We start from the raw sequence: 56,697 nt of genomic DNA on the forward strand, positions 1-56,697 counted from the left end.
GGCAGGGGGCGGGCGGGCGCGGGCGCGGGGGCGGGGGGGGGGGGGGGGGGGGCGGGGGCGCCCCCGCCCGGCGGGGGGCGCCCCGGCGGGGCCGCTCCGGTGTCAGTGGCATCGGCTAGGGTCACGAGCATGATCGATGCGACGACACGGGTCCGGATCGCCCGCCCCTCGCGGGACCTCCGGGCGGCCGAGCACTTCTACGTGGGCGGTCTCGGCCTCGACGTGCTGTGGCGCACCACCGAGCGGGTGTCCGGCGAGCACGACCTGCTCATGGTCGGACCGCCCGGGGGCGCCTGGCACTTCGAGCTCACCCACGATCCGGAGCACCCGCTGGAGCCCACCCCGACGGTCGACGACCTGTTCGTGGTCTACCTCGGCGCGCCGGTGGACGACGCCCTGGTCGCCCGGCTGGAGGCGGCCGGCGGCACCCGGGTGCCCGCCCACAACCCGTACTGGGAGGAGTTCGGCGTCACGGTGGCCGACCCGGACGGCTACCGCCTGGTGCTCTGCTCGCGCGGCTGGGGAGCCTGAGCCGGGAAATTGCCGTGCTCGGCCGGGCCCGAACGGCTACCCTTCCGCGCGGACCGAAGGAGGCCCCTCACCATGAGCACGCGCGGAACCACCGTGGACGTCCCGACGGCGGACGGCACCGCCGACGCCTACCTCGCCCACCCCGACGACGGCGGGGCCCACCCCGGCGTCATCCTCTACATGGACGCCTTCGGACTGCGGCCCCACCTGCGCCGGACGGCCGACCGCCTCGCCGCCGCCGGCTACACCGTGCTGGTCCCCAACTGCTACTACCGGCAGGGCCGGGCGCCCGTCGTCGACCTGCCGGAGCTCATCGACCCGGACGGCGACCCGTCGGTCTTCGACCGGCTCATCCCGCTGCTCGCCACGCTCACCCCCGAGGCGACCACCCGCGACGCCGACGCGTACCTGCGGTGGCTGGCCGACTCCCCGCTCGTCCAGGACGGCCCGGTCGGCCTCACCGGCTACTGCCGCGGCGCCGTGCTCGCCCTGAGGACGGCCGCCAGCCACCCGGAGCGGGTCGCGGCCGCGGCCGGGTTCCACGGCGGCAACCTCGCCACCCCGGCACCGGACAGCCCGCACCTCGGGGCCCACCGGATCACCGCGGAGCTGTACTTCGGCCACGCCGACCAGGACGGGTCGATGCCCGCCGAGCAGATGACCAGGCTCGCCGAGGCCCTCACCGCGGCCGGCGTCCGGCACCGGGCGGAGGTCTACCCGGGCGCCCTGCACGGCTACACCCAGGCCGACACCACCCGCTACGACGCGGCCGGGGACGCACGGCACTGGGACGCGCTGCTCGACCTGCTGAAGCGGACGCTGCAGGCCTGAGCCGCCCTGAGCCGGCCCGCGCGTACGGGGGCGGGTGGGCGGTGACACGGGCCCGAGGCCTGCCGGGGGCTGATGACGGGGCTGATGACGGGGTGGATCACGGGCCGGACGGCCAGGGGGCGGGATGGGTCACGACAGGGCGGGACGGGGGCAGGGCGTGACGGGGCGGGACGGGGCGGCGAGGGGCCGGGTGCAGGACCGGGAGCGCCGGACGCCGGCGCCGGAGGGCGCCCGCTCTTCGCCGGGAGGTCGACTGACGGACACGAAGGATTCGGGCTGCCGTGTCGCCGGGAGGCCAGGGTCTGAGGCCTGTCGGCCTCCGCGGCACGGCGCCTGACGGACGGTCGGGGCCCGATGAACGACCGGGCCCGATGAACGACCGGGCCCGATGGACGACCGGCGGCCCGGGACCGGGGCGCCGGTGGAGGCGTCCGCGGCCACGGCCGCCGCGGTTTGCAGGAGAACCCGCGACACCCGGCACCCGAGCCGGGGCGCGGACAGTACCCAGGGGGAAACGCACATGCGCAACACGCTGAACAGAATCGACGCACGGACCACCCGGAACGGCGGACGGACGGCGCCGCGCCCGCGGGCGGGGGGAGCCGCGGGCCGGGAGGCGCTCGGCGAACGCGTCCCCGGAGGGGTTAGCCGGGGCGAACTCGACCGCTCCGGAAGGGCGTTGCGATGGTCCGAGGCGGGGCTCGGCGGCCCGCCGGTGGTCCTGCTCGCGGACTGCGGCAGCCCGTCGCAGACCTGGGCGCCGGTGCTGCCCGAACTCGCCGCGCACAGCCGGGTGGTGGCCTACGACCGGGCCGGGCTCGGCGCGAGCGACCCGGAGCGGTCCGCCGGCCCGACCCTGGAGACCCCGGTCGGTGACCTGGGCGCCCTGGTGGAGCACCTGGACGCCGGACCGGCCGTCCTGGTCGGGCACGGTTGGGGTGGCCTGCTGGCCCAACTCCTGGCCTGGCAGCAGCCCGAGCTGGTCGCCGGACTGGTCCTGGTGGACCCGGCCCACGAGGAGTTCCAGCCGCCGGCCGTCCGCACCGCCGACGCCGTCCTGCTGAGCCTCGGGCTGATCCGGGAGGCGCTGGCGCCCGCCGCCCCCGGCGTCACGGGTGCGGCGCCCGGGGCCGGCGGCGTGGGGACCGGGACGGCGGCCGGGACGGTGGCGGTCAAGGTCGCCCGCCGCCACCAGTGGCGCGCCGCGCTCGACGAGAACCGGCTGGCCGCCCTCGCCGTCCCCGAGCTCCGCAGCAGGCGCTCCGCCGGACGGCTGCCCGACGTGCCGGTGACGGTGCTGAGCGCGAGCGACGGGCTGCCCAGGGCGCTGCGCGAGCGCTGGACCATCCTGCAGTCGAGGATCGCGGAGGGGGCCGTCCGGGGCTCGCACATCGTGGTCAGGGGAGCCGGCCACGCCGTCCACACCGACCAGCCGGAGGCCGTCGTCGCCGCCGTCCTGGAGGTCGTCGAGCACGCCCGACAGGCCCGGAACGCCTGATCCGGACCCCAACCGCCCTTCGGACGGCCCCTGCTGGGCCTTCGGCCCCCTCTGGCACACTGGGGGCCGAACGGCCCGCTGGGGAGGGTCATGACACATGGGGGAAGCGGTATGAGGGGTCCGGGTGCCGTGCTCGGCGGGCGCTACACGCTGGTCGAGCGGATCGGCGGCGGGGGCATGGGCACCGTCTGGCGGGCCGAGGACACGGTGCTGGCGCGCTCCGTCGCCGTCAAGATCCTGCACTCGGCGCTGTTCGAGGACGACACCTTCATCCAGCGCTTCCGGCGGGAGGCCCAGCTCGTCGCCGCGATCGACCATCCGGCGGTCGTGGACGTGCACGACTACGGCGAGACCGGCGGGCGCCCGGCGGGCGCCGCGGGCGGCTCCGGTGACGACGGCGGGGCCGACGGGGCTGACGGCGGCGGGGACGGAGACGGCGGCGGGGAGGGCGGCGGCGGGGAGGAGCGCTGCGCCTACATCGTCATGGAGCTGATCGACGGGCGGCCGGTGGACCGGGTGCTCGCCGAGGAGGGCCCGATGGCGCCCGACCGCGCGCTCGGCCTGGTCGCGGCCGCCCTGGACGGACTGCACGCCGCACACCTCCGCGAGATCGTGCACCGTGACCTCAAGCCGTCCAACCTGATGCTGCGCGCGGACGGCCGGGTGACCATCACGGACTTCGGGATCGCCCGGGCGATCGCCAGCACCAAGATCACCGCCTCGCACGCGATCGTCGGGACGGCGCTCTACATGGCCCCCGAGCAGGCCGAGGGCCTGGGGACCGGCCCGGCCGCCGACCTCTACTCGATCGGCGTGGTCTGCTACGAACTGCTCACCGGGCGGCCGCCGTTCACGGGCGAGGGGGTGCTGGAGGTCGCCCTCAAGCACGTCCGGCAGCCGGCCCCGGACCTGCCGGAGACCTTCCCGGCGGCGGTCCGGGAGCTGGTCGCGAGGGCGCTGGCGAAGAAGCCCGAGGACCGTTACGCCGACGCCGCCGAGATGGCGGCAGCGGCGCGGGCCGCGGTCGGCGGGGCGGGTGCCGGCGGGGTAGGTGCCGGCGGGGCGGGTGCCGAGGGCGCGAACGGCGCCGGCGCCCGGGCGGACAGCGGGACGATCGACCTCAGGGGAGCTGCTCCCGGAGGTGCCGCCGGTGCTCCTGGTGCCGCCGCAGGCGCACCGGAGGAGAAGGCCGCGGACGGCGCGGCGCCCGCCGGCGGAGCCGCCGACCGCCCCGCACCGGACGAGGTCGCGAAGGTGGAGCCGCAGGCGGTCACCGAGCCGGTCCGGCGCCGCTCGCGGCGGGCACTGCTGGTGCCGGTCGTCATTCCCGTGGTGATCTCGCTGGGCACCGCCACCGTCCTGCTGGTCGACCGCGGGCCCGGCCGCTCGGACGCGGCCGTGCCGCCCGCCGCCCAGGCCACCGTGGTCGTGACGGCGCCGGCGGCGCCCGCGGCGGGTACCGAGACCCCCACGGCCGCCGCCACCACGACGCCCGCCACCCCGACCCCGTCCGACACCCCGGCGGCGACCCCCGCGGCCGACCCGTCGGCGGGCGCCCCGAACCAGCAGGGCGCGCCGGTGCCCGCCCCCGCGCCCGGGCAGGCCGGCAGCGGCACCTCGGCGGGCCGTGGCAGCGGAGCCGGTGCGGGCGGCGGCGCGGCAGCCGGCGGGTCCGCCTCCGGAGGAGCCGCCTCGGGCGGTACGCAGTCCGGGGGCGGAGCCTCGGGCGGCCAGAACGGTGGCGCGGGTGGTGGCACGCCCAACCAGCCGGCCAACCCCAACCCGCAGCCGCCCGCCCAGAACGCGGCCGGTGGCGCCGCCGCCGGTGGCGGGTCCCTGGCCGGGGGCGGTTCACCGGCCGGCGGGGGCTCCCCGTCGGGTGGCGGCAACCCGCCCGCGCCGCAGACCCCGGCCCGCCCCGCGTCCTGCGGCGGCACCAGCTGGACGACCATCGTCAGCGTGCAGGACGGCCGCCCCATCGGGTTGTCCCGCGACTCGCTCAGCGGCGGCGACAACCCGGTCGTGGTCGGCGGCGCCTCCCAGTACGGCTGGGTGCGGGCGACCAACCCCGGGGCCTGGATCCTGTTCAACGCCTGCAACAGCGGCGGCCCGCAGCTCGTCCAGACCACGGACGGCAAGGTGGTGCTGAACGGCGGCTTCAGCTTCCTGACCAACTGGACGGTGCGCAACGGCACGGCCCAGGGCTCCTACACCCTGGCCGACTTCCAGAACCAGGTCTGCATGACCAACAACGGCCCGGGCAGCCCGGTCACCATGGTCGCCTGCACGCCGGGCAACGCCGCCCAGGAGTGGCGCTTCCAGTAACGGCGCCGCCGTTTCCGCCAACCACCTTTTCGTCTGGGGCACTTCACGCAGCGCCACGCGGAGCTGACGGTGCGTCGACAGCCGGCCGTCGGGCCGCCCGCCCGGCGGCCTTCGCGTTCAACTCGCCGACTGCGCACCGGAGTCGGGCGAACACGCGAGCAGTCGGGGCTAGCAGTCGCGGCGGCCGAGGGCAAGGGTGGCCGGTGGCGGGACCTCGCCAACCGGATGTCAAGATTCCGTATGGGAAGTTCTACAGCGGTGTAAAAGTCGATTTGCGGCCACTCGGGGCGGTCGACCCGGAGGGCGTTCGGCGGCCGGTCGCGCATCGGAGCAGGTCGGCGGTGATGGTTCGGACGGGAACTGTCGCCGTGGTAGTTCGAATTGCCCTGTTTTGCCCACCCCGTAGAAGGCGGTCCGGGCTGGCGGGACCTGGCCAATTCCTGAAGCAGACCTGTCAATTCATCTGGTGCATCGTCATGCTTCTTCTCAACCCCGGCGCCGGCCCCCACCCCCACCCCTCGGTGGCCCGCCGCTCGAACACCCGGGGTTTCAGCACGTCAGCGCCCGTTCCGCCCCCACAGGTGCCGACCCCGGCCCCCGGGACGCGGCGTGACCGCGGCCAGCCGCGGTTTCCCGGAAGGACTCGTACGTGAAGCGTAAGCTCGCGGCCGTCGCCGTTCTCTCGGCCACGGCCCTCCTGACCGGTGTGATCCAGGTGAGCACCGCCGCCCAGGCCAGCCCCGCCCCCGCCGGCCAGACCGGGGAAGCCCGCGCCGCCCAGGCCGCCCGGCAGCACGCGGCCGTGTTGGCGCTGGCCGGCGACCAGTCCGGCCCGCTCGCCGACGCCCTCGCCCTGGGCGGGCAGGAGCGGCTCGTCGCCAAGGACGCCGTCGTGGACAAGGACGGCACCCGCCACCTGCGCTTCGAGCGCACCTACGCCGGCCTGCCGGTGCTCGGCGGCGACCTGGTCGTCCACCAGAAGGCCGACGGCTCGGTGAAGGCGGTGAACAAGGCCGTCACCGCGCAGCTGAGCCTGCCGAGCCTCACCCCGCGGATCCCGGCCGACCAGGCGGCCGCGCAGGCCACCGGCGCGGTCCAGGCCACCGTCGGCGCCACCCTCGACGCCGACGAGTCGCCGCTGACGGCCGTGCACCGGACCGGCAAGGCCGAGCTGGTGGTCTGGGCGAGCGACGGCAACCCGCGCCTGGCCTACCGCACCACCGTCGAGGGCGTGCGCGCCGACGGCACCCCGAGCAGCCAGGTCCTCGTCACCGACGCCGCCAGCGGCAAGGTCCTGTCCACCCACGAGAAGGTGCAGACCGCCGCCGGCACCGGTACCGGCGTCTTCGTCGGCCAGGTGCCGCTCACCACCGCGCAGGACGGGTCGAGCTACTCGCTGAAGGACGACTCCCGCGGCGGCCAGTCCACCAGCGACATGAACAACGGGACCACGGGCAGCGGCTCCCCGTTCGCCAACACGTCCAACTCCTTCGGCGACGGCACCGCCGGAAACCGCGAGTCCGCCGCCGTGGACGCCCAGTTCGGCGCCGCCACGACCTGGGACTTCTACAAGAGCGCCTTCGGCCGCAACGGCATCCGCAACGACGGCGTCGGCGCCGCCAGCCGCGTGCACTACGGCTCCAACTACGTCAACGCGTTCTGGAGCGACGACTGCTTCTGCATGACGTACGGGGACGGCAGCGGCGACACCCACCCGCTCACCGAGATCGACGTCGCCGGGCACGAGATGAGCCACGGCGTCACCGCCGCCACCGCGAACCTCAACTACTCCGGGGAGTCCGGAGGCCTGAACGAGGCCACCTCCGACATCATGGGCACGATGGTCGAGTGGTACGCCAACCTGCCCTCCAACCCGCCGAACTACCAGATCGGCGAGCTGGTCAACCTGCGCGGCGACGGCAGCCCGCTGCGCTACATGGACCAGCCCAGCAAGGACGGCCAGTCCGCGGACTCCTGGTCCGCCGACGTCGGCAACCTGGACGTGCACTACTCGTCCGGCGTGGCGAACCACTTCTTCTACCTGCTGTCCGAGGGCAGCGGCGCGAAGAGCATCAACGGGTTCGACTACAACAGCCCGACCTCCGACGGCTCGACGCTCAGCGGCATCGGCCGGGACAAGGCCGCGCAGATCTGGTACCGCGCCCTGACCGTCTACTTCACCTCCACCACCGACTACGCGGGCGCCCGGGCGGGCACCCTCAGCGCGGCCTCGGACCTGTACGGCGCCGACAGTGCCGAGTACAACGCCGTCGCCGCCGCCTGGACGGCGGTGAACGTCAACTGAGGCCGATGGCGGCCTGAACAACGGTCCTGCCGACCGTGGGTGCCGGCCGGCAGGACGGAACGGCGGGGGTGACGGTGTGCGGACCACCGTCGCCCCCGCCGTCGTGCGCTCACCGTCGCCCTCCGGTGCTCATCGACCCACCGGTTCACCGGCCCACCGGTTCACCGACCGGGTCCGGTGTGGCCGGGGCGCTCGGTTCGCGGCGGCGGTAGCGGCGCTCCGTCGCGGTGCAGGCGGCCAGCAGCAGGGCGGTGGCGGCCGCGGCGGCGGTCACGGCGAACGGCGCGGCGGGCGAGAAGTGGGTGGTGGCCCAGCCGCCCAGGAAGGTGCCGGCCGACTGGGCCAGGATCAGCGCGCTGACCAGCACAGCCATCGCCTCGCCCAGCCGGGCGGCCGGGACCGTCCGCTCCACCAGGCCGAACATCGTGATCATCTGCGGGGCCACCGCCACCCCGAGCAGGCCGACGGCCGCGGTCAGCGTCCACAGTCCGCCGCCGGAGACCAGCAGGACGCAGGAGGCGGTGAACAGCAGCACCGTGCCGGCCCGCAGCCGGGACGGCAGCCCCCACCGGGCGGGGAGGGCGGCGGTGGCGATCCCGGCCACGGAGCTGGTGCAGCCGATGAAGCCGTAAAGCAGCCCGGCGGCGCCCGGCCGGCCGAGGGCCTCGGTCGTGGCCGTCACCCCGACCTGCACGGAGCCGAAGCACGCGCCGAGCAGCGCCATCCCGGCCAGCAGCAGGACGTACGGGGTGCTCAGCAGCCGCTCGCCGTTCCCCGCCGGGGACTTGGGGACGCCCGGGGAGGCGGTCGGGTGCAGTGCGAACAGGGTGGCGCAGACGCCGGACAGGGCGGCGGCCGTGAGCAGCCCGACCGAGGGGGAGACGACGGTGGCGAGCACGCCGACCAGCGCGGGCCCGGCGGTGAAGCCGATCTCGTCCACGATTCCGTCCAGCGACAGCATGGTGGAAGTCAACTCCGGCTCCCCGGCGGCCAGTCGGACCCACCGGCTGCGGGACAGCGGGCCCACCAGCGGGACGGACAGGCCGATCAGCGCCGCCGCCGCGACCTGCCAGCCGAGGGCCAGCCCGTCCTCCGAGGCCGCCACCAGGGCGACCAGCGCGGTGGCGTTCACCAGTGCGGCGACCAGCCCGACCGTCCGCTGCCCGCGCCGGTCGGCGAGACGGCCCACCAGCGGTCCGCCGACGGCCTGCCCGCCCGCCAGCGCCCCGGCCACCAGGGAGCCGCACCACACGCTGCCGGTGTTCCGGCTGACCAGCAGCAGGGTGCCGATCGGGCTCATCGCGTTCGGCAGCCGGCCGAGCAGCGACCACAGCAGCACGCGGCCTCCGGTCAGTCGCGCGGCTGTTCGGAACTTGACGACCATGGACACGGACATCGGCGCACGACCCCAAACGGAGCCGACGCGGGCGCCCGCCTCCCGTCGTCGGCCCGGTCAGGCGACTGCGACCTGCGGGTGAGCCTCGACGGTAGGGGCGGCCGGTGCGGCCGGGTAACCGTCCGATCACCCAGTGCAGTCGGGGTGCGGGCGGGGGAGCGGTTGGAGGAGTTGACAACGCGGTCGCCCCGCGCCGGTGGCTTCCGACAGTCCGGCGGCCCGGCGGCGGGTCGGTCGACCGCCCTGACTGATCGTCAATTCTTTTCTGCACGCCGTCGGCCGTAAGTCGTCAGCCCGTCAGTGGTCAGTCGTCAGCCGGTGAGGTCCGCCCGGATCTGGTCCAGGATCAGGCCGGCGCCGGTGTAGCCGATGCCGAGCATCCACAGGTTGTCGTCCACGCGGAACACCCGGCCGTTGCGGACGGCGTCCAGGTTCTTCCAGAGCGCCCCCTCGGTGATCCTGCCCTGGTCGGACTTGGCCGCGTCCCCGTAGACCGAGTAGAAGATGGCGTCGGCCGCCGCCTGGTCGACCTGTTCGGGGCTGATCTCGACGGAGAACCCGGGCTTGTCCTGGTTGGCGGGGCGGCCGAGCCCGAGGTCCTTGAACAGCGAGCCGACGAAGGTGTCGTTGAGGTAGAGCCTGGTCGGTGCACCGGCCAGGAAGCGGGCCATCGCGACCCGGGTGGCGGCGGTCCGGGCCGGGCCGCCGAGCGCGGTGACGAGGTCCCGGGCCTTGGTCCGGTACGCCGCGTCGGCCGCCTCGGCCTCGCCCTGCCGCCCCAGCGCCTCGGCGTGCAGCCGGACGTTCTCCTTCCAGGTCGGCCCGGTGGTCTTCGAGAGCACCGTCGGCGCGATCTTCGACAGTCCGTCGTACCGCTGGTCGTCGCGGACCTGGTTGCTCAGGATGAGGTCCGGCCGCAGCGCGGCGATCGCCTCCAGGCTGGGCTGGCCGATGGCTCCGACGGCCTTCGTCCCCGCCAGCCGGTCGGCGGGCAGGTAGCCGGGGAAGGACGCGCCCGCGGAGACGGTGGTCGCGCCGACGGGGGTGAGGCCGAGGGTGACCGCCGAGTCCAGTGCGTCGGTGTCCAGCACCACCACCCGGGCCGCCCTGGCGGGTACCCGGGTCTCGCCGCGGGCGTGCCGGACGGTGCGGGGGCCGGCGCCGCCGGAAGGGCCGCCCCCCGGGGCGGACGCGCCGGTGCCCGGGGAGGGCTGGTCCGCCCCGCAGCCGGTGAGCGCGGGACCGAGCACGAGGCCCGGGGCGAGCCGGGCGGCGAGGCCGAGTGCGGTGCGGCGGCTGAGCGGTCGGGGCATCGGCGGATCCTCCAACGGGCGGGCGGGGCGCGGGAATTCCTGCCCGTCCGTCGGGGTGGTCATGCGTCGGGGTCGGTCTCGCGCCGCTGGCGCAGCAGGTCGTCGTAGTCGGCCTGCACCCGGCGGTCCATCGCCAGGGCGAACTGGGCGTCGACGACCGTACGGGCCAGCGGCCGGACCCGCACTATGCGTTCGGTGAGCCGCGCGGCCTCGCCGGGCGGCAGCGGGGCGTCGCCGGCCAGGGCGCCGAGCAGGTGCTCGCCGACCAGGTCGACGAAGACCTCCGCGATGGCGTCCACGTGCTCCTGGGTGCGCCTGCTGGCGTCCAGGACGGCCGAGAGCGGCACGCCCTCGGCGACCAGCGCGGTGGTGGCGTCCATCAGCCGCCGGCTGACGTGGGTGATCCCGTCGTCGTCGACCGAGATGAAGCCCTGGGAGATCGACTCGGCGGTGTTCTCCTCGGTGAGCTGCTCCCCGAAGACGGCGCGCAGTTCGTCCCAGTCCAGGCGCACCGGCGTCTCGTCCGACCAGGGTGCGACGATCGCGGCCTCCAGTCCGATCAGCTCGGCGACGTCCCGCCCGCTCTCGCCGGCGCCGATCAGCTCGGCGATGCCGCCCAGGGTGTGGCCGCGCTCCAGCAGTTCGCCGATCATCCGCAGCCGGGCGAGGTGCTCCTCGCCGTACCAGGCGATCCGGCCCTCCTTGCGGGGAGGCTGGAGGAGTTTGCGCTCGCGGTAGAAGCGCAGGGTCCGGGTGGTGATACCGGCCGCCTCGGCCAGTTCCTCCACGCGGTACTCGCGCTTTTTGTCGTCGGCAGCAGCTCTGACCTTGTCCACGGCGATCAGCATAGGTCCGTCGCCTCGGGCGGTTCCCGAATCAGGATGGTCGCGCTTCTTCCATCCGGTGTCAGCAAGGGCTACCCTGCCAATCGTGCCAGTGATTACTGGCGCGATTGGCAGGGTCCCGGGGCCGGCCCCCGGGAGGCAGCACCACCGCGGCCCCGACGGCGCCGCCCGCACGTGATGAGTGGCACCGGCGGTGCCGCCCGCACATGATGAGCGGCACCCGTCAGGCAGCCCGAAGATCACCGCCCACCCTCAGGAGGAGGCCGCATGGCATCCAGCAGCAAGCGCCCCCGCTCCGGCGCGTCCGGCGCCCCGGCGGAGGAGGCCGCCCCGGTGGGCGAGGCCGTCCCGGTGGGCGAGGCCGCCCCGCACGTGCGGGTGGCGGTGATCGGCTCCGGGTTCGGCGGCCTCGGCGCGGCGGTGCGGCTGCGCCGTGCCGGCATCACCGACTTCGTCGTCCTGGAACGCGCGGACTCGGTCGGCGGCACCTGGCGCGACAACAGCTACCCGGGCTGCGCCTGCGACGTGCCCTCGCACCTCTACTCCTTCTCCTTCGCGCCCAACCCCGAATGGCCGCGCAGCTTCTCCGGCCAGCCCGACATCCGCGCCTACCTGGAGAAGGTCGCCACCGTCTTCGGCCTCCGCCCCCACCTGCGCTTCGGGGCCGAGGTGCTGGAGGCGCGCTGGGAGGCGGAGCGGACCCGCTGGCGGATCACCACCTCGGCCGGCCAGTGGACCGCCGACGCCGTGGTGTCCGCCGCCGGACCGCTCGCCGACCCGCAGATCCCCGACCTGCCCGGGCTCGCCTCCTTCCCCGGCAAGGTGTTCCACTCCTCCCGCTGGGACCACGACTACGACCTGGCCGGCAAGCGGGTCGCCATCGTCGGCACCGGCGCCTCCGCCGCCCAGATCATCCCGTCGATCCAGCCGGAGGTCGGGAAGCTGACGGTCTTCCAGCGCACCCCCGCCTGGGTCCTGCCGCGCCGGGACCGCGAGATCAGCCGGCTCGAGAAGTGGTTGCACGACCGCCTGCCCGTCACCGGCAGGATCCGCCGCGGCACCCTGTTCGCGCTCCGCGAGCTCCAGGTCGACGCCTTCGTCCGACGCCCGGGCATGCTGAAGGTGGTCCAGCAGTTCGCCGAACGCCACCTCGCCCAGGGCGTCGCCGACCCGGCCCTGCGCGCCAAGCTCACCCCCGACTACCGCATCGGCTGCAAGCGCATCCTGCTCAGCAACACCTACTACCCCGCGCTCGCCGCCGCCAACACCGAGGTGGTCGCCTCCGGCCTGCGCGAACTGCGCGGCTCCACCCTGGTCGCCGCCGACGGCACCGAGCACGAGGTGGACGCCATCGTCTTCGGCACCGGGTTCCACGTCACCGACATGCCCATCGGTGCCCGGGTGTTCGGCGCCGACGGCACCAGCCTGGCCGAGCAGTGGAAGGACGGCATGGAGGCCCTGCGCGGCTCGACCGTGCACGGCTTCCCGAACCTCTTCTTCGTGATCGGCCCCAACACCGGCCTCGGGAACAGCTCGATGATCCTGATGATCGAGTCCCAGCTGAACTACCTGATCGACGCGCTCACCACCCTCGACACCGTCGGCGCCACCGCGATGCAGCCCACCGTCCGCGCCCAGCGCCAGTGGAACCTCGAACTCCAGCACCGGATGGACCGCACCGTCTGGACGACCGGTGGCTGCCGCAGCTGGTACCTCGACCCGAACGGCCGGAACACCGTGCTCTGGCCCGGCTCCACCACCGCGTTCCGCCGTGCCACCCGAAGAGTCGACCTCGGCGAGTACGAGTTGATCATGCGCACCGCACCTTCCGCCGCCCCCGCCGTCCAGGAGGTGTCCGCATGAGCGCCGACCGTCTGCCCGCCGAGTACGTCCCGCCCACGCCCGTCGAGGAGTTGAGCGTGCGCTCGGCCGACGGCGTCAGGCTGCACGTCGAGGTGCACGGCCAGCCCGGGGCGCCGACCGTGGTGCTCGCCCACGGCTGGACCTGCTCGACCGCCTTCTGGGCCCCGGTGATCCGCCGACTCGCCGACCGGTACCGGGTGGTGGCGTACGACCAGCGCGGCCACGGGCGGAGCGAGATCCCGCCGAGCCGGGCCCGCTACTCCACCCGCGCGCTCGCCGAGGACCTCGCCGCCGTGCTTGCCCGGACCGTTCCGGCGGGGGAGCGGGCCGTGCTCGCCGGGCACAGCATGGGCGGGATGACCATCATGGCCGCCGGCGGACGCCCCGGGGTCGCCGAGCGCACCGCCGCCGCCGTCCTGATCTCCACCGGGCCGTCCGAGCTGGTGGACCGGCTCACCGTCCTGCCGGGCGCGGTGCGCCCGCCGTGGCTGCGCCGCTTCCTGCACCGGCAGCTGCTGCGCTCCCGGCTGCCGCTCGGGCCGGTCACGTCCGTCAGCCGCGCCGCGCTCAAGTACGCCACCATGGGGCCGGGTTCGGCCGCCGGGCAGGTCGAGGCGACGGCGCGGATCGTGCACGCCTGCCCGACGGGCGTGCGCGTCCACTGGGCCGGCGTCCTCGACCGGCTGGACGTCCACGCCGGGCTCGCCCGGCTCGCCGTGCCGACGGCGGTCGTGGTCGGCACCGCCGACCGGCTGACCCCGCCCGTGCACGCGCACCGGATGGTCGCCGAACTCGCCTACCCACAGGGGCTGTTGCTGCTGCCGGGGGTCGGCCACATGGCCCCGCTGGAGCGGCCGGTGGAGGTCGCCGCCGAGATCCACCGGCTGGCCGCCGCGCACCTGTCCGGTAAGCCGGCCGCCGAGCCCACCGCCGAGCCCACCGCAGCGCCCACCGCCGAGCCCACCGTGTCCGCCGAAACCCCTGCCGGCCCCGCCACCGAGAGGACCGCCGTCGCATGAACGCCGTTCCGCCGCTGTCCGCACAGGTCGTCGTCATCACCGGAGCCGCCCGCGGGGTCGGCGCCTCGCTGGCCCGCACGCTCGCGCGGCGCGGAGCCACCGTCGCCCTCCTCGGCCTGGAACCCGAGGAGCTCAAGGCCGTCGCGGCGCAGTGCGGGCCCGGCGCGACCAGCTGGGAGGTCGACGTCACCGACCTCGACGCGCTGACCGACGCCGCCCGCCGGATCAAGGAGCACCACGGCCGGATCGACACCGTGGTCGCCAACGCCGGCATCGCCATCGGCGGGCCGCTCGCGGACAGCGACCACCGCGCCTTCACCCGGGTGATCGAGGTGAACCTGCTCGGCAGCGTCGCCACCGCCCGGGCCTTCCTGCCCGCACTGACCGAGAGCCGGGGCTACCTGCTGCAGATCGCCTCGCTGGCCGCGCTGACGCCCGCGCCGCTGATGAGCGCGTACTGCGCCAGCAAGTCCGGGGTGGAGGCCTTCGCCCACTCGCTCCGCGCCGAGGTCGCCCACCAGGGGGTCAAGGTCGGTGTGGGGTACTTGAGTTGGACCGACACGGACATGGTGCGCGGGGCCGACGAGGACACCGTGCTGCGGCAGATGCGCACCCGGCTTCCGTGGCCGGCGAACAAGACGTACCCGCTGGAGCCGGCGGTGGAGCGGATCGCCGCGGGCATCGCCCGCCGGTCCGCCCACGTCTACGCCCAGGCCTGGCTGCGCGGGATGCAGCCCGTCCGCTGGGTGCTGCCGAGCCTGATCGCGGCTGTCGGCTCCCGTGACGTCGCCAAGCTCGCCCCGCAGCTCGCGGCCACCGCGGCCTCCCGGCTGCGCGCCGTCGGCGCCGGGGGCGCGGCGGACACGGCGGTCCGGCGGAGCCACAGCGGCCCGGGGGGCGGCGCCGACGCCCGGTGACGGATGACAAGTAACAGATAACAGATAACAGCTGACAGATGTTGAAATCTGTCAGCTGTTATCTGTTCGCCGTCAGCTGTCAGTCGTCAGCTGTCAGCTGTCAGCCGCCCTGGTCGCTCGGCCCCCCGCCCCTCCGGCCCCCGCCGTCGCGATCCGCGCCAGCGTCCCCAGGGCCCGTGCCAGCACCGGCAGGGTCGGCGAGGCGAGCCCGACCCGGACCGCGGCCGGTGACCGGCGCGGGTCCACGGCGAACGCCGCCGCGGGTGTGATCGAGATCCCGGCCCGCGCGGCCGCCGCCACGAAGGCCTCCGCCCGCCAGGCCCCCGGCAGCTCCCACCACAGGTAGTACGAGCACGGGTCGGCCCGCACCCGCTGCCCCGCCAGCACCTCGCGCGCCAGCGCCTGCCGGTCCGCCGCGTCGGCCCGCTTGGCGGCCTCGGTCGCGGCCAGGGTGCCGTCCCCGATCCAGCGCACCGCCGCCTCCAGCGCGAACCCGTTCGGCGTCCACCCGCCCGACCGCAGCGCGCCCGCCACCTGCTCGCGCAGCGCGCCGGGGGTGAGTGCGAACCCGCTGGTCAGCCCGGGCGCGAGCCGCTTTGACAGGCTGTCCACGAGAACGGTGCGCTCCGGGGCCAACGCGGCCAGCGGCGTCAGGTCGGGCCGCAGGAACGACCAGACGGCGTCCTCGACCACCGGCAGGTCGAGCCGTCGCAGTTCCTCCGCGAGCGCCGCCAGCCGCGCGGGCGGCATGCTCGCACCGAGCGGGTTCTGCAGCCGGGGCTGCACGTACACGGCGCGCAGCGGAGCCGCGCGGTGGGCGGCCGCGACGGCCTCGGGCAGCAGCCCGTCCTCGTCCACGGCCAGCGGCACCAGGCGGACGCCCAGTCGCTGCGCCACGGCCTTGACCACCGGATAGGTGAGCGCCTCCACGCCCAGCCGCTGCCCGGGCGGCACGAGTGCGGACAGCGCTCCCGCGGCGGCCTGCCGCCCGTTGCCCGCGAACAGCAGGTCCGCGGGCTCGGCCTGCCAGGAGCCGGCGGAGAGCAGGCCGGCGAAGGCCAGCCGGGCCGCGTCCGTGCCGGCCGCGCCGACCGGGCGCAGCGCGTCGCCGAGCGCGTCCGGCCGCAGCAGCGGTGCGAGTCCGCCGGCGAGCAGTTCGGCCTGCCCGGGGGTGACGGGGTAGTTGAGTTCCAGGTCGACGGGTGCGCTGGTCGGTTCGGCGAGTGCGATGCGGCCGTCCTCCGTGCTCCGCCCGGCGCGGACGAAGGTGCCGCGCCCGACCTCGCCGACGGTCAGTCCGCGGCGGGCGAGTTCCCGGTAGACGCGTCCCGCCGTCGAGGCGGCGATGCCCCGGCTGCGGGCGAAGGCGCGTTGGGTGGGCAGCTGCTGCCCGGGCCGCAGGCGTCCGTCGGTGATGTCGGCGGCGACCCGGTCGGCGATCAGGCGGTAGTCGTCCATCGGTGTCGTCCCTCCGTGCTGTCGCCCGGTGCCGTCCCGGTGCCGTCCCGGCTCGTCCCGGTGCCGTGGGCCGGCTCCGCCGGCGCCATTGCGCCGAGCGCAAAGTCATCATTGCACCGAGCCGGTGATCCGTCCTAGCCTCCCTGCATGGACGCGTTGACACCGGCCGTGGACGGCCACGCGGTACTCGGGATCGCCGCCGTGGCACTGGGCATGGTGCTGTCGCCGGGGCCGAACATGATCTACCTGGTCTCGCGCTCGATCGCGCAGGGCCGCCGCGCCGGGCTGATCTCGCTGCTCGGGGTCGCGGTCGGATTCCTGGTCTACCTCGTCGCGGTGACGGCGGGCGTGGCCGCGGTCTTCTCGGTGGTGCCCGCCCTCTACACCGGGATCAAGCTGGCGGGTGCCGGCTACCTGCTCTGGCTGGCGTGGAAGGCGGTGAAGCCGGGCGGTACGGCGGTCTTCGCCCCGCAGCAGCTGACCCCGGACCCGCCGCGGCGCCTGTTCGCGATGGGCTTCCTGACCTGCCTGCTCAACCCCAAGATCGCCATCATGTACATCTCGCTGCTGCCCCAGTTCGTGGCCCCCGAACGCGGCCGCGTCGCCCTGCAGAGCCTGGTGCTGGGCCTGACGCAGATCGCGATCGCGGTGACCGTGAACGGCCTGATCGCGATGAGCGCGGGCGGCATCGCGGCCTTCCTCAACCGCCGCCCGGCCTGGCTGCGCGTCCAGCGCTACGCGATGGGGACCGTCCTCGCCGGCCTGGCGGTGCACATCGCCGCCGACCGCGCCAAGGCCGTCGCGGCCTAGGCTCCCCGGCCGGGAGCCACAGGCCCACGGGAGCCGTCGGGATCCGTCGGGATCCGCCCGGCGCACCTACGCCGTCCGGGCTGCCACCCGCAGCACCTCGTACCCGGCCTGGACGACGTGCGAGCCGAGCGTCGGCCCGGTGTTGGCCAGCGCCGCCACCGCGGCCGCAGTCTGCGGCGAGAACCCGACGAGCACCGTGAAGCCCCTGGTCGCCCCCGCGTGGAAGTACAGGTCGTGTCCGCCCGAGCGGCGGCGGTTCCACACCAGGCAGACCTCGTCGCCCGACCGCGGCAGCCGCAGCCGCGGCCGCCGCACCTCCCGCAGGGCGGCCCCCAGGGAGGTCCCCGCCGCGGCGTCCAGGCCGTCCAGGCCGTTCATGCCGTCCAGGCCGTCCAGGCCGTCGAGGTGGGCCCGCAGGTAGCGCAGCACATCGGCCCCGCTGGCCCGCACCGCGGCCGCTCCCGGCAGTCCGGGGGCGTGCCACGGCGGCAGTTCCCGGCCGCGCAGGTACCCGGTCGCCCGCCCCGGCGCGTCCGGTGCGCACCCGGTGGCGCGCAGTCCGAGCGGGCCGCAGATCCGTTCCGCGAGCAGCGCCCCGTACGGGGAGCGGCCCGTCTCGGCGAGTGCCCGCCCGAGCAGCCCGACTCCGTAGTTGGAGTACCGGTAGTGCTCACCGGGCCTGCGTCGAGGGGTGGTTCGGGCCAGCGCCGTCCGCAGGTCGTCGTCCCCGAACCCCGCGTAGGGGTTGCTGCGCCAGCGGGGGAGGGCGGCCGCCAGGAGCCCGGGAGGCAGCCGGGGCAGGCCCGAGGTGTGGGTGGCCAGGTGCAGCAGCCGGACGGGTTCGGCGCAACGGCTGGGTACCGGTGGCCAGTTCGGCGGGAGCCGGTGCTCCAGCGGGTCGTCCAGGGCGAGTTCGCCGCGGGCCGCCATCTCGGCCAGCAGGAGGGCGGTGAACGTCTTGCTCACCGAGCCGAGTTCGAAGACGGTGTCCGGCGTGCAGGCAGCTGCCCGGCCGCGCCCGGTCCGCCCGTGGCAGCGCACCTCCTGCCGTTCCCCCCGCGCCACGGCCACCGTGACGGCGGTGGCGTGGGGTTCGGCCGCCCGCACCACCGCCGCCACCGCGGTGTCCAGTGCGTTCACGCGGCCGCCGCGCCGGTGCCCAGCGCCCGGGCCAGGGTGACGTCGCCGGCCAGGACCGCGACCACGGCGGTGTGCTGGTGCTCCCGGAAGGACTCGTCGCGGTCCGAGCTCACCGCCTCGTTGGCCTCGCGCGGCACCAGTCCGTCGTCGTGCTGGACGGCGGCCAGCGCGTCCCAGCCCTGTCGGCCGGTGGCCGGTTCGCCGATGCAGGCGTCGACGATGAGGAGTTCGAGGGCGAGGTCCCACTGCCCGATCTCCAGCCAGACGTCGAGCCAGACCGGGAGCCAGTCGCGGACGTGGTCGCGCATCGGCTCGGGCAGGCCGTCCGGGTGGGCGCCCCAGTCGGTGAGGTGGAAGACGGTGTGCGTGATCTGGTAGGCGATCTCCCATTCGACGGCCCAGGGCTCGGGCGTGGCGCCGAGCCAGGTGCGGGCGGCGAGCGCGTCCCAGTCCGGCTGGTGGCTGAGCCCCACCAGCCGGCGGGCGTTGGCGACGGCGAGCCGCCGGTTGGCCTGGATCTCGGTGGCGTGGGCGGCGCGCAGGCGGCTGATCGATTCGAGGAGCTCCTCGAGGGCGGGGTGGCGGTAGCCGGCCCGGGCGAAGTGGCCGTAGAGCTCCAGCGGGTCGCTCATCGTGACGTGGCGCAGCTGGCGTTCGTACAGCAGGTCGCCCTCGCGGACCTCCTCCCACGCGTAGTCGAGCAGTTCCCGGGCGGCCCGGGTGCCGGCGGGCCCGGCGACGCCGTCGCGCAGGACGACGGAGGCTACCAGGGCGATCTCGCCGAGCGGCTTGTAGGCGTCGTTGGGGGTGGCGAGGTCGACGACGGTGTTGTCGGGGATCCGGCCGAGGCCGTCGCGGTGGGCGGCGTGCAGCCAGGTCATCGCGCGGGAGCCGACCTGCTGGGCGACGGAGAGGACGTGGGTGTCGGTCATGGGGCCTGGTTCCGTTCGGCGGTCGACGGGCGGGAGCGGTCGAGCAGCAGGCGGGCGACGGCGAGTTCGAGCCCGGTGCGGGCGCTCCCGTCACCGGCCAGGCGGATCCGGTCCAGGACGGGGCCGACGTCGAGCGGCAGCGGTCGGCCTTCGGCGGCGGCCCAGCCGAGCCAGCGGGCGAGCCGGGCGGCGGTGGTGAGGTCGCGGCGCATCATCGAGCGGACGGTGCCGCGGGCGAGGGCCAGGACCCGGGCCCGGGCGGTGTCGTGCACCGGGCCGTCGAGTCCGGGCAGGGCGAGGACGGACAGCTGCGCCATCCGCACCGACCAGGCCTGCCAGCCCAGCTCGTCGGGGCCCGGCAGCGGGGCGGGCGGTGGTACGGCCTCGCCGTAGGGGGTGCGGGCGAGCACCTGTCCGGCGGCCCAGTCCTGCCATCCGATCACCAGCGCGGCCTCTCGGGAGGGGGGTGCCGGTGCCGGGAGCGCCCGGCGGGCCTCGGCCAGCAGGGCGGCGGCGGGGCCGTCGGGTCCGGCTCCGGTGAGCAGCTGGGGGGAGAGGAGGTCGGCGCCGAGCAGTCGCACGGCGGCCAGCAGCGGGCGGGGTACGGCGGTGTCGGGGTCGACGAGCGCGGCCGCACCCCCGCCGCCCCGGAGGGCGTCGAGGGTCCGGCCCGCCACCCGCTCGACCGCCGCGGCGTAGTCGTCGCGGAGCGAGGTCTCGGCGAATGGCATCGGTGGTGTTCCTCCTTGGTGGGGCGGGCCGGCCCGTTCGCGGGGCCGGCCCGGCCTTCAGGTGGTGTGGCCGGCCCGCGTCACCGGGTCGGCTTCTCCTTCGGCGGCTTCGGCGATGCCAGGAGCAGGCCGAGCAGCAGGGCGGCACCCGCGGCCTCCGGCAGGTACGTGGGCGCGTCGGACACGACGGCCTCGTCCTCCACCATCAGGCTCGCGAGTGTCTCGGCCTCGGCGAGCGTCGCGCTGGGTGACGCCGAAGCGGTTTCCGTGCGGAACTGAGTAAGCATCAGATGTGCCTCCTCGCCTGGATTTCATCACCCGTTCGGGCGATGCCCCTGTCCGACACTACGAGCACGACCGATCGCCTGCATCCGCAGTCCGCTGAGCAGGGACGTTGCCCTGGGTGTGGGCTCGGCTGCGGGGAGTCGGTACGGTCAGGGGCATGACCACTGCCTTGATCACCGGCGCGACCGCCGGCATCGGAGCCGCTTTCGCCCGCCGACTCGCCCGCGGCGGCTACCGCCTCGTCCTGGTGGCCCGGGACACCGGGCGTCTAGAGCGGGCGAGCTCCGACCTGCACGCCGAGTACGGCGTCGAGGTGGAGGTGCTGACCGCCGACCTCGCGACGGACGAGGGCATCGCCGCCGTCGAGGCCCGGCTGGGCGACGCCGGGCGCCCGGTGGACCTGCTGATCAACAACGCCGGGTTCGGCAACAAGGGCGCCTTCGGGGCCGTTCCGCTGCAGGCGGAGCTGGACATGGTGAAGGTCCACGTCGAGGCGGTGCTGCGGCTGACCACGGCAGCCCTGCCGGGGATGCGCGAGCGCGGTCGGGGTGCGGTCGTCAACGTCGCCTCGGTGGCGGCCTTCCTGCCGCGGGGCACCTACGGGGCGAGCAAGGCGTGGGTGGTGAGCTTCACCCAGGGCGTGCTGCGCGACCTCGGCGGCACGGGCGTGCGGATGATGGCGCTGTGCCCGGGCTTCACCCGGACCGAGTTCCACGAGCGGGCGGGCATGGGCACCGGCAACATCCCGGCCTGGTCCTGGCTCTCGGCGGAGCGGGTGGTCGACGAGGCGATGCGCGACCTGGCGCGCGGCAGGTCGTTGTCGGTGCCGGGCCGTCGTTACAAGGTGGCGGTCGCCGTCGCGCGGATGCTGCCCCCGGGCAAGCTCGGCGGCGTGTCCTCGAAGGCGGCGCGCACCTACCGGACGGACTGAGGCGCCGGCCGACCGGGCGGGCGGATCGTGACGCCGGGCGGTCGGTCGGCCGACCGCCCGGTCGGGTCGGTCGGCGGCCCGGTCGGGGTCGGCGGTCGGCAGCCGGGCGCCGCGGCCGCGCGGGAATAGAGTAACTCTCACTATTAGCTTGTCTAACTATGAGCTATTCTCGCTATGCTGGCGGCCGCCCGACCGCCGACCCCGGCACACCCTGGGAGGCCCGCCCTTGAGGCCCGACGCCACCGACTGGACCGCCCCCGAACGCGCCGAGGGTGCCCCCCGCCCGCCGGCCCAGTGGCGGCGCATCCTCGCGCTGTTCCGCCCGTACGCGGGGCGACTGGCCGTCGTCGGGCTGCTGGTCGCCGCCTCCGCCGTCGTCTCGGTCGTCTCGCCGTTCCTGCTGAGGGCCGTGCTGGACACCGCCATCCCGCAGGGCCGCACCGGACTGCTCAGCCTGCTGGTGCTCGGCATGATCGCCGCGGCCGTGGTGAACAGCGTCTTCAGCGTGCTGCAGACGCTGATCTCCACCACCGTCGGCCAGCGCGTCATGCACGACCTGCGCACCGCCGTCTACGGCCACCTGCAGCGGCAGTCGCTCGCCTTCTTCACCCGCACCCGCACCGGTGAGGTGCAGTCCCGGATCGCCAACGACATCGGCGGCATGCAGTCCACGGTGACGTCCACCGCGACCAGCCTGGTCTCCAACTTCACCGCGGTGATCGCCTCGGTGGTCGCCATGGTCGCGCTCGACTGGCGCCTGACCGTCGTCTCGCTGGTGCTGCTGCCGCTGTTCGTCTGGATCAGCCGCCGGGTCGGCAACGAGCGCAAGCGGATCACCACCGAACGGCAGAAGCAGCTGGCCGCGATGAGTTCGGCCGTCCAGGAGTCGCTCTCCGTCAGCGGCATCCTGCTCGGCCGCACGATGGGCCGCTCCGACTCGCTCGCCCGCGAGTTCACCGGCCAGTCCGACCAGCTCGCCGACCTGGAGGTGCGGGCCAGCATGGCCGGCCGCTGGCGGATGAACACCATCCAGATCGTGATGGCCGCGATGCCCGCGCTGATCTACTGGGCTGCCGGGCTGTCCGCCGCCGACGGCGCCCCGATCGTCTCGGTCGGCACCCTGGTCGCCTTCGTGACCCTCCAGCAGGGCCTGTTCCGCCCGACCGTCAGCCTGCTCTCCACGGGCGTGCAGGTGCAGACCTCGCTCGCGCTCTTCCAGCGCATCTTCGAGTACCTGGACCTGCCGGTGGAGATCGCCGAGCCGGCCGGGGCGGTCGGCCTGGCCGAGGTCCGCGGCGAGGTCCGCTTCGAGGGCGTGGACTTCCGCTACGACCCGGACCAGGAGCGGCCCACGCTGTCCGGCGTCGACCTGGTCGTCCCGGCCGGGAGCTCGCTGGCCGTGGTCGGCGAGACGGGCTCCGGCAAGACCACGCTCAGCTACCTGGTGCCGAGGCTGTACGACGTCACGGGCGGCCGGGTCGCCATCGACGGCGTGGACGTGCGCGAGCTGTCCTTCGACACCCTGGCCCGCGCGGTCGGCGTGGTCTCCCAGGAGACCTACCTCTTCCACGCCTCGGTCGCCGAGAACCTGCGCTTCGCCAAGCCGGACGCCACCGACGCCGAACTCGTCGAGGCCGCCCGGGCCGCGCAGGTCCACGAGACCGTCGCCGCCCTGCCGGACGGCTACGACACCCTGGTCGGCGAGCGCGGCTACCGCTTCTCCGGTGGCGAGAAGCAACGCCTCGCGCTGGCCCGGACGATCCTGCGCAACCCGCCGGTGCTCATCCTCGACGAGGCCACCAGCGCCCTGGACAACCGCACCGAGCGCGCCGTCCAGCAGGCCGTGGACACCCTGGCCGCGGGCCGCACCACGATCACCATCGCGCACCGGCTCTCCACCGTGCGCACCGCCGACCAGATCGCCGTCCTGGACCACGGCGAGGTCGTCGAACTCGGCACCCACGACGAGCTGGTCGAGCTGGACGGGCGCTACGCGGCACTGCTGCGCAGGGAGGCGCCGGAGCCGGTCGCGCCCGTCCGGGAGCCGGGTCTCGCGGACGCGGGGCCGGCCCTCCTGGACCAGGAGCCGGCCGTCCTGGTCCGGTGAGCCGGGCACCCGGGCACCCGGGCACCCGGGCGGCGGGTCGCGCGGGAGCGACCGGCCGGCCCGGGCCGCCGGACGGGCCTACGCGGCCTTCGGCACCTCGTTGTAGTTCTCCGCGACCTCCTGGCCGGAGAGCCGCTGGATCGCCGCCATCACCTCGTCGGTCACCTGTCGACGGGCCTTCAGCGAGCGGGCCTGCCCGTGCAGCTCGTCGAAGTGCAGCGGCTCGCCGAAACGGACCGTCACCTTCCTGAGCCGCGGCAGCCGCTTGCCGACCGGCAGGATGTGCTCCGGCCCCTCCAGCGCCACCGGCACCACGGGGACACCGGCGGTGAGGGCCAGCCAGGCGACGCCCGTCTTGCCCCGGTAGAGCCGCCCGTCGAGCGAGCGGGTGCCCTCCGGGTAGATGCCGAAGGCCTTGCCGTCCTCGAGGATCTCCAGCGCGGACTCCAGCGAGGCCTGGGCGGAGCGGTAGGTGCCGCGCTCCACCGGCACCGCGCCGATCGACTCGAAGAAGCCCTTGGAGAGCCGGCCCTTGAGCCCCGTCCCGGTGAAGTACTCGGCCTTGGCGAGGAAGTGGACCCGGCGCGGGGCGGTCAGCGGGATCACCACGCTGTCGATGAAGGACAGGTGGTTGCTGGCCAGGATGACCCCGCCCTTGCGCGGCACGTTCTCGATGCCCTCGATGGACGGGCGCCAGATGCCGCGCGAGACGGGTTTCAGCAGCAGCCTGGTGACGAGGTCGAGCATGGTCCCTCCCTGGACGAACGAACGCCCGGGAGGTGCCCGGGCCTGCAATCAGATCCGCAGACTACGACACCCACCCCCGCGCCCGTCCACTCCCGCCGACCGTGGCGCACACCACGGCCGGGTAGGGTACCGCCGTCCGCACCGAGCACAACCCGCAGTACCAGGAGGGCACGATGGAGACCACTGAGGCGATCAAGGCCATGTTCGACCGTTTCGACAAGGACGGCGACGGCAGGATCACCCCGGCCGAGTACGCGCTGGCCGCCAACGAGATGGGCGACCACGACGTCACCATCTCGATGGCCGAGGCGCTGATCAACACGATGGACACCGACCACGACGGTGTGCTGACCTTCGACGAGTTCCTGGCCGCCCGCCGGCGCTGAGCCCGCGCCGACGGGGCCGGTCGCCGTACGGCGGCACCGGCCCCGTCCGCAGCCGCTCCCTATCCGCACCCGCACCGCTGGGATCCGCCGGGCCGGGACGTTCGCCGCCGGGCCGGGACGTCGCCCGTGCGTCAGGACCCGGCTCCCGGGTCAGGAGCCGGTTCCCGCGTCAGGGCCCCGGTTCCCGCGTCAGGACGGCACCGGGAAGACCCGGCGCACCACCCGCTCCGAGGCCCCGCCGTCGTCCCACGGGCAGAACCGGGCCCGGAACCGCGCCCGCGCGGCCGGCTCCGGATCGCCGGCCAGCAGCGCCTCCACCAGCCCCTCCGGATCCACCGTGACGGCCCCCGGCGGTTCGGCGAACAGGTCGAAGTAGACGCCGCGCACCCGCTGGTACTCCTCCCAGTCGGGCGCGAAGACCACGACCGGACGGTCCAGCACCGCGTAGTCGAACATCATCGACGAGTAGTCCGTCACCAGCACGTCCGCCGCGAGGTAGAGGTCCTCCACCGTGGGGTGCGCCGAGACGTCCACGATCTCGGCCGAGCCCTCGTCCGCCGCGAGGTCCCCCGGCCCGCCGGTGTGGAAGTAGTGGGTGCGCACCAGCAGCGTGTAGTGCGGGCCCAGCCGCCGGGCCAGTTCCCGCACGTCCAACAGCGGGACGTACCCGCCCTGGTCGCCGCGGTGGGTCGGGGCGTACAGCACGGCGGTGCCGCCGGGCCGCAGCCCGAACCGCTCGCGCATGGCGCGCACCTCGTCCCGGGTGGCGTTGGCCAGCCGGTCGTTGCGCGGGTACCCGGTGTCCAGCATCTCGTACCGGCCGGGGAAGGCGCGGGCGAAGTGCTCGCTGGTGTGCGGGTTGGAGGAGACCAGGAAGTCCCAGCGGTCGATCGCCTCCCGGAGCCGGTCGAAGTCCATCCCGCCGGCCGCCTCGGGGCGGTCCCGCAGGTCCATGCCCATGGCCTTGAGCGGGGTGCCGTGCTGGGTCTGGACGTGCACCGTGCCCGGCCGCTTCGCCATCGTGCGCGGGAAGTTGACGTTGTTCACGAAGTACTTGGCGGTCGCCATCACCTTGAGGTAGGCGGGTGTGTTGACGATCACGTACGGCACCCCGGGCGGCATGGTGGCGGCCTGCTTGCGGTTCTCCACCACCCACACGCCCCGGACCTGCGGCGCCAGCTCCCTGGCCTTCTCGTAGATCGCCGCCGGGCTGCACGCGTAGCCGCGGTGCCAGTAGGCCGCGTAGACGGCCAGGTTCTCGTCCAGCGGCAGCCGGCGGAAGGCGTTGTACGCGGTGAACCGGGCGCTGCTGCGCACGCCCTTCTTCACCGCCGGGGCCACCGCGCGCGCCCCGCGCTTGAGTTCGCGCGGCAGGCGGCCGGTGCGGCGCAGCTCGGCGTACGCGATCCGGGCACCGCGGGCGGCCAGCCGGTACTGCACGCCGCGCACGCCGCCCGGGAACTGGTAGCCGTCGGGGCGGTGGCGGGCGAAGTGCTGGGTGATCCGGCGGAAGAACTCCTTGCGCCGGTCGAGGGGGACGAGCCCGGGGGTGTCGTAGACGTTCAGGGCCTGCCGGACGGTCCGGTCGAAGACCAGGGTGCGCAGCGAGGCCGGGACGGGCTCCCCGGGGCGGTCCGGGCGGTCCAGGAAGGCGAAGATCGCCTCGTACTGGGCGAAGACGTCGGCGTGCCGGGGGGAGGCGGTCGCGGTGATCGCGCCCTCCCGGCCGCGCCGGTAGACGTAGCAGGGCCGGTCCAGGTAGCGCAGCCGCCCGGCCGCCAGCAGTGCGGGGTAGGTGACCGAGATGTCCTCGTAGTAGCCGCGGCCGAAGGAGACGCCGAGGCCCTCCAGGTAGGCGCGGCGGAACACCTTGTTCCAGACCGACATCACGGTGTTGAACAGCGCCGGGTGCTCGGCCAGGGTGCAGCCGTCGACCAGTGGGGAGCCCAGCAGCACGTGGCGCCACGGGTTGGGCTCGGTCCCGCCGTCGGGGTACACGTGGGTGAAGTCGGTGATCAGGACGTCGGCGGGGGTCTCGCGGCGCTGCTCCTGGCGCAGCTCGTCCAGGACGACGCTGACGGTGCGCTCGGGCAGCCGGTCGTCGCTGTCCACGAACCAGACGTACTCGCCGCGCACGTGCGGCAGCGCGGCGGTGCGGGCGCCGCCGAGGCCCTGGTTCTCGGTGAGGTGCAGGACCCGCAGCCGGGGGTCGCGGGCGGCGTACTCGTCCAGGATCGCGCCGCAGCCGTCGGGGGAGCGGTCGTCGACCGCGATCACCTCGAAGCGGGACTCCGCGGCGGGGGTGTCGCCGAGGATCGAGTCGAGGCAGTGCGGGAGGAACCGCTCCACGCCGTGGACCGGGAGCACGATGCTGAGGAGGAGGGACACGCTGGCCGAGTCTACCGACCGGCGCGGCGCGACCTGCGGGGACGTCCGGTCGGCCGGATCGGGGCGGGTGGACGGGCCCCTGGCCCCGGAGCCGCCGGTGCCGGGCCCCTGGCGGGGCGGCACCGGCAGCCTGGTGGCGGCCCGGCCGACCCTCTACGGCCGGCCGCCGGTCCGGGCACCTGGCGAGCCTGGCCGCCGCAGCGTCGAGGCGGCCGGGCAGTGGCTCGCAGGAGCCGGAGTTCTTCATCACTCGAACACGCGATCGGTGCGGTGCGGGCACCTGCGTGTTCTCAGAGATATTGCTTGGAGGAATCCCGGGAGTCAATCCCTCGAATGTGTTCACTTCATGAAGTCAGGGGGATCTGTCGACCGGTCTCCATGTCGACCTCCGGGGGGTTGTCCCCTTTATATGTGCCGCGCGTCGTTCCCCGCCATCGCCCCCGCCGTCCTCCCTCTCGCCGCCCCGCCGTCCTCCCCCTCGGTCGTTCCCTCGGTCGTTCCCTCGTCGGCGACGACCGGGTGCGCCCGGCGCACTCGGCGCACTCGGCCGGACCGGGCGCCGGGCCAGTGCCTCCGGACACCGGTGACGAACGGCTGGTCGTGCACCATCATTGATGCCTAGTCGTGACCGGCCGGGTAGCCCCTGGTGCATCGTCAGTTGACGCCGCACGGTACGGTGGCACAACACCAGGGACGGTTGCGCGAAGGCCGTCCATCGCGGATAGTCTTCGCCTCTGGCCCTGGCGCCTCGTAGGGGTGGGAAGAACTGATGGAACACATGCAAGTGCGGACTCGGCCCCGTGTGCCGGCGATCCAGTGCGGTGTCGGCACGACCGGCCGCCGGATCGAGCGACACCTGGCCGTGCTCGGCGCGCCCGCGCTCCCGGCGGTGGACACCGCCGAGGCGCTCGGGCTGATAAGGGAGCTGACCCCGCGCGGCGCGGACGCTCCGGCGACCCGGCGCCGCCACGTGCGGGTCTCGCTGCTGTCGCCGCTGCGGCGGCTGCGCCGCAGCCTCTTCGGCGGACGCGGCTAGGGCCTCCGGGCCCTGGCCCGGGAATCCCGGCCGGGGGGCCTCGGCCCGCCGCGCACACCGGGATCCCGACCCGACGGACCACCAGGACCGTCGGGTCTTCGGCGTACCCGGGGAGTGCGCGGGGCCGGCCGCGGACCGGCGCGGGCCACGGCCCGGGCACCGCCCCCCGAGCGCCCCGTCTGGTCTGAACCTCTCACCCTACGCCCGCGTGCCGGCCCGGCGAGCGGAGTCGGCGAGGTACTGCGCGGGCACGGGCCCGGTGGGTGAGGATGGCGCCATGGCGGACAACACCCACTCCACCCCCACCAGCCCCTTCCAGACCACCACCTTCGAGATCACCACCGGCAGCCGCGAGGTCGCGCTCGACATCACCGACCGCTGCACCGGGTTCCTCACCGAGCGGGCCGCCGGCCGCGACGGCCTGCTCAACGTCTTCGTCCCGCACGCCACCGCGGGGATCGCCGTCCTGGAGACGGGCTCCGGCAGCGACGAGGACTTCCTCGCCGTCCTGCGCGAGCTGCTCCCCGCCGACGACCGCTGGCGCCACCGCCACGGCAGCCCCGGACACGGACGGGACCACGTCGTCCCCGGCCTGGTCGCCCCGCACGCCACGCTGCCGGTGATCGGGGGCCAACTGGCGCTCGGCATCTGGCAGTCCGTGGTGCTGGTCGACACCAACGGGGACAACCCGCGCCGAACCGTCCGGCTCTCCTTCCTCGGCTGAGCGGCCGACCGGACCGGACCTGGCCGGACCTGGCCAGGTCCGGCACGTCACCGCACCGCGCCGGGCCGGGCCGTGCCGTGCCGTGCCTGGGCGGTGGGCGAACGCTCCGTTCGGCGCGAGCGCATCTTGCCGGCTCACGTCCGCGGCCCACGTCCCCCGGCTCGGGCCCGTCGGCCGGGGCTCGCCGCCCCGCGCGCGGTCAGCCGTGCGCGGCGGGGTCCGCGACCGCGGCGGCCACCGCGGCGAGGTAGCGCTCGATCGCCAGGTACTGGCAGAGCTGCGCCACCGGTCGCCCCAGCCGCGCGTACCAGGCGCTCAGCCGGGAGAACGCGGCCACCTCGAACCACACCGCTCCGTCGGCGTCCATCGACACCAGGAACGCCTCCTCGCCGCACTCCGGGTGCCCGGGCAGCGTGCCGTAGGCGAAGCCGATCCGGTCCGGCCGGTCCACCGTCCACACCACCCGGCAGGGGATGACCAGCCGCGGCCACCGCCCGCCCGGCAGGCTCAGCCGCAACAGGACCGTCGCCCCCTCCTCGGCCGGCGCGTGCGGGTACACGGCGAACCCGGTGCCCAGCTGGCTGCCCCAGCCGAGCACGTACCGCCCGGCCCGGGCCAGCACCTGCGGCCCGTGGCCGAGGTGCACCCGGCGCCGCAGGTGCGCGTAGCCGGCCGGCAGGGGGCCGCCCCGGGTGGCGCCCACCTCGGGGTAGGAGGGGGCGGCGGCGCGGGCCGCGAGCAGGCGGTCGTGGAGGTCGGCGGGCATGCGGCCCACCGTAGCCGGGGGCGGCGCGGGCCCCCTCGGCGGGCCGGGGAAGGGGCGAGGAAGGGCTGGGGAAGGGGCCGGGGCCCCGGGGCCTGCGCGGCCCCCGCCTTGCGGAGGGCACCGCCCGCGCAGTAGGAAGGCGGCATGAGTGACGGCACGAGGGACGAGGACACGACGGTCTGCGGGCTCGCCCCGGAGGCCGGGGCCGGGGCCGCGCTGGTGCCCGCCCCGGCGCAGGCCGGGCCGCGGGCCGACTGCGTCCTGTGCGGGGAGCCGACCGAACTGCCCGCCGACCACCCGGGCAGCACCCTCTGCCCGGTCTGCGCCTGGCAGCAGGCGCAGCGGATCGCCTGCTCGGGCTGACGCCCGGCGGGCTCAGGCGTCCTCCCTCCCGGCCAGGGCCAGGGTGGAGCCGTGCCGCCCCTTGCGCACCAGCAGCTGCGCCGGGATCCGGCTGCGCAGGTCGGCGACGTGGCTGACGATGCCGACCGCGCGGTCCCGCTCGCGCAGGCCGTCGAGGACGTCCATCACCTCCTCCAGGGACTGCTCGTCGAGCGTGCCGAAGCCCTCGTCGATGAACAGGGTGTCCAGCGGCATGCCGCCGGCCTCGTCGGTGACCACGTCGGCCAGGCCGAGGGCGAGCGCGAGGGAGGCGAAGAACCCCTCGCCCCCGGAGAGCGTCGCGGTGTCGCGCTCGGTGCCCGTCCAGGCGTCCACCACCCGCAGGGCCAGGCCCGAGCGCTTGTTGCCACTGCCCCGGTCGTCGCTGTGCACCAGGGTGTACCGGCCGCCGGACATCCGCACCAGGCGGTCGCTCGCCGCCGCCGCGACCTGCTCCAGCCGGGCCGCCAGCACGTACGACTCCAGGCGCATCCGCAGCCGGTTCTCGGTGGAGGTGCCGGCGGCCAGGGCGGCCAGCCGGTTGATCCGCCCGTACCGCTCCAGCGCCGGCGCCAACCCGGCGGCCAGCTCGCCCAGCTGCCGGCCGATCGCGGCCAGTGCCGCGCAGCGCTCACCGGCCGCCGCCCGGGCGGCGTGCGCCCGGCCCAGCCGGTCGGTGGCGGCAGCGAGCGCGGCCGCCGCGGCCGGCAGGTCCACCGGCGGGCGGGCCGCGGCCTCGGCCAGTTCCGGCAGCGCCAGCTCGCGCCGCACGGCGGCCGACTCCGCGCGGTGCCGCTCGACCCGCGCCTCCAACCGCTCGCGCTCCGGGCGGGGCAGCAGCACCGCCAGGGCCTCCCCGGCGTTCGGGAAGCCGGCCGCGGCGGCGGCCCTGGTCAGCTCCTCCTCCGCGTCGCCCAGCCGGGCCAGGGCCCGGTCACGGGCGGCGGCGGCCCCGGCCACCGCGGCGACCAGCTCGACCAGCCGCTCCAGCTCCGCCGCCCGGTCGGCGACCGAGTCGGCCTCGCCGCGGGCGGCGGACACCAGCGCGGTGAGCTCCCGCCGCTCCAGGTCGAGCGCCTGGAGGCGGTCGGTGCGCACGGCGCCGCGCTCGCGGGCCTCGCGCAGCTCGGCGAGCCGGCGGGTCTGGTCCGCCGACAGCCGGGCGACCTCCTGCTCGACCCGGCCGAGCGCCTCCGCCGCGTGCAGCGCCTCGTGGTGCTCGCGGGCCAGCTCGTCGAGGGCCCGCGCCAGCGCGTCGACGGCCTCCGGCCCGGCCGCCCCGGCCGCGGTGGCCTCGCGGACCCGCAGTGCGGTGAGCGCCTGGTCGGCCGCCGTCCAGGCCTGCTCGGCGACGGCCTGGGCCCGTTGTGCCCGTTCCTCATCGCCCGCGGCGACCAGGGCCCCGGCGGCCTCGGCCGGTGCCGGGTGCTCGGGCGATCCGCAGACCCGGCAGGCCTCGCCCGCCCGCAGCTGCTCGGCCAGCTCGGCCGCCATTCCGGTCAGACGGCGTTCGCGCAGGCTCAGGCAGTGCTCGCGGGCGTCCAGCGCGGCCGTGCGCAGCGCGCTCACCCGCGGTTCCTCGGCGGCGATCCGGGCCCGCAGCCCGTCGCGCTCCCGGGCGGCGTCCAGCCGGGCTGCCGACTCGGCGCGCCGGCCGTCCAGCTGCTCCACCCGCAGGCCCGCGGCCCGGGCCTCGGACTGCTGAGCCCGGAGGCCGTCGAGCCGCTCGTCGTACTCCGCCAGCCAGTCCTCGGCCTCCTCGGCGAGCTCCTCGGCCCGCCGGCGTTCCTCGTCCAGGAGCCGCTGCTCGCGGGCGAGTTCGGCGCAGCGCCGCTCCTGCGTCCGGGCCGTCTCCAGCCGGACCAGCTCCGCGCGCAGGCGCCGTTCGGCCTCGGCCAGGGCCGCCGCGGGAGCCTCGGCCAGGGCCGGGCCCTCCTCCGCGCCGACCTCACCGGCCTCCTCCGCGCCGACCTCACCGGCACCGCGGCCCCCGCCGGCCGGGACGCGGGCGCCCGCGTCCGGCCGGGCCAGCGCCGCGCGGTGCCGGCGCTCGTCCTCCCGGGCCCGCCCGAGGGCGTCGGCCGCGCCCTCGCGCAGCCGCAGCGCGGACTCCACCCCGACGGCCGCCTGCGCCGCCGCCAGCCGCCGGCCGTCCGCGGCCGCCTCGGCCTCCGCTGCGGCCAGCCGGTCGGCCCGCCGCAGCGCCTCCCGGTGGCGGCCCTGGCGGCCGGCCAACTCCTCGGCCTCCCCGCGATCGGCCTGGGCCGCCCGCTGCGCGGCCTCGGCACCCTCGAGCGCCGCCTCGGCGACCGCGAGCTGCTCGGCCGCTCCGCCGCGCAGCACGGCCGCCCAGCCGAGCACCCCGGCGGTCAGGTCCGCGGCGTCCTCCTCGGCGGGAACCCAGTCCGCGGCGGGCTCGGCGTCCGGGCCGGCCGCCTGCTCGGCCTTGCTGGCGAGGTCCCGCAGCCGGCGCCGACCGGCCTGGACGGCGGCCTCCTGGGCCCGGCGCTGCTCCGCGAGCCACGCCTCGACGTGTTGGAAGCGCTCGGTGTCGAAGAGCCGCCGGAGCAGCTTGCCGCGCTCCTCCGAATCGGCCTTGAGGAAGCGGGCGAAGTCGCCCTGCGGCAGCAGCACCACCTGGCAGAACTGCTCCCGGTTCATGCCGATCAGCCGGTGGATCTCCTCGCCGGCCTCCTGGTGGGACTTGCTGACCGCCCGCCAGCCGGGCGTGCCGTCGCCCGCGTCCGCGGCCCACTCCCGCAGCAGGGTCTGCGGGCGCTCGACCGTGGTGCCGGTGCCGACCTTCTTCGGGCGGCGCTGCTCGGGCAGCCGGGTGATCTGCAGCCGCCGCCCGCCGAGCGTCAGCTCCAGCCGGACCTCGGTCAGCCGGCGCGGGTCGGCGTGGTCGCTGCGCAGCCGGTTGGCGCGGCGGGTGCCGGGCACGTCCCCGTACAGGGCGAAGCAGACGGCGTCCAGCACGCTGCTCTTGCCCGCGCCCGTCGCCCCGCGCAGCAGGAACAGGCCACCGGCGGCGAGCGCGTCGAAGTCGACCGTCTCGCTGCCCGCGAACGGGCCGAAGGCGGTCACGGTGAGCCGGTGCAGTCTCATCGGGGCAGGTCCGCCTTCCGGTCGGTGTTCTCCCGGACGCTCTCGAACCCGGTGCGCAGCCAGTCCAGCTCGTCGCCGTCCGGCTCCGCGCCGGGGCGCACGTGCCGCAGGAAGCCCTCCGCGACCTCCAGGTCGGCGCGGCCGCTGACCCGGGCCGCGTAGGAGCGCGTCGGCTCCGCGTCGGCGTCCTCCGGGTCGAAGAGCAGCTGCAGGGTGTGCGGGAAGCGGCGGCGCAGCTTCTCCATCGGCTCGCTCGGGCGGGCCGCGTCGGTGAGGGTGGCCTGCACCCAGGACTGCTCGTGGGGCGCGTACGCCTCGTCGGTGAGCAGCGCGTCGAGACCGTCGCGCAGGGTGACCAGTGGGCGCGGCTGCGGGCAGTCGACCCGCTCCGCGGCGACCGACCCGTCGGCGGCGAGGTCGACCAGCCACATGGTCTTGCGCTGGTTCGCCTCGGAGAAGGAGTAGGCGAGCGGGGAGCCGCTGTACCGCAGGTGCGGGGCGAGGGTCTGACAGCCGTGCAGGTGGCCGAGCGCCGCGTAGTGCACGCCGTCGAAGACCGCGGCCGGCACCGAGGCGACCCCGCCGACCGCGATGTCCCGCTCGCTGTCGCTCGCCGTGCCGCCGGTCACGAAGGCGTGCGCGAGCACCACCGCACGGGTGCCCGCCGGGCGGGCCGCCAGATCGGCCCGGACCTCGTCCATCGCCGCGCCGAGCACCGCCGCGTGCCCGCCGCGCTCCAGCCCGAACCGCTCGCGCACCAGCGTCGGCTCCAGGTACGGCAGGCCGTAGACCGCCACCGGGCCGTGCTCGTCCGCCAGCAGCACCGGGACGGCGCACTCTCCCGGGTCGGTGCGCAGGTGCACGCCGGCCCGGCCGATCAGCCCGGCGCCGACGCCCAGCCGGCGGGCCGAGTCGTGGTTGCCGCTGATGAACACCGTCGGCACGCCCAGCCCGGCCAGCCGGTGCAGCACGTCGTCGAACAGCGCGACCGCGTCCAGCGCGGGCAGCGCCCGGTCGTACACGTCCCCGGCGACCAGCACGGCGTCCACGTGCTGCTCCCGGACCACGTCCACCAGGTGGTCCAGGAAGGCGCGCTGGGCGTCGTGCAGGCTCTCCCGGTGGAAGGAGCGGCCGAGGTGCCAGTCGGAGGTATGCAGCAGTCGCATGGTCCCCGACCCTAACGTCCGGCACCGACAATCCCGTCCGGACCAGCCACCCCGTCCGTCCCGGCGGGCGGGTCCGGGACGGCGCCGGACCCTGCGGTGGGGCGCCCCGGCCCCGCCCCTCCGATCACTCGGGGTGGATTGTCAGTGGCTCTGTGTATGTTCCCCGGTGTCGGCGGCTCCGGGTCGGGGCGGCCGGCGGTGTCCGTCGTCGGGTGTGCGGGGTGGGAGGAACCATGCGGGTGTGGTCGTCGGAAGGTGTGGGCTCCGGTGGCTCCGGAGCGGTCGCGACCGCCCGGAGGTCCGGGGCGGCCGGCGGGTTCGGGCGGTCCCGGGTGCGCCGGAGGGCGCTGGTGCGCGCCGGGCGCGGGCCGGCGCCCGGCGAGGGCGGCGGCGGGGGAGGGCCCGGCGGGGCGCGGCCGCCCCGGGGGGACGGGCCGCCCGGCGGCGGTGCGGGAGGCGGCGCCGCGTCCGGTCGGCGGGGCGGGCGGGTCCGGGGCGGAGCCCCGCCGCCGGAGCCGGTGGCGGTCGCGCTGGCGGCGGCGGCCGCCGACTTCGCGGCCCTGGCGCGCCACGGGCTGTTCGGGCGGCTCGCGCACCCGGAGTACCTGCGGCGGGTGGAGTCGCACCTGCGCGCGCTGCACCGTCGGGGCCTGGAGGTGCACCTCAGGGTCCTGGAGGCGGGGGACTACGAGGACTACTGTGCGGCGCTCGGCCTCGATCCCCGGGCGCCCGCCACCCGGGTCGCCTACGCGGCCGATCCGGAGCTGGCCGGCGAGCCCTTCGTCTACGCCGGGCAGCGGCTGGCCGGGCTGCTCCCGGTGCTGCTGGACGACCACCGGGCCCGGGTGCGGATGTCCGTCGCCGGGGTCGCGCTGCTCCAGGCCGTCGGTGACGACGAGGACGGGCGGCGCAGGCTGGCGGCGGTCATGGGCTACGTGACGGCGGTCTACCTCGCGCTGGCCGCGGGTGCGGGGGAAGGCGGCCACCTGCTGACCCTGCGCTGCCACGGCCCGGAGGACGGCGAGCAGCTCACCTCGGCGGTGGACCTCCGCGTCCGGGCGGGGAGCCTCCACCCCGAGGGGCGGGACACCGAGGCGTTCTGCGTCACGCTGGCGGCGGGCGTGGCCGGCGGCGGCACGGGGGCGCTGCTGCTGCACGGCGATCCGGCCGCGTCCGGCGGTGCGCTGGTGCGCGGTTGGGCGCTGGCCGGCGGGCGATTGCGGCCGATGACGGTCCACGAGGTGTTCGACGAGCTGGCCGACGACGCGGCGCGCGGTCTGCCGTTCCCGCCGGGGGTGGTCCCCCGACCGGGGTTCCCGGTGCCCGGGTTCCCGGGCGAGGGGGAGGGGGGTGGGCCGCGGGGGTGACGTCGCCGGGGTGATCAGGGGGCTTCCGGGCGCCGCATCCTCCATGCGGCGCTGGGGACTGTTCATCGACCGCCTGTTCGGGGAAGATTCGGAGAAGATCAACAGCAGGAGCGTGTGGTGCCCCCACGCCGACGCTCCGGCCGCTCCGCTCCGTACCGTGCTCCGCAGGTCCGCCCCGCGCACCGCCGGTCCGGCGAGCCCGACACCGAGAGGGGGACGCATGAGCCGGATCGAGTACAGCGCGGAGATCGCCGAGCTGCTCGGCAGGGTGCGCCGGCGTCCCACCGCGGGGTGGCCCTGGCGCCCGGGCGAGCAGGTGCCCGGTGACCTGCCGGTGAAGCAGTCCTGGGGCTGGCTGTTCGCCCCGGACGGCCGGGTGCTGACCTTGGTCAACCCCCGGGACGGGATCTGCTCGCTGCCCGGCGGCTCGCTGGAGCCGGAGGACGCCGGCGATCCGGCCCGCGCCCTGGCGCGGGAGGCGGCCGAGGAGGCCCAGGCGGTGATCGGCAGACCGTACTACCTGGGCTACCTCTACGACCGGGTGGGCTCGGCGAACGGCGGGCACGAGTGCGCGCGGGTCCGGATGGCGGCGCCGCTGCGGGCGGTCGGCCCGAGCGTGGCCGACCCGGCCTCCGGGCGGCACTACCGCCGGCTGCTGGTCGCGCCCGGGCTCGCCGTCGAGCTGCTCGGCTGGGGTGCGCCGGGGCTGCGGCAGGCCCGGGCGGCCGTGGCCACCGCGGCGCACCGCCTCGGCGTGCCCGTCGCCGCGAACGAGACGATCGAGGAGCTTCCGGTGGGGGGCTGCACCGTCTTCCCCGGTCCCGCCTACCCGGGCGTCGACCAGGGCCTCGCCGAGCCGGGCGCCCCTCGCCCCGAGGACCGTCACCCGGCCGACAGCTGATCGTGGGCCGACGGACGGCCTCCGGCCGACGGCTGGTCCGCGGTCGCAGGCTGGCCTTCGGCCTACGGGTGGCGCTCGGGGAAGGCTGATCCCGGGCCGAGGGCCGGTCCCCGGCTGACGGCTGGTGCCCGGTCCGCCCGCCGCCGCGTCGAGCCGGGTGGCGGCCGTCTGATCACCGGCCGGCCGCCGCTCCACCGGCGACCACTCCACCTGCCGCCGCTCCACCGGCGACCGCTCCACCGGCTGCCGTTCCACCGGCTGCCGTTCCACCGTCGGGCGCGCCCGATCGGGCACCCCCGCCCGCCTCCCGACCGCCCTTTCGGCTGACCGCCGACTGACCACTCGCTGACCGTTCGGCCGACCACTCTCTACGCGCGATGACCGACGCCCGTCGGCATTGGCCGCCTTGACCAGCGTCAACTCACGCACTGTGGGCCGGGGTTCACTTCTGCGTTGTCAGACGGTCCGTCAATATCCTTGGCATGAGCGCTTCCCGGTTCACCTACCTCCTGGTATTCCTTCTGTGACCAATGCCACACCAGGAGGTGTCATGCTCCGTCCAGCTCGTGCACTGTCCGTTGCCGCGATAGCGGCTCTCCTCACTCTGACCACGCTCTTCACCGCGTCGTCCGCCAACGCGGCGGGGGTCAACTACGTCGCGCTCGGGGACTCCTACTCCGCCGGCGTCGGCGCCGGCAGCTACCTGAGCGACAGCGGTAACTGCAAGCGGAGCACCAACTCGTACGCGTACCTGTGGAAGAACGCGCACGCGCCGTCATCCTTCTCGTTCGTCGCCTGTTCGGGTGCCAGAACCGGCGACATCCTCAACAACCAGATCTCCGCCCTGAGCTCCGGCACCACGCTGGTCAGCATCTCGGTCGGCGGCAACGACGCCGGGTTCGCCGACACGATGAAGACCTGCGTGCTGGAGTCGGACAGCTCCTGCCTCAACGCCGTCAACGCGGCCCAGAACTACGCCCGCAACACCCTGCCGGCCCAGCTGGACAAGGTGTACTCGGCGATCCACGCCAAGGCGCCCAACGCCCACGTGGTCGTGCTGGGCTACCCGCACCTCTACAAGGTCGGCGGCAGCTGCATCTTCGGCATCGGCGACACCAAGCGCGCCGCGATCAACGGCGCCGCCGACACGCTGGACGAGGTCATCGCCAAGCGGGTCGCCAACGCCGGTTTCACCTTCGGTGACGTGCGCAGCGCGTTCACCGAGCACGAGATCTGCGGCTCGCTGACCACCTGGCTCAACAGCACCACCCTGCCGGTCGACGAGAGCTACCACCCGAAGGCCTCCGGCCAGTCCGGTGGCTACCTCCCGGTCTTCACCCGGTCCTGACACACAGCCCCGCTGCGCGTCGCTGACGCGGGACCGCGAGGCCGGTCCCGCGCCCGCACCGGTGCCGCCGGCTGCTCCCCGAGGAGGGGAGCAGCCGGCGGCACCGGCCGTTGCTCAGGCGCCGGCCGGTCTTGTCGCCGTTCCCGTTCCCGGGCCCGGTGTTCCTCGCCGAGGCGTTCCAGCGCCCCGGCCGGCCCGGGGCGGCTGCGGGCCAGGGCGGGGAGGAACGCGGAGTCCTCGCCGGCGTGGTGGTGCGTCAGCCCTTCGCAGAAGGTCGGGCAGTGCCGGCGCAGCCGGAGCCCGAGCCCGGCCGGGCTCCGCGGGGCGTTCCAGGACCGCGACGGCCGGCTCCCGCCTGCGTGACGGCCCGGTAGTCGCCGTAGCCGGGTCGCTTCCGGACGGCGGCTGCGAACCTCCGGTCCCGCCGAGCGCGCTCGGCCGGCACGGCGACGGCATCGAAGGAGTCGGCGCCGAGTTCGCCCCGGGCCGCGGGAGGGGCGAGCAGGCTGCGGTACCACGGGGGGCGGGTGCGCTCCGGCCGCCGCGGCGGCGACCGGGAGCAGTCCCTCCGCCTCGACGTACCCGAGCGGCACGGTGTGCGGGCGCCCCGAACGGCCCCGGCAGTGGTGAGCAGCAGCGGGCCGCCGCCCTCGAAGGGGCCGCCGACGCGGCCACGGGTGTGGGTGGGCTCTCCGGCGGGACGGGGGAGTCACGACCACACGCGGTGCGGGGGTTCAGGGGTTCAGGGGTGCGGGGCGCAGCGGCGCATCGGTGTACGGCGGTGGGAACGGGCCGACGGACGGACGTCGACGGCCCGTGCGCGGCCGGGCCGCCGCTCCGGGGTGGGAGCGAAGGCCCGGTGGAGTGGGGCGGTGGCTCAGTGCAGGTAGTCGGCCAGGCCGGCGGGCTTGAGGCCGGCCGCGTCGGCGGCGGCCAGAGCACGCTGGAGGTCGGTGGCGAGGGTGTCGGTCCAGTGCATCAGCACGACGTCGCCCGGCTGCAGCGTGCCGGGGTGCCAGATGTTGGAGGCGCCCCAGCTGAAGTCGGCGTCGGCGGTGAGGACGGTGCGGATGCCGCAGTTCGCGGCGGCCTGCAGGGTGTCGGCGTTCCAGGCGAAGTAGGGCGGCCGGAACACCACCGGGGCGGTGCCGAACAGGCGGGTCAGGGCGTCGCGGGCGTCGCAGATCTCGACCTGCTGCCGTTCGAGCGGGAGCGTGCTGAGGTCGGAGTGGGAGACGCTGTGGTCCTGGACGGAGGAGCCGGGCACGGCGGTGACCCGCCGGAAGAAGCCCGGGTCGGTGCCGGCGGGCATGGGCAGCGGGAAGGCGGTGATCGGCAGGCGGTGGTCGGCGATGAACCGCTCGGCCTCGGGGGTGCGCTGCCAGCCGTCGTCGACGGTGAAGAAGACGACCTTGTCGTCGGTCGGGACGGAGCCGGCGGCGACGGCCGGGGTGGGCGCCGGGCCGTCCACCCGGACGTCGTCGACGGAGAACGGCCCCTGCTGGTACCAGCCGTGGACGTAGAGGCGGACGCTGCGGGCCTTGGGGCCGGTGGTGAAGCGGGTGGTGAGCTGCTGCCAGCCGCCTGCGGTGCTCGCGGTCCAGGCGGGGGCGACGTCGCGGCCGGTGCCGGTGGCGCCCAGGTAGACGAAGGAGCCGCGGACCCAGGCCGAGGCGGTGTAGGTGGTGTCGGGCTGGACGGAGACGGTCTGCGCGCACTCGCCGGTGGAGTCGTCGCCGGCCGGGGTGACGGTGAGCGCGGAGCTCCCGGAGTGCGGGGCGGCGGTGGTGAGGGCGGCCTCGGCCGGGCCGCCGGTGCAGCTCCAGCCGGGGACGCTGCCCCAGTCGGCGAGGTCGGGGGAGGGAAGTTCGAAGCCGGGGTTGGTGGCCAGGTTGACGGTCGGGCCGCCGGTGCCCCCGGCGGCTCCGGGGGTCGCGGTGGCCACCGGGGCGGTGAGCGCGGTGAGCAGCGCGACGGAGGCGGCCAGCGCGGACAGGCGCGTGGACATCGACACGTGAGGACTCCTGCGGGGTGGGGGAGCCGCGCCCGTGGGGAGGGCGTGGCGGAATCGGGACCGTGGAACCGGGGCGCTCCCCGAGGGGCGGGAGCGGGTGGTGCGCCGCACGCGGACCGAGGAGAAACAATGGACTGGACCAATCGGCCCGTCAAGGGAACGGCGGGTGAACCGAGTGCCGCCCGCCCGGCCGCAAAGAGGACGAGACGACCCGTCAGGAGACGTACCGCACAAGGGCGGTGGAACCGGCGGCTCACCGACCTATCGGACGTGCCGGTGGGGGCGGGGCGGCGGGCCGGATCGGGGCGGCACTCGCGCCGGCTCAGGAGACGTACAGCTCCGCGACGTCCTCGGCGTAGTACTCGGCGATGGCCGCCCGGCGCAGTTTCAGCGAGGGCGTCAGCAGGCCCTGCTCCTGGCTGAACTCCCGCGGCAGCAGCCGGAACGCGCGGATCGACTCGGCCCGCGACACCGCGGTGTTCGCCGCCGCCACCGCGCGCTGGATCTCGGTGTGCAACTGTTCGTCGGCGAGCACCGCCCACGGGTCCAGCTGTTCGCGCCCGTGGGTCTTCAGCCAGTGCGCCAGTGCGCCGGGGTCGAGGGTGATCAGCGCGGCCACGTAGGGCCGGTCGTCGCCGACCACCAGGCACTGGGAGACCAGCGGATGCGCGGCCACCCGCTCCTCCAGCGCCGACGGGGCGAGGTTCTTGCCGCTGCTGGTGACGATCAGGTCCTTCTTGCGGCCGGTGATGGTCAGGTAGCCGTCCTCGTCCAGCCGCCCCAGGTCGCCGGTCGCGAACCAGCCGTCGACCAGGGACTCGGCCGTGCACTGCGGGTGGTTGAGGTAGCCGCCGAAGACCGAGTCGCCGTGCACCCACACCTCGCCGTCGTCGGCGAGCGCGACCGAGCAGCCCGGCAGCGGGTGTCCGACGGTGCCCGGCTTCTGCCGGCCGATCGGGTTGGCCGTGATCGCGGCGGACGTCTCGGTCAGCCCGTACCCCTCGTAGAGCTGCAGTCCGGCGCCGGTGAAGAAGAGGCCGAGGTCCCGGCGGAGCGAGGATCCGCCGCACATCACGCTGCGCACCCGGCCGCCGAGCACGGCCCGCAGCCGCTGGTAGACGGTCCGCTCGTAGGCGAGGTGGCGCAACCTCAGCTTCGGCCCGGGGCCCGGCCCGCGGCCGAACACCTTCTGCTCCCGGGCGGCCGCCCAGTCGACGGCCACTTGCCGGGCCTGCTCGAAGAGCTCCCCGCGCCCGGCGTCCTCGGCGGCCTGCCGGGCTTGTTGGAAGATCTTCTCGAAGACGTAGGGGACGGCGTTCAGGAAGGTCGGCCGGAAGGAGGCCAGGGCGGGCAGCAGCGCGTCGGTGGAGACCTCGGGGACGTGGCCGATCCGGAGCCCGCCGCGGATCGCCGCGATCTGGACGGCCCGGCCGTAGACGTGCGCCAGCGGCAGGAACAGCAGGGTCGACGGCTGGCCGCCGCCGGTGTCCCGGAAGGCCTCGCCCCAGCCGCCGAGCAGGGCGTCGGCCTCGGCGGCCAGGTTGGCGTGGGTGATCAGGCAGCCCTTGGGGCGCCCGGTGGTGCCCGAGGTGTAGACGACGGTGGCGATGTTCCCGGCGGCGACGCCGAGGCGCTGGCGGTGCACCAGCGAGTCGGGCACGTCGCGGCCGTCCTCGACGATCGCGGCCACGCAGTCGCGGTCCAGCTGCCAGATGCCGGTGAGGTCGGGCAGCGCGTCGCAGACCGCCCCGACCGTCATCGCGGCGTCCTCGTCCTCGACCAGGCACGCGACGGCCTGGGTCTCGGCGAGGATCCAGCGCACCTGCTCGGCGGCCGCCGTCGGGTAGACCGGGACGGTGATCGCCCCGATCGACCAGAGCGCGTAGTCGAACAGTGTCCACTCGTAGCGGGTGCGGGACATCAGGGCGACCCGGTCGCCGTAGCGCACGCCGCGGGTGAGCAGGCCCTTGGCGAGGGCGAGCACCTCGTCCCGGAACTCCCGCGCGGTGACGGGCTCCCACTGCTCCGACGGGTCCGGGCTTCCGGCGGCGCCGGGACCGCCCTGGCTGCCGGGTCCGCCGTGGCCGGTGCCCGGACTGCCGTAGCCGGTGCCGGGTCCGCCGTGGCCGGCGCCGGCGGGGGGTGGCGTGCGGCGGGCGAGCTGGACGAGGTCGGGCGTGCGTTCGGCGGTGTCGTAGAGCGAGTCGGCGAGTCCTCCGGTGGCCCCGGGCCCGGCCAGGGCGGGGGTGGTGAACTCGCGCACAATCCCCCCGTTCGCGTCTCGCGTCCCGCGGCCGTACCGCCCGCGCCGTGCTCCTGCCGTGCCCGTGGTCCTGCCGTACCCGCACCGGGCCGGGGCCCGTACCCGCACCTGGGCCGGACCCGTGCGCCACCGCCGGTGCCGTGCCGTCGGCCGGTGCCCCGCAGGGCCCGTGCCACCGCCGGCGGCTGTCGCCGACCGGGCCGTTCGCGGGCCGTTCCGTGCCCGTGGCGCCCGGAGGGCATGGCGGTGCTGCCGGGCAGCGCAGGTGCAGCGAAACTATCGGATCGTCGTTTCGCTGCCCAGGGTTGTGACCGTGACGCGACGAGATCGGCACCGGGCCGCACGGAAAGTGTCGGGCGCGGGGAGGAGTCGTGTGCGGCCGACCACCGGGGCAAACGGGGCGTCCAGGGAGGATCCGGACGGCTGGCGGCGGTGATCGGGACCGCTTCCTGACGTGTCCCGGTCGAGCCGGAGAAGTGGGTGGGTTCGACCCTCGAACGAGTGGTCAGGGCGTAGTAGGCTCTCGCAGACCTGCGGCCGGGGGCCTCCCGGCCAGGCCCGATCCGACGACGCACCATCCACGCCGACCAGCCCCGCGGCCCCTTCCGCACCGCACCCGACACCCGTGCAGGACCCCCGCAGGACCTGCGCACCCACGCCCCGACGCCGCCCGACCGGCCCGGACCGCCCCCACGGCTCCGAGCCCCGCCCGCAACACCGGCACAGCAGCACCGCCCGTGGCCGGCTCCCGCCGCCCGGACCGCCCCACCGTTCCGAACCGCTCCCCGTCCGCGCCTGGCACTTCCCGACCGAGGACTCCATGCGTCTGCGCAGCAGCTCGATCCGCGCGAAGATCATCGCGCTGCTCCTGGTGCCCATCGTCGCCCTCACCGCCCTGTGGGTGTACGCGACCCTCGCCACCACCGGAGACGTCTGGGGCCAGCTGGAGATCACCCGTACGTACAAGGAGTTCGGGACTCCGGTCGACCAGTACGCCACCGACCTGCAGAACGAGCGGCGGGCCGCCGTCCAGCGCCTGGCCGACCCGAACTCGCGGGCCGCCAAGGACGCCTACGAGCGCGCCAAGACCGCCACCGACCACAGCCTCGACGTCCTGCGGCAGAAGATGGACGGCTCCGGGGGCAAGCTCTCCAGCGCCCAGCGCGGCCGCTTCCTGCAGATCGTCGCCGCGGCCGACCAGATGGGCCCGCTGCGCGCCCAGGTCGGCCGCTCGGCGCTCAACTGGGAGTTCGCGCTCGACCAGTACAGCGACCTGGTCAAGCCGGTGTTCGGCTTCCGCTCCGCCTACGTCGCCCGGCAGACCGGCCAACTCCCCCGCCAGGGGACGATCCTGATCGAGCTGGTGCGCGCCCGCGAGTACCTCTCCCAGGAGGACGCGGCCATGGAGGGCCTGCGCGCCGGCGTCGCCAGGCCCACCGGTGAGCAGTACCAGGTCGCGCTGGACGCCCTGCACAACCAGCAGGCCCTGTTCACCGTCTACATCGCCGAGCTCGAACCCGCCGACCAGGCCGACTACATCGCGCTGCGCGGGGGCGAGGCCTGGGCCGCGCTCGCCCGCGCCGAGGCGGACTTCGTCGGCGCCGGAGGCCCCGAACGGGTCGCCCAGGCCATCAACGGCGACTCCTGGCGGGAGACCGCCGACCGGGCGCTCGGCGACCTCGCCGCCATCAACTCCCGCATCGCCGCCGGGATCGGCGACCGCGAGCGGTCCGCGGCGATCGGACTGCTCTGGCGCGGCGGCATCGCCGGGGCGATCGGCCTGGTCGCGGTCGTGCTGTCGGTGCTGATCTCCTACCGGATCGGGCGCGGCCTGGCCCGCGAACTCATCGGCCTGCGCAACTCCGCCAACGAACTCGCGGGCACCCGACTGCCCTCCGTGATGCTGCGGCTGCGCCGCGGCGAGGCGGTGGACGTCGCCGCCGAGGCCCCCGAGCTGCGGTTCGGCTCGGCCGAGATCGGGCAGGTCGGGCAGGCCTTCAACGCCGTCCAGCGGGCCGCCGTCGAGGCCGCCGTCGAACAGGCCGACCTGCGCCGCGGCGTCTCGGCCGTCTTCGTCAACCTGGCCCGGCGCAGCCAGGTCCTGCTGCACCGCCAGCTCACGCTGCTGGACACCATGGAACGCCGCACCGAGGACCCGGCGGAGCTGGAGGACCTCTTCAAGGTCGACCACCTCACCACCCGTATGCGCCGGCACGCCGAGGGCCTGATCATCCTGGCCGGCGGATCCCCGGGGCGCGCCTGGCGCAAGCCGGTCCGGATGGTGGACGTGGTCCGCGCGGCGGTCGGCGAGGTCGAGGACTACGCCCGCGTCATCGTCCGGCCCTTCCCGGGGACCGGCCTGCTCGGCAGCGCCGTCGCCGATGTCACCCACCTGATCGCCGAACTCGTCGAGAACGCCGCGGTGTTCTCCCCGCCGACCACCCAGGTCACCGTGCAGGGCGAGGTCGTCGCGCACGGATTCGCCCTGGAGATCGACGACCGCGGGCTCGGGCTGAGCGAGCAGCTGCTCGCCGAGATCAACGAGCGCCTGGCCGTGGAGCAGGAGTTCGACCTGGCCGACACGGACCGGCTGGGCCTGTTCGTGGTCAGCCGGCTGGCCCGGCGGCACGGCATCCGGGTCCACCTGCGCCCCTCCCCGTACGGCGGGACGACTGCCGTCGTGCTGATCCCGCGCGAGCTGCTCGCCGAGGCGCCGGACGGGCGGCCCGAGCCGCCGCAGGCCGGACAGCGGTCGGGCCCGGCCCGGCGCGGGCAGCGCGACCTGGTCGCCGTGCCCCCGCTCGCCGGGACCGGAGCGGACGCGCCGGGCGGCGCGCGCGGCACGGGCGGTGCCACCGGCACCGGCCGGGCGAGCGGTGTGAACGGCGCGGGTGGTGCGAGTGGTGCGAACGGCCTCAGCGGTGTGCCCGCGGCGCGGCCGACGGCCGTCGGTGGCGGTACCGGCACCGGTGGTCGGCACCGGGGCGGCAGCGGCGGGCCCCGCCCGTCCCTGCCCGAGCCCGGCCGTACACCGGGCGGACTGCCTCGCCGGGCCTCGCGCACCAAGGGCGGGCCGGTCCTGGTGCCGGCACCGTCACCGTCCGGCGGCCCGGTGGCCGACGGCGAGGGCCCGCCCGGGACGGGGCGGCACCGCCGCGGGGAGGCGCCGGCCTTCGCGGACGCAGCCGTGGACGCCGTGGACGCCGTCGGTGGCGCCGACCCTGCCGGCCCTGTGGGCGTCGCCGGGACTGCCGCGGGTGCCGCCGTGGGTACTGCCGTGGGTACCGCCGCTCCGACGGACCCGCAGCCGCAGCCCGTGCAGCGCACTCCGGGCGGGCTGCCCCGGCGCGTCCGGCAGGCCAACCTCGCGCCGCAGCTCAAGGACCAGCTGGCCAACCGGCTCCGCGACCGTGCCGCGGCCGGCCCCGAGGGCGGCGCCGCCGGCGACGGCGCGGGGAGCGGGGACGGCGAACCGGCGCGCGAGCGCTCGCCCGAGGAGGCGCGGGCCGCCTTCGCCTCGTTCCAGCGCGGCTTCACCCGCGGTCGCGGCCTCACCGCCCCCGTGGCACCGGCGAGCCCCCGGCCCGCAGCCGTCCCCGCCTGGCAGCCCCCGGACCCGTCCCGCCGGGCGATCAGCCCGGCCCCCGCGCCGATGGCGCTGCCCGCGCCGTCCGAGGCGACCCGCGCGCCGCTGGCCCGCCGGGTGCCGCCCGGTCAACCGGTGCGCCTGAACCCGGTGAACCCGGCGCCGGAGGGGCCCGTACCGTCATCGGTACGACCCGATGCGCGGGCGCGGACCGAGGGGCCCGGGCCCGGACGACCCGACGGACCCGGGCCCGGACGACCCGACGGGCCGGAAACATCCGAACGTCCTGGAACGTCTGAATGACCGTACGACCCGATTCACCCGCTCCACCCGCGTGACCGCTTCACCCGCACGACCGCTTCACCCGCACCACCTGCTCCAGCGGAAGGAACTGATTCATGACCACTTCGACGCAGCCGTCCGGGGACCTCAACTGGCTCCTGGACGACCTGGTGGGGCGCGTCGCGGCCCTGCGGCACGCGGTGATCCTCTCCAGCGACGGTCTGGCCACCGGCGCCTCCCGCGGTCTCGACCGCGAGGACGCCGAGCACCTGGCCGCCGTCGCGGCCGGCTTCCACAGCCTGGCCAAGGGCGCCGGCGGGCACTTCAAGGTCGGCGGGGTCCGTCAGACCATGGTGGAGCTGGACGAGGCCTTCCTGTTCATCACGGCCGCCGGCGACGGCAGCTGCCTGGCCGTGCTGAGCGAGGCCGAGGCGGACATCGGCCAGATCGCCTACGAGATGGCGCTGCTGGTCAAGCGGGTCGGCGAGCACATGGCCGCCGAGCCGCGCACCGAAACCGCCCCGCCGGTGAGATGAGCGGTCCGATGGCGGATCCGAAGGGGGAGACGGCGGGGCGGACCGGCCCGGACGGGGCGTCCGAGCCGTCCGGGCCGCGCGTGCCCGGGGTGACGGCCGGCCCGGACGGACCGGCCGGGGCCGACGGCGTGGTCACCCCGCGCCTGGTCGCCCCGCATCCGGTCGAGGCTGTGAGCGGCGTGAGCGGCACGGACGACGGCGCGGACGAGGGCGCGGACGACGGCGGCCCCGACGAGGACGGTCCGGAGGCGCTCGAGGTCGACCTGTTCCGTCCCCGCACCCCGGTCGACGACCGCTGGTTCGACGACGAGGCCGGGCCTGTGGTGCGCCTCTTCTCGATGACCCGCGGGCGCGCCCGGCCCGTCGAGGACGGCCTGTTCGACCTCATCTCGCTGATCACCGCCGCCGATCCCGGGCCGGACGCGGGGGCCGTGCCCGCGCACGTCCTCGACCCGGAGCACCAGACCATCCTGGCCTGGTGCCGCCGCGAGCCGCTGTCCGTCGCCGAGCTCGGCTCCTACACGGACCTGCCGGTCAGCGTCGTCCGGGTGCTGCTCGGCGACCTCTACGATGCCGACCTGATCAGCGTCACCCGACCCGTTCCGCTCGCCGAGCTCCCGGACGAGCGCCTGCTGCGAGACGTGATCAATGGACTCCGTGCGCTCTGACCACGACGGCGCCACCGCCCCCGCCGACCGCGCCAACGACCCGAGCTGGCGCGGCGGCCCGGCCGTCGCGGTGAAGATCCTGGTCGCGGGCGGCTTCGGCGCGGGCAAGACCACGCTGGTCGGCGCCGTCAGCGAGATCCGGCCGCTGCGCACCGAGGAGGAGCTCAGCGAGCTGGGCCGCCCGGTGGACGACACCGCGGGCGTGGAGGACAAGCGCACCACCACCGTGGCGATGGACTTCGGCCGGATCGACCTGCGGCCCGGGCTCGCGCTCTACCTCTTCGGCACGCCGGGGCAGGACCGCTTCTGGTTCGTCTGGAACGAGCTGGCGCGCGGCGCGCTCGGTGCGGTCGTGATCGCGGACACCCGGCGACTGGCCGACTGCTTCCCCTCGGTGGACTTCTTCGAGCAGCGCGGCATCCCCTTCGTGGTCGCGGTGAACTGCTTCGACGGCACCGAGCGCTTCTCGCCCGACGAGGTCCGGGACGCGCTGGACCTCGACCCGGGGATCCCCGTGCTGCTGTGCGACGCCCGGCTGCGCGAGGACGGCAAGGACCTCCTGGTCGCGCTGGTCGAGCACGCGGCCGCCCGCCGTCACCGTGCCCCGACCTCGGCCCGGACCTGACGAAGCGTCAATTCAGCTCCAATGGAGCGTCATCCCGTATGTGGCGCCCGCCCGGCCCCGGCCCGGCGGGTGTCCGGGGCTGCCTCGGTCGTGGCGCTCCGCGTAGTCGCGGGGCCCGCCGAGGCGCCCATGCATCGCCCGCCGTCTCATTCCGGTGTCCGCATCCCGGACGTTTCATGTGCTGAAGGTTGCCTAGACCGGCGCGGCGTGGAAGGCTCTGGACACGAAGGCCGCCCGGCCGTGCCGTCGGGAGGGCCGGAAACGTTCCGTTCACGCGACCGCGCTCCGAGCGATCGCGCAGCAGTGCAGAGCCAGGGGGAGGGCTTCAGGATGACCGTCGACCAGCGACGCGCCGCCACCGTCCCGGCCCCCGTCACGCCGGCACTCACCGCCCGCCGCTACATCGACCAGGCCCTGATCTGCAGCGCCTGTTGTCGCTGACCGGCTGACCGTTTCCCGGTCCGCCGCAGGCGCCCCGGCCCGTCCGGCAGCCCTCCGGCGCACCATCACCCCCGTTGACCAGGCCGATCGCGGGCCCGCCCACCCGGCGTGCCCGCAGCGGGCCGTCCGGCCCCGCCTCGCGGAGAGACCACCAGTGAACATCGCCTGCACCAGCCCCGCCCCCGGCACCGCCGGCCGCCCCCGCAGGACCGGGGCGGTCTCCGCGGTGTGCGACGGCGGACCGGCCGGGCGGTGGAACGGGCGCGCCGACCGCGCCGAGGACATCCGGAGGGGTCGCCTCGACCTCGAGCCGTTCTGGCCGTCCCGGCAGCCGCACCTGTTCGATCAGACGTGTCCGGGCTCGCCCAGCGCGTCCCGGCCCTCCGCCGGCTGATCCCGGATCAGCCCCGCACGACGCCCGGTCGACGCGCAGACGACTCCACCCCGTCCGTCACGCGCGAAATGAGCGGTACACCATGTCTTCCTCCTCCACGGCCACCCTGAACCCGCCCACCGCGACCCCGCACCTGCGCGCGGTCCGCTCCCTCCCGGGCGTCGCCCCGGTCGGGCCCGGCACGTCCGGCGCCCCCGGCTCCTCCGTCCCGCACGCCGCCCCGGTCGCCGACCGATGGCCCGGCGCACCCGTGCGCACCTCCCACGCCGCCCCACCCCGTCAGGTCGGCGCGGCCACCGCGCCCCAGCCGGGTGCGGTGCTCCCGCCGGCCGCCGTGATCCCGGCTCCGGGCGCGGCGCTCCCGCAGGCGCCGCAGGCCCTGCTCGCCGCGCTCCCCGAGGGGGCGACCGTCGTCGCCGCCCTCCCGCAGGGTGCGCTGCCGCAGGGACTGCTCGCCCAGTACGGCTCGCAGTTCGGCGCCGCCGGGAACCCGATGGTCGGGTACCTGGTGCTGGTGCCGGCCGACACCGCGGTGGGCGCTCCGGCGGGGCTGTCCGCAGGTCCGGCCGCCGGTCCCTCCGCCACCGTGCCCGGGCCGGCGCCCGCTCCCGCCGGAGCCCGTCCGGTCCGGCCCGCCGGGCGCGGCATCACCGTCGACACCGAGCGGCGCAACGCCTACGTGGACGGGCGGCTGCTCGACCTCACGTACCTCGAGTTCGAACTGCTCGCCCACCTCACCGAGCACCCGCAGCGGGTGCACACCCGCGACCACCTGGTCTCGGCGGTGTGGGGCTACGGTCACGTCGGGGACGGCCGCACGGTCGACGTCCACGTCGCCCGGCTGCGCCGCAAGCTCGGACCGGCGTACCGGGAGACCATCGTGACGGTGCGTCGGGTCGGCTACAAGTACACCCCGGGTGCCTGATCGGCGAACTGCCAGTTAGCGGACCGCCTGTTCCTCCGCGGAACGGGCGGTCCGCCGTGCTGTTGTGACGGTTCGTGCAAGTGTGGTGTCGGGCACGCCGGTTGCGGCTTCCGGTTGCGCCTGCGGGTCAGACCTGCGGGTCAGGCCTGCGGGTCAGGTCCGCGGTCGCGCCGGCGGGTCGGCCCGCTGGTCGGGCCCGGCTGGTCAGGCCCGCTGGTCGGGCGGCAGCAGGAGGACGGCGAGCGCGTCGGCACAGGTGCGGGCGTGGCCCAGGAACCACTCCAGCCGGTCGTCGGTCAGGTGCGCCGGGGTCGAGCGGACGGCGAGGGCGAACCGGGCCAGTCCGGAGCCGTCCAGCACCGGAACGGCCACCGTGCGCACCCCGGCGGCGGACTCGCCGTCGTTGAGGGCGAACCCGGCGGTCCGTACCTTCGCCAACTCCTCGTCGAGCAGTGCCGGTTCGGTGATCGTCCGCTCGGTGAACGGTGCCAGCGGCCCGAGTGCGGAGACCGCCGCCTCGCCCGGGCGCGGCCAGGCCAGCAGCACCTTGCCCAGGGCCGTGGAGTGCAGCGGGCGGCGCAGTCCGAGGCCGCTGTCCGGGCGGACGGAGGCGCCGACCAGGATCACCGCGTGCGGACCGCTGCGGATCGCCAGGTCGGCGGTCGCGCCGGTGCGCCGGGAGAGCAGGTCTAGTTCGGGGGCGGCCAGGTGCAGTCCGCGCCGGTGGAAGGAGAGCTGGCCGAGCTCGGCGACGGCCGGGCCGAGCCGGTAGCGGGCGGTCTGCTCGTCCTGCTCCAGGAAGCCGGCGCTGACCAGGGTCCGGGCCAGGCGGTGCGCCGTGGAGACCGAGAGGTCCATCCGGCGGGCCAGGTCGGAGGCGCTCAGGTCGGGGCCGTTGTCGTGGAAGCAGTGCAGCAGCCCCAGCGCACGCTGGACAGCCTGCGCACCGGCCGGCGGACTCTGGACGGCGGTGGCGGCCTCGGCCATGGCACCTCGCGTTTCGGTGGGGATTTCCGGTCGGACCGCCGGAGGGAGTCTCAGCGTAGGGCAGCCATTGCTTCGGGAATATGTCGACGACGTTGCAATGGCATGCCGTTGATGAACAAGTGCTCCCATGATGTGGCAAGCCCTTGCCCGCGGCTCGATCGGCGTGGAACGCTCCTCGCATCGCGCCGGACGCCCAGCCCGACGCACCACCGCGACACCCGACGCGCAGGAAGGAGCGACACCGTGACGAACCACCGGTGCCCCGCCTCCCGCGCGTGTCGTCGCTGACGCCTTTCCCCCTCCCCGGTCGCACCGCACGGCCCGGTTCTCCACCGGCGCGGTGACTCCCCGCCGCCCCGGGCGCTGCGGCCCTCCGGGCCCCCTTCCAGCCCGCCGCCATCCGCCAACTGCCGTCCGCCATCCGGCGAAGCCCTCCACAGAGGACGCATCCCGTGCCAAGCCGCACCCCCAGCACTCCCCGCATTCCCGGCACGTCGGGCAGGTCCGGCACGCCGGGCACTTCCGGCGCATCCAGCGCTTTCAGCCCGTCGGGCCCTCTCGACACCCTCTGGTTCACGCGGTGCCCGGTGCCCACCGCCACCGGGATCGCCGCCGACCAGGGCCGGCTCGCGCGGGAGTTCGCCGCCGACGGCATCGCCGTCCGTTCGCTGCAGGACGCCCCGCCGGAGGTGGCCGCCGACCACCACTACACCCACGCGCTGACCGGCCTCTTCCGGGAGGGCGGCAACGTGCCCGCCCTGTGGGCCCGTTCGCGCGGTGAGGCCACCCGACTGATCGGCCTGACCTGGATCGAGGAGCGCCAGGTCGTCCTGGTCCGGGCGGGCAGTGGCCTCACCGGGCCGGGCGACCTGCGTGGACTGCGACTGGCGATCCCACATCATGACATCGGCATCGACTTCTGGCAGGCCATGGCGCTGGCCGGCTTCCGCGGGGCCCTCGGCCTCGCCGGGCTCACCCTGGCCGACGCGAAGCCGGTCGACGTCCCGAGCCCTCCGGGTGGCGGCCAGTGGGCCGCGGAACTGGCTGCGCTACGGGACGGGGTGGTGGACGCCGTGTACGTGAAGGGGGCGCTCGCCGTCGAGGCGGCCCGCCGGGTCGGGGCGGAGGTGGCCGTGGAGCTGGACGCCGCGCCGGACCGCCGGGCCCGGGTCAACAACGGGACGCCCCGGCCGGTGACCGTCCACCAGCGGCTGCTGGACGAGCGGCCGGAGCTGGTCGTCCGCTTCCTCGCGGTCCTGCTGGAGGCCGCCGACTGGGCGGCCGAGCACCCGGCGGAGGTGGTCCGGATCCTGCGGGCCGAGACCGGCGCAGGCGCGGAGGGCGTCGCCGGGGCGTACGCGCCGGGCAGCCACCGCACCCTGCACCTGGACCTCTCGGACGAACGCCTCGACCTGCTGGCGCAGCAGGAACGATTCCTCGGGGAGGCGGGATTCCTCGCCGCGCCGGTCGACGTCCACTCCTGGGCCGACCCGGAACCACTGCGCGCCGCCCGCGAGCTGCTGCGGACCCGCCGCTCCACTCCGGCCGCCGGCTGAGCCGCCCTGACGGCTCCCGGCCGACCGCTTTCAGCTGACAGATTTCAGGTAACAGATTTCAGATGACAGATGTTGAAATCTGTCATCTGAAATCCGTCATCCGTCGCCGGTCATCCGTCCCCCGTCGCTCACCAGCCCATTGCCCACCCCTCGCCAGCCCATTGCCCGCCCCTCGCCTGGAGACCCCCGTGAACACCTTCCGCCTCGCCCTGGCCGCCGCAGCGCTGCTCGCCACCACCGCCCTGGCCGCCTGCGGCTCGTCCGCAGACGGCGCCAAGGCCTCCGCCGGCGGCGGGGCCGGCGACAGGGTCGACATCGTGCTGCGCCTGCCCGACCCGGGCAACAACGGGTTCCTCGCCCGCGGGAAGAAGGACGGCTCCCTGGACCGGGCCCTGGCCGCCGTCCACGCCAAGGTCGCCTGGACCGGCAGCGCCGGCCCGTTCGCCCCCGCCGCGCAGGCGCTGTCCGCCGACCAGCTAGACGTGGCCCAGGGCTCGATCACCTCGGCCGTCGCCGCACTGGCCCAGAAGCCCGGCTTCAAGCTGTTCGCCCGCACCGACCCCGACGGCGTCGGCGAGGGCATCCTGGTGAAGAACGACTCGCCCATCAGGACCGTGCAGGACCTGGTCGGCCGCAAGGTCGCGGTCTCCCAGGGCGGCACCAGCGAGTACCTGCTGCTCAAGGCGCTGGAGAAGAGCGGAGTCCCGGCCGACAAGGTCGAACGGGTCTACCTGCGCGCCGACCAGACGGCAGGCGTCTTCAACTCCGGCCAAGTGGACGCCTGGGCGACCTGGAACACCTTCTCCACCCCCGCCATCGCCAACTCCGCGGCGCACTTCCTGGTCGACGGGAAGGAGGTCGGATCCGACAACTACGCGGTCTGGGCCGTGCGCACCGGTTTCGCCGACAAGCACCCGGACGTGGTCAGGACCTTCTACGACTACCTCCGGGAGAACGGTCTCAAGGAGAAGGCTGACCCGGCGGCCTACCTCAACGTCTTCACCGACTCCGGCCCCACCGCCGTCACCCCCGCCGAGAAGGACGTCGCGGTGAAGGTCAGCGCCCAGAGCGCCCCGGCCGGCGCCATCACCGAGGCCGACACCGCGCGCTTCGCCACCGTCGCCCGCTTCTTCGCCGACCAGAAGGTCACCAAGCAACTCGTGGACGTCAAGCCGTACCTGATCGACATCGACAAGCTCGGCGGGGGTGCCAAGTGACCACCGCCGCACCCGGCCGCACACCCGGCGCACCACTCCCGCCCGGCGGAGCCGCCGACCCCGCCGGAGCCGCCGACCCGGCCGGCCCCGCTCAGCCCGTCGACCCCGCCCAGCCCGTCGGACTGGTCACCCCGCGGGCCGTCCGGCAGCGGCCCCGCCCGCGAGCCCTCGCCCTGACCCTGCGCACCCTGGGGCCGCTCGCCCTGCTCGGCGGCTGGGCCGTCGCCTCCGCCACCGGTGCGCTCACTCCGGACGTCCTGGCGTCGCCGGCCCAGGTGGCCGAGGCCGTCGGCGAGTTGTGGGGCAACGGCCAGCTCGTCGACGCCCTCACGGTCTCCCTCACCCGGGCCGGCCTCGGCCTGCTGCTCGGCGCCGGTGCGGGGCTGGTGCTCGGCGTGCTCACCGGGTTCACCCGCCTCGGTGAGGAGCTGCTCGACTCCGCGATCCAGGTCCTGCGAACCGTCCCCTTCCTGGCGCTGGTGCCGTTGTTCATGGTGTGGTTCGGCATCACCGAGACGGCGAAGGTCACCCTGATCGGGGTGGCCACCAGCTTCCCGATGTACGTCTCCGCCTCCGGGGGTGTGCGCACCACGGATCGCAAGCTGGTCGAGGCGATGCGCAGCTTCGGACTCGGCCGCTGGGCGATCGTGCGCACCGTCGTCCTGCCCGGAGCGCTGCCCGCACTGCTCTCCGGGCTGCGGTTGTCCATGACGCTCAGCGTGATCGCGCTGATCGCCGCCGAGGAGATCAACTCCACTGAAGGAATCGGCTACTTGATGGCCCAGGCACAGAACTACTCGAGGACCGACGTCCTCGCGGTCTGCATCCTGATCTACGGACTGCTCGGACTCACCGCCGACGGTGTCGTGCGCATCCTGGAGCGGGTGCTGATGCCCTGGCGCCAGGCCGTCCAGGGAGCCGCCCGATGAGCACGACCCAGGCCCTTCCCCCGGCCGCTGCCGCTTCTGCCCGTCCTGCCGCCCCCGCCGTTCATCTGCGCGGCCTGCGCCGGGTGTTCGGCACCAGGGCCGTCCTCGACGGCATCGACCTCTCGATCGCCCGCGGCGAGTTCGTCGCCCTGCTGGGCGCCAGCGGTACGGGCAAGACCACCCTGCTGCGCATCCTCGGGGCGCTGGACCAGGCCGACGAGGGCACGGTGCTCGTCCCGCCGGTCCGTACGGTGGTCTTCCAGGAGCCCCGACTCATCCCCTCCAGGCGGGTGCTGGCCAACGTCACGATCGGCCTGCCGGGTGGCGCCACGACGCGCGGGACAGGCTTGAAGGCGCTCGCCGAGGTCGGCCTGGACAAGCACGCCGAGGCCTGGCCGGCCACCCTGTCCGGTGGGGAGGCGCAACGCGTCGCCCTGGCCAGGGCGCTCGTACGCGAACCCCAACTGCTGCTCCTGGACGAGCCGTTCGCCGCTCTGGACGCGCTGACCCGGCTGCGCATGCAGGACCTGGTCGGTGACCTGGTCCGGCGCCACCGCCCGGCGGTGCTGCTGGTCACCCATGACGTCGACGAGGCCGTCCGGCTCGCCGACCGGGTGGCCGTCCTGCGCGAGGGCCGACTCGTCCGGGACGAGCAGGTCGCCGTCGAGCACCCGCGGGACCCGGCCGACCCGGCCTTCGCCGACCTGCGTCGTCGACTGCTCGCCGACCTCGGGGTCCACTGACCCGCCCCGCCCACCGGTCCGCCGCCACCTCCGCGGTCGACCGCCACCAGGATCGAACAACACCACACCGCATCAACGGAGTTGACCAGATGACCGTCACCCTCGGTGTCCACGCCAGCAACCCCTCGCTCTACTACCTCGCCCGACTTCCCTACCTGGACGAGGAACTGGCCCCGCTCGGGGAGGCCGGCGCCTTCCACCGCTACACCGACGGCACCCGAACCGGCGCCCTGCTCGCCGAGGGCACCATCGACTTCGGCGGAACCGGCTCCACGCCGCCGGTCACGGCCCAGGCGGCCGGCCACGACATCGCCTACGCTGCGGTGTCCGCTCCCCGCCCCGACCACGGGGCCCTGCTGGTGCTGGACGCCGGCCCGGTCCGGACGGTGGCGGACCTCGCGGGCGGCACTGTCGTGCTCGGCGTCGGCTCCTGGCAGACCCACCTGCTCGCCAAGGCCCTGCGCGCCCACGGTCTCTCGTACGGTCAGGACGTCACCCCGGTGCGTCCGGCGCCCGGCGAGGACCAGGCCGCGCGGCTGCGCGCCGGCGAGATCGCCGGCTGGATCGCCCAGGGCGCGGAACTCGCCGCGGCCCGCCGCAGCGGGGACTTCCGCGAGCTGGTGCGCACCGGCGACGTCATCACCGACCGCTCCGTCTTCTTCACCCGCCGCGAGTTCGCGGCCGACCGCCCCGAGGTGGTCGCGGCGATCGCCGCCGCGCTGGCCCGTGCGGACGCCTGGGTGGCCGCCCACCCGGCCGAGGCGGCCCGGATCGCCGCGGAGGACCTGGGCGGTTCGCCGGCCGACTGGGAGGTGGCCCTGTCCTCGCTGCCCTGGCGGCTGGAGCCCGCCTCCGCCGCGTTCGTCGCGGAGCAGCAGGAGGCCGCGGACATCTTCCACGCGGTGGGCTTCGTCGACCGCGAGCTGACCGTCGCCGACGCCCATCTGCCCGCACTGGAGGCACCGGTGGCCGCCGCGCTCGCCAAGGCGGTCTGAACCGTGGCCTCCGAAGTCCTCTGGTACGTCATCCCGCGCGAGGGGCACTACCCCTGGGAGCCGGCCGGCCGTCGCCCCGTCGACCTGCGCTACCTCCAGCAACTGGCCGGCAGCGTCGAGCGCTTGGGCTACACGGGAGCCCTGTTCGCGACCGATCTCCATGACGTGTGGACGCTCGGCAGTGCGGTCGCGGCGGCGACCACCCCGGCCTTCAAGCCCCTGCTGGCCGTCCACCCGGGGCTGGTCTCGCCGACCCTGCTGGCGAAGATGGCGCTCAGCTTCGACCACCTGCACGGCGGCCGGCTGAGGTTCAACGTGGTCAACGGGTCGACGGCGCAGCTGCGCGAGTACGGGCTGGACGTCGAGCACGACGACCGCTACCGGCTGAGCGGCGAGTACTGGTCGATCGTCAAGCGCCTGACGGCGGGCGAAGTGTTCGACCACAAGGGGGAGTTCTACGACCTGAAGAACGCGGGTGCGAGCCTGCGGGAGCTCACGCCCGTCCAGCCGGGCGGCATCCCGCTGTGGTTCGGCGGCAGTTCGGCGGCCGGCATCGAGATGGCGGCCGAGCACGTGGACGTCTACCTGACCTGGGGTGAACCGCCGCACCTGCTGAAGGAGAAGCTGGACCTCGTCCGCGAGCGGGCCGCGGCACACGGCCGGACGCTGCGGATCGGACTGCGGCTGCACCTGATCGTCCGCGACACCGAGGACGAGGCCTGGGCGGCGGCCGACCGGTTGCTCGACGTGACCAGCGAGGCGACCTACGCCCGCCAGCTGGGCGGCGCCAAGGGGGAGGACGGCGTGGGCTGGCAGCGGCAGTTCCGCCAGCACGGCGGCAGGGTTCCCGCGCGGGCCCGGGAGCTGGAGACCCATCCGAACCTGTGGCCGGGAATGAGCCTGTTCCGCCCGGGCCCCGGCACCGCGGTGGTCGGCTCGACGGCCCAGGTGGTCGAGCGGCTGCAGGAGTTCGAGTCGCTG

45 protein-coding genes and 1 pseudogene (1 of these 46 only partly in view) are annotated in these 56,697 nt (G+C 75.2%); 29 read left to right on the forward strand and 17 right to left on the reverse strand.

All coding sequences use genetic code 11. The features are described 5' to 3' along the window. Positions 1 to 129 precede the first annotated feature (129 nt). The 5 genes from ACIA8Q_RS03595 (at position 130) to ACIA8Q_RS03615 (ending at position 7,490) form a co-directional block, all read left to right on the forward strand. Positions 130 to 531, forward strand: coding sequence for a VOC family protein (locus tag ACIA8Q_RS03595; RefSeq protein WP_360219712.1), 402 nt, complete (start codon positions 130 to 132; stop codon positions 529 to 531). Positions 532 to 603: 72 nt separating this feature from the next. Further along, the gene (locus ACIA8Q_RS03600) at positions 604 to 1,362 is read left to right on the forward strand and encodes a dienelactone hydrolase family protein (RefSeq protein WP_360219709.1); all 759 of its coding nucleotides are present in this window, start codon (positions 604 to 606) and stop codon (positions 1,360 to 1,362) included. Between the two features lie 679 nt (positions 1,363 to 2,041). Further along, complete coding sequence (locus ACIA8Q_RS03605; protein ID WP_396316708.1) at positions 2,042 to 2,860, forward strand: alpha/beta fold hydrolase; 819 nt, start codon at positions 2,042 to 2,044, stop codon at positions 2,858 to 2,860. Positions 2,861 to 2,971: 111 nt separating this feature from the next. Continuing rightward, entirely contained in the window at positions 2,972 to 5,185 is a 2,214-nt protein-coding gene (locus ACIA8Q_RS03610) for a serine/threonine-protein kinase (protein WP_396316709.1), read from the forward strand. Positions 5,186 to 5,834: 649 nt separating this feature from the next. Continuing rightward, positions 5,835 to 7,490, forward strand: a complete 1,656-nt coding sequence (locus ACIA8Q_RS03615) for a M4 family metallopeptidase (protein WP_360219702.1) — start codon at positions 5,835 to 5,837, stop codon at positions 7,488 to 7,490. A gap of 145 nt (positions 7,491 to 7,635) precedes the next feature. Here the strand turns inward: ACIA8Q_RS03615 and ACIA8Q_RS03620 are convergent, their stop codons facing one another. From ACIA8Q_RS03620 to ACIA8Q_RS03630, 3 genes are all read right to left on the reverse strand, one after another. Continuing rightward, positions 7,636 to 8,886, reverse strand: a complete 1,251-nt coding sequence (locus ACIA8Q_RS03620) for an MFS transporter (protein ID WP_396316710.1) — start codon at positions 8,884 to 8,886, stop codon at positions 7,636 to 7,638. A gap of 311 nt (positions 8,887 to 9,197) precedes the next feature. Continuing rightward, on the reverse strand, positions 9,198 to 10,199 hold the full coding sequence (locus ACIA8Q_RS03625) for an ABC transporter substrate-binding protein (protein ID WP_396316711.1): 1,002 nt from the start codon (positions 10,197 to 10,199) through the stop codon (positions 9,198 to 9,200). 59 nt (positions 10,200 to 10,258) lie between these two features. Beyond that, positions 10,259 to 11,047, reverse strand: a complete 789-nt coding sequence (locus ACIA8Q_RS03630; RefSeq protein WP_387897189.1) for a MerR family transcriptional regulator — start codon at positions 11,045 to 11,047, stop codon at positions 10,259 to 10,261. A gap of 264 nt (positions 11,048 to 11,311) precedes the next feature. Here ACIA8Q_RS03630 and ACIA8Q_RS03635 point away from each other — a divergent pair, with 264 nt between their 5' ends. From ACIA8Q_RS03635 to ACIA8Q_RS03645, 3 genes are read left to right on the forward strand one after another with little or no spacing between them, the layout of a single operon-like run. Then, entirely contained in the window at positions 11,312 to 12,907 is a 1,596-nt protein-coding gene (locus ACIA8Q_RS03635) for an NAD(P)/FAD-dependent oxidoreductase (protein WP_360219691.1), read from the forward strand. Next, entirely contained in the window at positions 12,904 to 13,926 is a 1,023-nt protein-coding gene (locus tag ACIA8Q_RS03640) for an alpha/beta fold hydrolase (protein WP_360219688.1), read from the forward strand. The genes ACIA8Q_RS03635 and ACIA8Q_RS03640 overlap by 4 nt, the downstream gene beginning before the upstream one ends. Further along, positions 13,923 to 14,843 (forward strand): SDR family oxidoreductase, encoded by a 921-nt coding sequence (locus tag ACIA8Q_RS03645; protein ID WP_360219685.1) that lies wholly within the window; start codon positions 13,923 to 13,925, stop codon positions 14,841 to 14,843. Before ACIA8Q_RS03640 ends, ACIA8Q_RS03645 begins: the two co-directional genes overlap by 4 nt. 93 nt (positions 14,844 to 14,936) lie before the next feature. Here ACIA8Q_RS03645 and ACIA8Q_RS03650 read toward each other — a convergent pair whose 3' ends face one another. Continuing rightward, a complete protein-coding gene (locus ACIA8Q_RS03650) occupies positions 14,937 to 16,301 on the reverse strand; it encodes a PLP-dependent aminotransferase family protein (RefSeq protein WP_396316712.1) in 1,365 nt (454 codons plus the stop codon). A 147-nt stretch (positions 16,302 to 16,448) separates the two neighbouring features. Between ACIA8Q_RS03650 and ACIA8Q_RS03655 the strand changes: the two genes are divergently transcribed. Next, complete coding sequence (locus ACIA8Q_RS03655) at positions 16,449 to 17,111, forward strand: LysE family translocator (protein WP_360219679.1); 663 nt, start codon at positions 16,449 to 16,451, stop codon at positions 17,109 to 17,111. A 66-nt stretch (positions 17,112 to 17,177) separates the two neighbouring features. Here the strand turns inward: ACIA8Q_RS03655 and ACIA8Q_RS03660 are convergent, their stop codons facing one another. The 4 genes from ACIA8Q_RS03660 to ACIA8Q_RS03675 all read right to left on the reverse strand — a co-directional run bounded on the left by ACIA8Q_RS03660 (position 17,178) and on the right by ACIA8Q_RS03675 (position 20,201). Beyond that, positions 17,178 to 18,251, reverse strand: a complete 1,074-nt coding sequence (locus tag ACIA8Q_RS03660) for a serine hydrolase domain-containing protein (RefSeq protein WP_360219676.1) — start codon at positions 18,249 to 18,251, stop codon at positions 17,178 to 17,180. Continuing rightward, the gene (locus ACIA8Q_RS03665) at positions 18,248 to 19,183 is read right to left on the reverse strand and encodes a DUF6895 family protein (RefSeq protein ID WP_360219673.1); all 936 of its coding nucleotides are present in this window, start codon (positions 19,181 to 19,183) and stop codon (positions 18,248 to 18,250) included. The genes ACIA8Q_RS03660 and ACIA8Q_RS03665 overlap by 4 nt, the downstream gene beginning before the upstream one ends. After that, a complete protein-coding gene (locus ACIA8Q_RS03670) occupies positions 19,180 to 19,914 on the reverse strand; it encodes a hypothetical protein (protein WP_360219670.1) in 735 nt (244 codons plus the stop codon). The genes ACIA8Q_RS03665 and ACIA8Q_RS03670 overlap by 4 nt, the downstream gene beginning before the upstream one ends. 80 nt (positions 19,915 to 19,994) lie before the next feature. Then, positions 19,995 to 20,201, reverse strand: coding sequence for a hypothetical protein (locus ACIA8Q_RS03675; RefSeq protein ID WP_360219667.1), 207 nt, complete (start codon positions 20,199 to 20,201; stop codon positions 19,995 to 19,997). 155 nt (positions 20,202 to 20,356) lie between these two features. Between ACIA8Q_RS03675 and ACIA8Q_RS03680 the strand changes: the two genes are divergently transcribed. Both ACIA8Q_RS03680 and ACIA8Q_RS03685 read left to right on the forward strand, forming a co-directional pair. Further along, positions 20,357 to 21,130 (forward strand): SDR family NAD(P)-dependent oxidoreductase, encoded by a 774-nt coding sequence (locus tag ACIA8Q_RS03680; protein WP_360219664.1) that lies wholly within the window; start codon positions 20,357 to 20,359, stop codon positions 21,128 to 21,130. Positions 21,131 to 21,356: 226 nt separating this feature from the next. Next, a complete protein-coding gene (locus ACIA8Q_RS03685) occupies positions 21,357 to 23,237 on the forward strand; it encodes an ABC transporter ATP-binding protein (protein ID WP_360219661.1) in 1,881 nt (626 codons plus the stop codon). Positions 23,238 to 23,315: 78 nt separating this feature from the next. Here ACIA8Q_RS03685 and ACIA8Q_RS03690 read toward each other — a convergent pair whose 3' ends face one another. Then, entirely contained in the window at positions 23,316 to 23,984 is a 669-nt protein-coding gene (locus ACIA8Q_RS03690; protein WP_360219658.1) for a lysophospholipid acyltransferase family protein, read from the reverse strand. A 173-nt stretch (positions 23,985 to 24,157) separates the two neighbouring features. Between ACIA8Q_RS03690 and ACIA8Q_RS03695 the strand changes: the two genes are divergently transcribed. Beyond that, entirely contained in the window at positions 24,158 to 24,370 is a 213-nt protein-coding gene (locus tag ACIA8Q_RS03695) for an EF-hand domain-containing protein (RefSeq protein WP_360219655.1), read from the forward strand. 189 nt (positions 24,371 to 24,559) lie between these two features. Here the strand turns inward: ACIA8Q_RS03695 and ACIA8Q_RS03700 are convergent, their stop codons facing one another. Then, positions 24,560 to 26,758, reverse strand: coding sequence for a bifunctional glycosyltransferase family 2 protein/CDP-glycerol:glycerophosphate glycerophosphotransferase (locus tag ACIA8Q_RS03700; RefSeq protein WP_360219652.1), 2,199 nt, complete (start codon positions 26,756 to 26,758; stop codon positions 24,560 to 24,562). A gap of 769 nt (positions 26,759 to 27,527) precedes the next feature. Here ACIA8Q_RS03700 and ACIA8Q_RS03705 point away from each other — a divergent pair. Together ACIA8Q_RS03705 and ACIA8Q_RS03710 are read left to right on the forward strand one after the other, a co-directional pair. After that, a complete protein-coding gene (locus ACIA8Q_RS03705; RefSeq protein WP_360219649.1) occupies positions 27,528 to 27,794 on the forward strand; it encodes a hypothetical protein in 267 nt (88 codons plus the stop codon). A gap of 277 nt (positions 27,795 to 28,071) precedes the next feature. Then, positions 28,072 to 28,518, forward strand: a complete 447-nt coding sequence (locus ACIA8Q_RS03710) for a YjbQ family protein (protein WP_360219646.1) — start codon at positions 28,072 to 28,074, stop codon at positions 28,516 to 28,518. A gap of 199 nt (positions 28,519 to 28,717) precedes the next feature. On the opposite strand, the gene ACIA8Q_RS03715 is transcribed toward ACIA8Q_RS03710, so the two are convergent. After that, positions 28,718 to 29,284: a DUF1990 domain-containing protein gene (locus tag ACIA8Q_RS03715; RefSeq protein WP_360219643.1), complete on the reverse strand. Its 567-nt coding sequence runs from the start codon at positions 29,282 to 29,284 to the stop codon at positions 28,718 to 28,720. Positions 29,285 to 29,428: 144 nt separating this feature from the next. Between ACIA8Q_RS03715 and ACIA8Q_RS03720 the strand changes: the two genes are divergently transcribed. Next, the gene (locus tag ACIA8Q_RS03720) at positions 29,429 to 29,647 is read left to right on the forward strand and encodes a hypothetical protein (RefSeq protein ID WP_360219640.1); all 219 of its coding nucleotides are present in this window, start codon (positions 29,429 to 29,431) and stop codon (positions 29,645 to 29,647) included. A gap of 12 nt (positions 29,648 to 29,659) precedes the next feature. Here ACIA8Q_RS03720 and ACIA8Q_RS03725 read toward each other — a convergent pair whose 3' ends face one another. Further along, entirely contained in the window at positions 29,660 to 32,773 is a 3,114-nt protein-coding gene (locus ACIA8Q_RS03725) for an SMC family ATPase (RefSeq protein ID WP_360219637.1), read from the reverse strand. Beyond that, complete coding sequence (locus tag ACIA8Q_RS03730) at positions 32,770 to 33,939, reverse strand: exonuclease SbcCD subunit D (RefSeq protein WP_360219634.1); 1,170 nt, start codon at positions 33,937 to 33,939, stop codon at positions 32,770 to 32,772. Before ACIA8Q_RS03730 ends, ACIA8Q_RS03725 begins: the two co-directional genes overlap by 4 nt. A gap of 518 nt (positions 33,940 to 34,457) precedes the next feature. On the opposite strand from ACIA8Q_RS03730, the gene ACIA8Q_RS03735 reads away from it, so the two are divergent. The 3 genes from ACIA8Q_RS03735 to ACIA8Q_RS03745 all read left to right on the forward strand — a co-directional run bounded on the left by ACIA8Q_RS03735 (position 34,458) and on the right by ACIA8Q_RS03745 (position 37,555). Beyond that, positions 34,458 to 35,306: a hypothetical protein gene (locus ACIA8Q_RS03735; RefSeq protein ID WP_360219631.1), complete on the forward strand. Its 849-nt coding sequence runs from the start codon at positions 34,458 to 34,460 to the stop codon at positions 35,304 to 35,306. Between the two features lie 220 nt (positions 35,307 to 35,526). Further along, positions 35,527 to 36,207: a hypothetical protein gene (locus ACIA8Q_RS03740; RefSeq protein WP_360219628.1), complete on the forward strand. Its 681-nt coding sequence runs from the start codon at positions 35,527 to 35,529 to the stop codon at positions 36,205 to 36,207. Positions 36,208 to 36,757: 550 nt separating this feature from the next. Continuing rightward, positions 36,758 to 37,555 (forward strand): SGNH/GDSL hydrolase family protein, encoded by a 798-nt coding sequence (locus ACIA8Q_RS03745; RefSeq protein ID WP_360219625.1) that lies wholly within the window; start codon positions 36,758 to 36,760, stop codon positions 37,553 to 37,555. Positions 37,556 to 37,811: 256 nt separating this feature from the next. On the opposite strand, the pseudogene ACIA8Q_RS03750 reads toward ACIA8Q_RS03745, so the two are convergent. The 3 genes and pseudogenes from ACIA8Q_RS03750 to ACIA8Q_RS03760 all read right to left on the reverse strand — a co-directional run. Continuing rightward, positions 37,812 to 38,225, reverse strand: a pseudogene (locus tag ACIA8Q_RS03750) (nitroreductase/quinone reductase family protein); the annotation flags it as partial. A gap of 207 nt (positions 38,226 to 38,432) precedes the next feature. After that, on the reverse strand, positions 38,433 to 39,563 hold the full coding sequence (locus ACIA8Q_RS03755; protein WP_360214032.1) for a polysaccharide deacetylase family protein: 1,131 nt from the start codon (positions 39,561 to 39,563) through the stop codon (positions 38,433 to 38,435). A gap of 328 nt (positions 39,564 to 39,891) precedes the next feature. Next, positions 39,892 to 41,832 (reverse strand): AMP-dependent synthetase/ligase, encoded by a 1,941-nt coding sequence (locus tag ACIA8Q_RS03760; protein ID WP_360213913.1) that lies wholly within the window; start codon positions 41,830 to 41,832, stop codon positions 39,892 to 39,894. An 820-nt stretch (positions 41,833 to 42,652) separates the two neighbouring features. Here ACIA8Q_RS03760 and ACIA8Q_RS03765 point away from each other — a divergent pair. From ACIA8Q_RS03765 to ACIA8Q_RS03785, 5 genes are all read left to right on the forward strand, one after another. Then, on the forward strand, positions 42,653 to 45,721 hold the full coding sequence (locus tag ACIA8Q_RS03765) for a nitrate- and nitrite sensing domain-containing protein (protein WP_360213915.1): 3,069 nt from the start codon (positions 42,653 to 42,655) through the stop codon (positions 45,719 to 45,721). Between the two features lie 95 nt (positions 45,722 to 45,816). After that, positions 45,817 to 46,236 carry a roadblock/LC7 domain-containing protein gene (locus ACIA8Q_RS03770; protein ID WP_360213917.1) on the forward strand — a complete coding sequence of 140 codons (420 nt, stop codon included), beginning with the start codon at positions 45,817 to 45,819 and terminating at the stop codon, positions 46,234 to 46,236. An 8-nt stretch (positions 46,237 to 46,244) separates the two neighbouring features. Continuing rightward, the gene (locus ACIA8Q_RS03775) at positions 46,245 to 46,904 is read left to right on the forward strand and encodes a DUF742 domain-containing protein (protein WP_360213919.1); all 660 of its coding nucleotides are present in this window, start codon (positions 46,245 to 46,247) and stop codon (positions 46,902 to 46,904) included. Then, positions 46,885 to 47,529 carry a GTP-binding protein gene (locus tag ACIA8Q_RS03780; protein ID WP_396316713.1) on the forward strand — a complete coding sequence of 215 codons (645 nt, stop codon included), beginning with the start codon at positions 46,885 to 46,887 and terminating at the stop codon, positions 47,527 to 47,529. Before ACIA8Q_RS03775 ends, ACIA8Q_RS03780 begins: the two co-directional genes overlap by 20 nt. 1,169 nt (positions 47,530 to 48,698) lie before the next feature. Next, positions 48,699 to 49,289: a winged helix-turn-helix domain-containing protein gene (locus ACIA8Q_RS03785; RefSeq protein WP_387897503.1), complete on the forward strand. Its 591-nt coding sequence runs from the start codon at positions 48,699 to 48,701 to the stop codon at positions 49,287 to 49,289. 204 nt (positions 49,290 to 49,493) lie between these two features. Here the strand turns inward: ACIA8Q_RS03785 and ACIA8Q_RS03790 are convergent, their stop codons facing one another. Continuing rightward, a complete protein-coding gene (locus ACIA8Q_RS03790) occupies positions 49,494 to 50,276 on the reverse strand; it encodes an IclR family transcriptional regulator (protein ID WP_360213921.1) in 783 nt (260 codons plus the stop codon). A gap of 587 nt (positions 50,277 to 50,863) precedes the next feature. Here ACIA8Q_RS03790 and ACIA8Q_RS03795 point away from each other — a divergent pair. The 6 genes from ACIA8Q_RS03795 to ACIA8Q_RS03820 all read left to right on the forward strand — a co-directional run. Then, on the forward strand, positions 50,864 to 51,832 hold the full coding sequence (locus tag ACIA8Q_RS03795) for an ABC transporter substrate-binding protein (RefSeq protein WP_360213923.1): 969 nt from the start codon (positions 50,864 to 50,866) through the stop codon (positions 51,830 to 51,832). Between the two features lie 188 nt (positions 51,833 to 52,020). Beyond that, positions 52,021 to 53,049: an NrtA/SsuA/CpmA family ABC transporter substrate-binding protein gene (locus ACIA8Q_RS03800; protein ID WP_396316714.1), complete on the forward strand. Its 1,029-nt coding sequence runs from the start codon at positions 52,021 to 52,023 to the stop codon at positions 53,047 to 53,049. Positions 53,050 to 53,171: 122 nt separating this feature from the next. Beyond that, positions 53,172 to 53,978: an ABC transporter permease gene (locus tag ACIA8Q_RS03805; protein ID WP_396316765.1), complete on the forward strand. Its 807-nt coding sequence runs from the start codon at positions 53,172 to 53,174 to the stop codon at positions 53,976 to 53,978. Further along, positions 53,975 to 54,721: an ABC transporter ATP-binding protein gene (locus ACIA8Q_RS03810; protein ID WP_360213927.1), complete on the forward strand. Its 747-nt coding sequence runs from the start codon at positions 53,975 to 53,977 to the stop codon at positions 54,719 to 54,721. The genes ACIA8Q_RS03805 and ACIA8Q_RS03810 overlap by 4 nt, the downstream gene beginning before the upstream one ends. An 89-nt stretch (positions 54,722 to 54,810) precedes the next feature. Continuing rightward, positions 54,811 to 55,716, forward strand: a complete 906-nt coding sequence (locus tag ACIA8Q_RS03815; RefSeq protein ID WP_360213929.1) for an ABC transporter substrate-binding protein — start codon at positions 54,811 to 54,813, stop codon at positions 55,714 to 55,716. A 3-nt stretch (positions 55,717 to 55,719) separates the two neighbouring features. Next, positions 55,720 to 56,697, forward strand: partial view of an LLM class flavin-dependent oxidoreductase gene (locus ACIA8Q_RS03820; RefSeq protein ID WP_360213931.1) — the 5' portion only. Its footprint extends 96 nt past the window's final position; 978 of the gene's 1,074 nt are visible here — the first part of the coding sequence; its start codon is at positions 55,720 to 55,722; its stop codon lies off the right edge, out of view.

It is taken from the genome of Kitasatospora sp. NPDC051705 (assembly GCF_044453265.1).
GTDB lineage: Bacteria > Actinomycetota > Actinomycetes > Streptomycetales > Streptomycetaceae > Kitasatospora.

Bases quoted from the DNA above. Each gene is read 5' to 3' on its own strand.
- ACIA8Q_RS03595 (WP_360219712.1), top strand. From the start codon at position 130: ATGATCGATGCGACGACACGGGTCCGGATCGCCCGCCCCTCGCGGGAC.
- ACIA8Q_RS03600 (WP_360219709.1), top strand. From the start codon at position 604: ATGAGCACGCGCGGAACCACCGTGGACGTCCCGACGGCGGACGGCACC.
- ACIA8Q_RS03610 (WP_396316709.1), top strand. From the start codon at position 2,972: ATGAGGGGTCCGGGTGCCGTGCTCGGCGGGCGCTACACGCTGGTCGAG.
- ACIA8Q_RS03620 (WP_396316710.1), bottom strand. From the start codon at position 8,886: ATGTCCGTGTCCATGGTCGTCAAGTTCCGAACAGCCGCGCGACTGACC.
- ACIA8Q_RS03625 (WP_396316711.1), bottom strand. From the start codon at position 10,199: ATGCCCCGACCGCTCAGCCGCCGCACCGCACTCGGCCTCGCCGCCCGG.
- ACIA8Q_RS03630 (WP_387897189.1), bottom strand. From the start codon at position 11,047: ATGCTGATCGCCGTGGACAAGGTCAGAGCTGCTGCCGACGACAAAAAG.
- ACIA8Q_RS03635 (WP_360219691.1), top strand. From the start codon at position 11,312: ATGGCATCCAGCAGCAAGCGCCCCCGCTCCGGCGCGTCCGGCGCCCCG.
- ACIA8Q_RS03640 (WP_360219688.1), top strand. From the start codon at position 12,904: ATGAGCGCCGACCGTCTGCCCGCCGAGTACGTCCCGCCCACGCCCGTC.
- ACIA8Q_RS03645 (WP_360219685.1), top strand. From the start codon at position 13,923: ATGAACGCCGTTCCGCCGCTGTCCGCACAGGTCGTCGTCATCACCGGA.
- ACIA8Q_RS03650 (WP_396316712.1), bottom strand. From the start codon at position 16,301: ATGGACGACTACCGCCTGATCGCCGACCGGGTCGCCGCCGACATCACC.
- ACIA8Q_RS03655 (WP_360219679.1), top strand. From the start codon at position 16,449: ATGGACGCGTTGACACCGGCCGTGGACGGCCACGCGGTACTCGGGATC.
- ACIA8Q_RS03665 (WP_360219673.1), bottom strand. From the start codon at position 19,183: ATGACCGACACCCACGTCCTCTCCGTCGCCCAGCAGGTCGGCTCCCGC.
- ACIA8Q_RS03670 (WP_360219670.1), bottom strand. From the start codon at position 19,914: ATGCCATTCGCCGAGACCTCGCTCCGCGACGACTACGCCGCGGCGGTC.
- ACIA8Q_RS03675 (WP_360219667.1), bottom strand. From the start codon at position 20,201: ATGCTTACTCAGTTCCGCACGGAAACCGCTTCGGCGTCACCCAGCGCG.
- ACIA8Q_RS03680 (WP_360219664.1), top strand. From the start codon at position 20,357: ATGACCACTGCCTTGATCACCGGCGCGACCGCCGGCATCGGAGCCGCT.
- ACIA8Q_RS03690 (WP_360219658.1), bottom strand. From the start codon at position 23,984: ATGCTCGACCTCGTCACCAGGCTGCTGCTGAAACCCGTCTCGCGCGGC.
- ACIA8Q_RS03695 (WP_360219655.1), top strand. From the start codon at position 24,158: ATGGAGACCACTGAGGCGATCAAGGCCATGTTCGACCGTTTCGACAAG.
- ACIA8Q_RS03705 (WP_360219649.1), top strand. From the start codon at position 27,528: ATGGAACACATGCAAGTGCGGACTCGGCCCCGTGTGCCGGCGATCCAG.
- ACIA8Q_RS03710 (WP_360219646.1), top strand. From the start codon at position 28,072: ATGGCGGACAACACCCACTCCACCCCCACCAGCCCCTTCCAGACCACC.
- ACIA8Q_RS03715 (WP_360219643.1), bottom strand. From the start codon at position 29,284: ATGCCCGCCGACCTCCACGACCGCCTGCTCGCGGCCCGCGCCGCCGCC.
- ACIA8Q_RS03720 (WP_360219640.1), top strand. From the start codon at position 29,429: ATGAGTGACGGCACGAGGGACGAGGACACGACGGTCTGCGGGCTCGCC.
- ACIA8Q_RS03725 (WP_360219637.1), bottom strand. From the start codon at position 32,773: ATGAGACTGCACCGGCTCACCGTGACCGCCTTCGGCCCGTTCGCGGGC.
- ACIA8Q_RS03730 (WP_360219634.1), bottom strand. From the start codon at position 33,939: ATGCGACTGCTGCATACCTCCGACTGGCACCTCGGCCGCTCCTTCCAC.
- ACIA8Q_RS03740 (WP_360219628.1), top strand. From the start codon at position 35,527: ATGAGCCGGATCGAGTACAGCGCGGAGATCGCCGAGCTGCTCGGCAGG.
- ACIA8Q_RS03745 (WP_360219625.1), top strand. From the start codon at position 36,758: ATGCTCCGTCCAGCTCGTGCACTGTCCGTTGCCGCGATAGCGGCTCTC.
- ACIA8Q_RS03755 (WP_360214032.1), bottom strand. From the start codon at position 39,563: ATGTCCACGCGCCTGTCCGCGCTGGCCGCCTCCGTCGCGCTGCTCACC.
- ACIA8Q_RS03765 (WP_360213915.1), top strand. From the start codon at position 42,653: ATGCGTCTGCGCAGCAGCTCGATCCGCGCGAAGATCATCGCGCTGCTC.
- ACIA8Q_RS03770 (WP_360213917.1), top strand. From the start codon at position 45,817: ATGACCACTTCGACGCAGCCGTCCGGGGACCTCAACTGGCTCCTGGAC.
- ACIA8Q_RS03775 (WP_360213919.1), top strand. From the start codon at position 46,245: ATGGCGGATCCGAAGGGGGAGACGGCGGGGCGGACCGGCCCGGACGGG.
- ACIA8Q_RS03780 (WP_396316713.1), top strand. From the start codon at position 46,885: ATGGACTCCGTGCGCTCTGACCACGACGGCGCCACCGCCCCCGCCGAC.
- ACIA8Q_RS03790 (WP_360213921.1), bottom strand. From the start codon at position 50,276: ATGGCCGAGGCCGCCACCGCCGTCCAGAGTCCGCCGGCCGGTGCGCAG.
- ACIA8Q_RS03810 (WP_360213927.1), top strand. From the start codon at position 53,975: ATGAGCACGACCCAGGCCCTTCCCCCGGCCGCTGCCGCTTCTGCCCGT.
- ACIA8Q_RS03815 (WP_360213929.1), top strand. From the start codon at position 54,811: ATGACCGTCACCCTCGGTGTCCACGCCAGCAACCCCTCGCTCTACTAC.